General features: G+C 71.0%; 45 protein-coding genes. 26 read left to right on the top strand and 19 right to left on the bottom strand.

Features of this window, described 5'->3' with window-relative positions:
* Both ABCR83_RS24125 and ABCR83_RS24120 read left to right on the top strand, forming a co-directional pair.
* On the top strand, window positions 1-845 hold an 845-nt coding region (locus tag ABCR83_RS24125; RefSeq protein WP_462697252.1), incomplete at its 5' end, for a COG1470 family protein.
* The gene (locus tag ABCR83_RS24120) at window positions 842-1,831 is read left to right on the top strand and encodes a hypothetical protein (RefSeq protein ID WP_462697251.1); all 990 of its coding nucleotides are present in this window, start codon (window positions 842-844) and stop codon (window positions 1,829-1,831) included. The genes ABCR83_RS24125 and ABCR83_RS24120, both read left to right, overlap by 4 nt.
* 124 nt (window positions 1,832-1,955) lie before the next feature.
* Here the strand turns inward: ABCR83_RS24120 and ABCR83_RS24115 are convergent, their stop codons facing one another.
* Window positions 1,956-3,488, bottom strand: coding sequence for a peptide MFS transporter (locus tag ABCR83_RS24115; RefSeq protein WP_462697250.1), 1,533 nt, complete (start codon window positions 3,486-3,488; stop codon window positions 1,956-1,958).
* Window positions 3,489-3,958: 470 nt separating this feature from the next.
* Between ABCR83_RS24115 and ABCR83_RS24110 the strand changes: the two genes are divergently transcribed.
* Both ABCR83_RS24110 and ABCR83_RS24105 read left to right on the top strand, forming a co-directional pair.
* On the top strand, window positions 3,959-4,639 hold the full coding sequence (locus ABCR83_RS24110) for a response regulator transcription factor (RefSeq protein ID WP_462697249.1): 681 nt from the start codon (window positions 3,959-3,961) through the stop codon (window positions 4,637-4,639).
* A gap of 30 nt (window positions 4,640-4,669) precedes the next feature.
* Window positions 4,670-5,923 carry an ATP-binding protein gene (locus ABCR83_RS24105; RefSeq protein ID WP_462697248.1) on the top strand — a complete coding sequence of 418 codons (1,254 nt, stop codon included), beginning with the start codon at window positions 4,670-4,672 and terminating at the stop codon, window positions 5,921-5,923.
* A 47-nt stretch (window positions 5,924-5,970) separates the two neighbouring features.
* Here ABCR83_RS24105 and ABCR83_RS24100 read toward each other — a convergent pair whose 3' ends face one another.
* Window positions 5,971-6,492, bottom strand: coding sequence for a GtrA family protein (locus ABCR83_RS24100; protein ID WP_462697247.1), 522 nt, complete (start codon window positions 6,490-6,492; stop codon window positions 5,971-5,973).
* Between the two features lie 211 nt (window positions 6,493-6,703).
* On the opposite strand from ABCR83_RS24100, the gene ABCR83_RS24095 reads away from it, so the two are divergent.
* Genes ABCR83_RS24095 through ABCR83_RS24085 form a run of 3 tightly spaced genes read left to right on the top strand, consistent with a single transcriptional unit; the run spans window position 6,704 to window position 9,557 of the window.
* On the top strand, window positions 6,704-7,843 hold the full coding sequence (locus ABCR83_RS24095) for a 5-(carboxyamino)imidazole ribonucleotide synthase (RefSeq protein ID WP_462697246.1): 1,140 nt from the start codon (window positions 6,704-6,706) through the stop codon (window positions 7,841-7,843).
* Complete coding sequence (purE, locus tag ABCR83_RS24090) at window positions 7,840-8,364, top strand: 5-(carboxyamino)imidazole ribonucleotide mutase (RefSeq protein WP_462697245.1); 525 nt, start codon at window positions 7,840-7,842, stop codon at window positions 8,362-8,364. Before ABCR83_RS24095 ends, purE begins: the two co-directional genes overlap by 4 nt.
* 5 nt (window positions 8,365-8,369) lie before the next feature.
* Entirely contained in the window at window positions 8,370-9,557 is a 1,188-nt protein-coding gene (locus tag ABCR83_RS24085) for a dipeptidase (protein WP_462697244.1), read from the top strand.
* 28 nt (window positions 9,558-9,585) lie between these two features.
* Here ABCR83_RS24085 and ABCR83_RS24080 read toward each other — a convergent pair whose 3' ends face one another.
* Complete coding sequence (locus ABCR83_RS24080) at window positions 9,586-10,926, bottom strand: UDP-glucose dehydrogenase family protein (protein WP_462697243.1); 1,341 nt, start codon at window positions 10,924-10,926, stop codon at window positions 9,586-9,588.
* A 265-nt stretch (window positions 10,927-11,191) separates the two neighbouring features.
* Between ABCR83_RS24080 and ABCR83_RS24075 the strand changes: the two genes are divergently transcribed.
* A complete protein-coding gene (locus ABCR83_RS24075) occupies window positions 11,192-12,772 on the top strand; it encodes a glycosyltransferase (RefSeq protein WP_462697242.1) in 1,581 nt (526 codons plus the stop codon).
* 109 nt (window positions 12,773-12,881) lie between these two features.
* A complete protein-coding gene (locus ABCR83_RS24070; protein WP_462697241.1) occupies window positions 12,882-14,048 on the top strand; it encodes an acyl-CoA dehydrogenase family protein in 1,167 nt (388 codons plus the stop codon).
* Window positions 14,049-14,107: 59 nt separating this feature from the next.
* On the opposite strand, the gene ABCR83_RS24065 is transcribed toward ABCR83_RS24070, so the two are convergent.
* The 5 genes from ABCR83_RS24065 to ABCR83_RS24045 all read right to left on the bottom strand — a co-directional run bounded on the left by ABCR83_RS24065 (window position 14,108) and on the right by ABCR83_RS24045 (window position 17,328).
* Window positions 14,108-15,214, bottom strand: coding sequence for a methyltransferase domain-containing protein (locus ABCR83_RS24065; RefSeq protein WP_462697240.1), 1,107 nt, complete (start codon window positions 15,212-15,214; stop codon window positions 14,108-14,110).
* Window positions 15,215-15,363: 149 nt separating this feature from the next.
* Window positions 15,364-15,633 carry a hypothetical protein gene (locus ABCR83_RS24060; RefSeq protein WP_462697239.1) on the bottom strand — a complete coding sequence of 90 codons (270 nt, stop codon included), beginning with the start codon at window positions 15,631-15,633 and terminating at the stop codon, window positions 15,364-15,366.
* A gap of 62 nt (window positions 15,634-15,695) precedes the next feature.
* Window positions 15,696-16,547 (bottom strand): helix-turn-helix domain-containing protein, encoded by an 852-nt coding sequence (locus tag ABCR83_RS24055; RefSeq protein WP_462697238.1) that lies wholly within the window; start codon window positions 16,545-16,547, stop codon window positions 15,696-15,698.
* 24 nt (window positions 16,548-16,571) lie between these two features.
* Window positions 16,572-17,105, bottom strand: coding sequence for a DUF6879 family protein (locus ABCR83_RS24050; RefSeq protein WP_462697237.1), 534 nt, complete (start codon window positions 17,103-17,105; stop codon window positions 16,572-16,574).
* Window positions 17,071-17,328, bottom strand: coding sequence for a hypothetical protein (locus tag ABCR83_RS24045; RefSeq protein WP_109281974.1), 258 nt, complete (start codon window positions 17,326-17,328; stop codon window positions 17,071-17,073). Before ABCR83_RS24045 ends, ABCR83_RS24050 begins: the two co-directional genes overlap by 35 nt.
* A 340-nt stretch (window positions 17,329-17,668) precedes the next feature.
* Between ABCR83_RS24045 and ABCR83_RS24040 the strand changes: the two genes are divergently transcribed.
* A complete protein-coding gene (locus tag ABCR83_RS24040; RefSeq protein ID WP_462697236.1) occupies window positions 17,669-18,457 on the top strand; it encodes a VOC family protein in 789 nt (262 codons plus the stop codon).
* Window positions 18,458-18,460: 3 nt separating this feature from the next.
* On the opposite strand, the gene ABCR83_RS24035 is transcribed toward ABCR83_RS24040, so the two are convergent.
* On the bottom strand, window positions 18,461-19,627 hold the full coding sequence (locus tag ABCR83_RS24035) for an LCP family protein (protein WP_462697235.1): 1,167 nt from the start codon (window positions 19,625-19,627) through the stop codon (window positions 18,461-18,463).
* 118 nt (window positions 19,628-19,745) lie between these two features.
* On the opposite strand from ABCR83_RS24035, the gene ABCR83_RS24030 reads away from it, so the two are divergent.
* On the top strand, window positions 19,746-20,303 hold the full coding sequence (locus tag ABCR83_RS24030; RefSeq protein ID WP_462697234.1) for an acyl-CoA thioesterase: 558 nt from the start codon (window positions 19,746-19,748) through the stop codon (window positions 20,301-20,303).
* A gap of 6 nt (window positions 20,304-20,309) precedes the next feature.
* Here ABCR83_RS24030 and ABCR83_RS24025 read toward each other — a convergent pair whose 3' ends face one another.
* Complete coding sequence (locus tag ABCR83_RS24025) at window positions 20,310-21,791, bottom strand: LCP family protein (protein WP_462697233.1); 1,482 nt, start codon at window positions 21,789-21,791, stop codon at window positions 20,310-20,312.
* A gap of 237 nt (window positions 21,792-22,028) precedes the next feature.
* Here ABCR83_RS24025 and ABCR83_RS24020 point away from each other — a divergent pair, with 237 nt between their 5' ends.
* Window positions 22,029-23,075: a glycosyltransferase family 2 protein gene (locus ABCR83_RS24020; protein WP_462697232.1), complete on the top strand. Its 1,047-nt coding sequence runs from the start codon at window positions 22,029-22,031 to the stop codon at window positions 23,073-23,075.
* Here ABCR83_RS24020 and ABCR83_RS24015 read toward each other — a convergent pair.
* From ABCR83_RS24015 to ABCR83_RS24000, 4 genes are all read right to left on the bottom strand, one after another.
* A complete protein-coding gene (locus ABCR83_RS24015; protein WP_462697231.1) occupies window positions 23,062-24,696 on the bottom strand; it encodes an LCP family protein in 1,635 nt (544 codons plus the stop codon). The two genes, ABCR83_RS24020 and ABCR83_RS24015, sit on opposite strands and share 14 nt — an antisense overlap.
* A 218-nt stretch (window positions 24,697-24,914) precedes the next feature.
* Window positions 24,915-26,726 (bottom strand): LCP family protein, encoded by a 1,812-nt coding sequence (locus tag ABCR83_RS24010; protein ID WP_462697230.1) that lies wholly within the window; start codon window positions 26,724-26,726, stop codon window positions 24,915-24,917.
* Between the two features lie 185 nt (window positions 26,727-26,911).
* Complete coding sequence (locus tag ABCR83_RS24005) at window positions 26,912-28,096, bottom strand: LCP family protein (RefSeq protein ID WP_462697229.1); 1,185 nt, start codon at window positions 28,094-28,096, stop codon at window positions 26,912-26,914.
* 78 nt (window positions 28,097-28,174) lie between these two features.
* The gene (locus ABCR83_RS24000) at window positions 28,175-28,927 is read right to left on the bottom strand and encodes a TIGR03089 family protein (RefSeq protein WP_462697228.1); all 753 of its coding nucleotides are present in this window, start codon (window positions 28,925-28,927) and stop codon (window positions 28,175-28,177) included.
* 129 nt (window positions 28,928-29,056) lie between these two features.
* On the opposite strand from ABCR83_RS24000, the gene ABCR83_RS23995 reads away from it, so the two are divergent.
* The 3 genes from ABCR83_RS23995 (at window position 29,057) to ABCR83_RS23985 (ending at window position 32,774) form a co-directional block, all read left to right on the top strand.
* On the top strand, window positions 29,057-30,562 hold the full coding sequence (locus ABCR83_RS23995) for a peptidoglycan recognition protein family protein (RefSeq protein WP_462697227.1): 1,506 nt from the start codon (window positions 29,057-29,059) through the stop codon (window positions 30,560-30,562).
* 82 nt (window positions 30,563-30,644) lie between these two features.
* Window positions 30,645-31,727, top strand: a complete 1,083-nt coding sequence (gene manB / locus ABCR83_RS23990; RefSeq protein ID WP_462697226.1) for a mannose-1-phosphate guanylyltransferase — start codon at window positions 30,645-30,647, stop codon at window positions 31,725-31,727.
* A 132-nt stretch (window positions 31,728-31,859) separates the two neighbouring features.
* Window positions 31,860-32,774 carry a DNA-3-methyladenine glycosylase family protein gene (locus tag ABCR83_RS23985; protein WP_462697225.1) on the top strand — a complete coding sequence of 305 codons (915 nt, stop codon included), beginning with the start codon at window positions 31,860-31,862 and terminating at the stop codon, window positions 32,772-32,774.
* Window positions 32,775-32,869: 95 nt separating this feature from the next.
* On the opposite strand, the gene ABCR83_RS23980 is transcribed toward ABCR83_RS23985, so the two are convergent.
* From ABCR83_RS23980 to ABCR83_RS23970, 3 genes are all read right to left on the bottom strand, one after another.
* On the bottom strand, window positions 32,870-34,186 hold the full coding sequence (locus ABCR83_RS23980; protein WP_462697224.1) for a coenzyme F420-0:L-glutamate ligase: 1,317 nt from the start codon (window positions 34,184-34,186) through the stop codon (window positions 32,870-32,872).
* On the bottom strand, window positions 34,183-35,181 hold the full coding sequence (gene cofD / locus ABCR83_RS23975; RefSeq protein ID WP_462697223.1) for a 2-phospho-L-lactate transferase: 999 nt from the start codon (window positions 35,179-35,181) through the stop codon (window positions 34,183-34,185). Before cofD ends, ABCR83_RS23980 begins: the two co-directional genes overlap by 4 nt.
* A gap of 175 nt (window positions 35,182-35,356) precedes the next feature.
* Complete coding sequence (locus ABCR83_RS23970) at window positions 35,357-35,854, bottom strand: cysteine dioxygenase (RefSeq protein WP_462697222.1); 498 nt, start codon at window positions 35,852-35,854, stop codon at window positions 35,357-35,359.
* Between the two features lie 661 nt (window positions 35,855-36,515).
* Here ABCR83_RS23970 and ABCR83_RS23965 point away from each other — a divergent pair.
* From ABCR83_RS23965 to ABCR83_RS23955, 3 genes are all read left to right on the top strand, one after another.
* Window positions 36,516-36,779 carry a WhiB family transcriptional regulator gene (locus ABCR83_RS23965; RefSeq protein WP_004952403.1) on the top strand — a complete coding sequence of 88 codons (264 nt, stop codon included), beginning with the start codon at window positions 36,516-36,518 and terminating at the stop codon, window positions 36,777-36,779.
* 316 nt (window positions 36,780-37,095) lie between these two features.
* A complete protein-coding gene (locus ABCR83_RS23960; protein ID WP_462697221.1) occupies window positions 37,096-40,755 on the top strand; it encodes a glycosyltransferase family 2 protein in 3,660 nt (1,219 codons plus the stop codon).
* Window positions 40,752-42,245, top strand: a complete 1,494-nt coding sequence (locus ABCR83_RS23955) for a DUF5719 family protein (protein ID WP_462697220.1) — start codon at window positions 40,752-40,754, stop codon at window positions 42,243-42,245. The genes ABCR83_RS23960 and ABCR83_RS23955 overlap by 4 nt, the downstream gene beginning before the upstream one ends.
* A gap of 27 nt (window positions 42,246-42,272) precedes the next feature.
* Here the strand turns inward: ABCR83_RS23955 and ABCR83_RS23950 are convergent, their stop codons facing one another.
* The gene (locus tag ABCR83_RS23950; RefSeq protein ID WP_462697219.1) at window positions 42,273-42,761 is read right to left on the bottom strand and encodes a metallopeptidase family protein; all 489 of its coding nucleotides are present in this window, start codon (window positions 42,759-42,761) and stop codon (window positions 42,273-42,275) included.
* Window positions 42,762-43,080: 319 nt separating this feature from the next.
* On the opposite strand from ABCR83_RS23950, the gene ABCR83_RS23945 reads away from it, so the two are divergent.
* From ABCR83_RS23945 to ABCR83_RS23920, 6 genes are all read left to right on the top strand, one after another.
* Window positions 43,081-43,482, top strand: coding sequence for a DUF3499 domain-containing protein (locus ABCR83_RS23945; protein WP_462697218.1), 402 nt, complete (start codon window positions 43,081-43,083; stop codon window positions 43,480-43,482).
* A 148-nt stretch (window positions 43,483-43,630) separates the two neighbouring features.
* Window positions 43,631-44,989 carry a phosphomannomutase/phosphoglucomutase gene (locus ABCR83_RS23940; protein WP_462697217.1) on the top strand — a complete coding sequence of 453 codons (1,359 nt, stop codon included), beginning with the start codon at window positions 43,631-43,633 and terminating at the stop codon, window positions 44,987-44,989.
* A gap of 102 nt (window positions 44,990-45,091) precedes the next feature.
* Window positions 45,092-45,280 carry a Trm112 family protein gene (locus ABCR83_RS23935; RefSeq protein ID WP_462697216.1) on the top strand — a complete coding sequence of 63 codons (189 nt, stop codon included), beginning with the start codon at window positions 45,092-45,094 and terminating at the stop codon, window positions 45,278-45,280.
* A 59-nt stretch (window positions 45,281-45,339) separates the two neighbouring features.
* Window positions 45,340-46,506: an SIS domain-containing protein gene (locus ABCR83_RS23930; protein ID WP_462697215.1), complete on the top strand. Its 1,167-nt coding sequence runs from the start codon at window positions 45,340-45,342 to the stop codon at window positions 46,504-46,506.
* Window positions 46,507-46,517: 11 nt separating this feature from the next.
* Window positions 46,518-47,717 (top strand): mannose-6-phosphate isomerase, class I, encoded by a 1,200-nt coding sequence (gene manA / locus ABCR83_RS23925; protein ID WP_462697214.1) that lies wholly within the window; start codon window positions 46,518-46,520, stop codon window positions 47,715-47,717.
* 68 nt (window positions 47,718-47,785) lie between these two features.
* On the top strand, window positions 47,786-48,709 hold the full coding sequence (locus ABCR83_RS23920) for a cation diffusion facilitator family transporter (protein WP_462697213.1): 924 nt from the start codon (window positions 47,786-47,788) through the stop codon (window positions 48,707-48,709).
* A 23-nt stretch (window positions 48,710-48,732) separates the two neighbouring features.
* Here the strand turns inward: ABCR83_RS23920 and ABCR83_RS23915 are convergent, their stop codons facing one another.
* Window positions 48,733-50,679 (bottom strand): fructose-specific PTS transporter subunit EIIC, encoded by a 1,947-nt coding sequence (locus tag ABCR83_RS23915; protein ID WP_462697212.1) that lies wholly within the window; start codon window positions 50,677-50,679, stop codon window positions 48,733-48,735.
* Window positions 50,680-51,081: 402 nt separating this feature from the next.
* Between ABCR83_RS23915 and ahcY the strand changes: the two genes are divergently transcribed.
* The gene (gene ahcY, locus ABCR83_RS23910) at window positions 51,082-52,539 is read left to right on the top strand and encodes an adenosylhomocysteinase (RefSeq protein WP_462697211.1); all 1,458 of its coding nucleotides are present in this window, start codon (window positions 51,082-51,084) and stop codon (window positions 52,537-52,539) included.
* Window positions 52,540-52,635: 96 nt separating this feature from the next.
* Window positions 52,636-53,253 (top strand): hypothetical protein, encoded by a 618-nt coding sequence (locus ABCR83_RS23905; RefSeq protein ID WP_462697210.1) that lies wholly within the window; start codon window positions 52,636-52,638, stop codon window positions 53,251-53,253.
* Window positions 53,254-53,650 lie beyond the last annotated feature (397 nt).

Raw genomic sequence — 53,650 nt, 5'->3', positions numbered from 1 at the left:
GGGCTATGGGGGAGGGTGATGCGACAACGCGGCGAGGCGCCGTGCCAGGCGCCGCAGGGCCCGCACTGATCCATAAGACACGCCCTGGCCCGCCGCCCTGGACGGCCGCGCCCGCCACCGGAGGCCAGGGCGTGCCCGGCCCGGAGTCCCGGACGGTGTTCTCGCTGGAGGGCGGTCCGGGCACGGTGCTCGAGGACAAGCTCTCCGTCGTCAACCCCGGCGACCGGGCTCACACGGTCGAGCTGCGGGGGACCGGCTCCTGGATCACCCTCGCGGCCCGCCGGGTGCGGGTCCCGCCCCGTACCCGGGCGGAGGTGCCCCTGACCGTGACCGTCCCGGCGGACGCGGCGCCCGGCGACCACCCCGCCGCGGTGCTCGCCACCGGGGACGGCGGGCAGGTCCGGGTGCCGATGGCGGTACGGGTCAGCGGGGCCGCGCTGCCCGCGCTCGGCGTGGGGCGGGTGCGGGTCAGCGGCACCGGCGGCGGCGCGGTGATCCGCTGGGAGCTGGTCAACCGGGGCAATACGGCGCTCGCGCCACACCTGACGATCCGGGCGGAGGGCCTGTTCGGGGAGGTCCTGCGGCGTACGGTCCGCCCCGCCGAGCTGCCGCCGGGGCGGCGGATGCGGCTCGCGGAGCGGTGGCCGGACGCGCCTCGGCTGACCGACCGGGTGAAGGTCGAGGTCACGGCCTCGGCGCCGGGCCTCGCTCCGGTTTCCGCGAGGGGCTCGTACACCCCGCTGCCCTGGCTGCGGCCGGTGGCGGGCGGGCTGGCCGTGCTGGCCGTCGGCATGGGCGGCTGGGTGCTGCGGCGGAGGCGTACACGTGGGGGGAGCGGGCCGTGAGCCGTCGGGTGTGGGGTGCGCTGCTGGTGGTGCTGGTCGTGCTGCTGCTGCCGGGGCGGGCGGCGCTGGGCGCCGCCGGGCCCACGGTCGCGGTGGACCGGAGCGAGGCGGGCAAGGGCGGCAGCGTCACGGTGACGGGCGCCGGGTGGCGTCCGCATGCCCTGCTCACGCTGGTCATCTGCGGGCAGAACATGATCGGCGGCACCAATGCCTGCGCCAACGCGGACGGGCGGACGGTCACCACCGCCGCGGACGGCACCTTCCGCCGCGGCCTTCCGGTGGCCGAGCCGCCGAAGCCCTGCCCCTGTGTGGTGCATGTCGCGACGGTGCTGGGACCGGCGGCCGCCGCGGACGCCGCCTTCCGGGTGGCGGGGCACCCGATCGAGCCCCTGCCGCCCGATGGCGCCGGGGCACGGCTGAGCGTGCTGGACGCGCGGCTCGAGGGCGCCGACGGGGTGCTGACCTGGTTCGGCGCACCGCCGCGGCGAAGACTGGTGCTCACCGTCGGCAACCCGGGGTCGGCGGCGGTGAAGGACCCGGTGTTCCGGATCGGCACCTCGCACGAAGTGCTCGCCCCCGAGTGGGAGCGACGGACCTGGCACGGGACGGTGGACGCCGGGCGGAGGGCACGGGTGTCGCTGGGGGTGGAGCTGGCGGCCGGGGCCTATGGGGACTATGTCGTCTCGCTGGAGTACGGGGGAAAGGTGGTGGTCGAGCAGCCCTGGGGCGTCGGCCGTCCTTGGGGAGTGACGCTTTTCTGGGTGCTGTTGGGGGTGGTGGGCGTGGTGGGGGCCTATCGGCTGGGGATGACGGTGGTGGACCGGGTACGTCCGCGGATGGTTCGCGACCCGGGGGAGGGGACCGGTGAGCTGCCGTGGTTCCGGCCGGGAACGGTTCCCCCGGTGCGGGGGCGCTCCGCGCGGGGGAAGGACGGTGGGGGTCCGGACGCGATGCCGGCCTGCGAGGCCCCCGCACCGGGGGAGTAGCGGCTCGCCGCCTCCCCCTCCGGCGCCCGGTCCGGGTGAGCTGTCACCGCCGCGGCCCCGCGGGCATGCCGCGGCCCCCGGTGCGGATCAGCGCCGGGGGCCGGTGCCGGCGGCGTCGGCCGGCTCAGCGGACGTCGCCCATGAGGGAGACGATCTTCTTGCGGTACATCCAGATCGCGAAGCCCGCCAGCGCGGCCGCGCCCGCCTCGCCCAGGATCACGCCGATGCCATTGAGGTTCACGCCCGCCGTGGAGAGCAGGCTGGTGGTGCAGTCACCGGCGGTGACGGCGAGGAACCAGACCCCCATCATCTGGCTCGCGTACTTCTGCGGCGCCATCTTGGTGGTCAGCGAGAGGCCGACCGGGGAGAGGCACAGCTCGCCCATGGTCTGGATCATGTAGATCATCAGCAGCCAGGCGGGGCTGACCGTCCTGCCGTCCACCGCCATCGACATCGGGATGGCGAAGACGACGAACGAGGCACCGGCGAGGACCATCGCCATGGAGAACTTCACCGTGGTGCTCGGCTCGCGGTCGCGCCTGGACAGCCACATCCACAGCCAGGCGAAGACCGGGGCCAGGGCCATGACCCAGAGCGGGTTGACCGACTGGAACCAGGTGGACGGGAAGTTGATGCCGAAGACATTGTCGGCGGTCTTCTTCTCGGCGAAGGTCGACATCGTCGAACCGGCCTGGTCGAAGATCATCCAGAACACGGCGGCCGCCACAAAGAACCAGATATAGCCACTGACCTTGGTCTGCTCGGTCGCCGTGAGCTCCTTGTCCCGCTTGATGCGGACCAGCACGGAGACCGGGATGACCAGGCCCAGCAGGGCGAGCGGCACCTTGGCCCAGTTGACGCTGAAGGATCCGGTGCCGATCACCACGCCGTAGAAGGCGGCGCCGACGGCGAGCCAGATCAGGCCCTTCTTCAGCCAGGAGTTGCGCTCGGCGACCGTCAGCGGGGTCGGGACCTCGCTGCTCCTGGGGCTCAGATGCCGGGTCCCCAGCAGGAACATGATCAGGCCCAGGCCCATGCCGACGGCGGCAACGGTGAAGCCGAGGTGCCAGTTGACCTTCTGGCCGATGGTGCCGACGACCAGCGGGGCGGCGAAGGCACCGATGTTGATGCCCATGTAGAAGATCGTGAAGCCACCGTCCCGGCGCGGATCCTGCGGACCGGTGTAGAGGTGGCTGACCATCGTGGAGATATTGGCCTTCAGCAGACCGGAACCGATCGCGACCACCGCCAGACCGGCGAAGAAGGTCGGCTTGCCGGGGACCGCCAGCAGCAGGTGACCGGCCACGATCACGGTCGCCCCGATGGCGACCGTCCTGCGCGGACCCCAGACGCGGTCGCCGATCCAGCCGCCGGGCATGGTGAGCAGGTACACCATGGCCACATACACCGAGTAGATGGCCACCGAGCCGGCCTCGGGCATCGCCAGACCGCCACCCTGGCTGCCGGACTTGGCGTCCGGGCCTCCGGAGATCAGGTAGACGACGAGAAGGGCGCGCATGCCGTAGTAGGAGAAGCGCTCCCACATCTCGGTCATAAAGAGAGTGGCCAGGCCGCGGGGGTGGCCGAAGAAGGTCTTGCCGTGGGGGGCAGGAGCCAGGTCCTGCGCGGCGGTGTCCTTCATCAGGCTGGACGCCATGGTCGATCCTTGGATGCTCAGGACACGCGTGTGAGCTGCTGCGCGCCCGTATGTGGGGGGTTGGCCGGCACCGGCTACTGCGCCACCCGCCCCCACGCCCTTGGGGTTCGGCGCCTGGAGAGGAACCGGCAGAGCAGCCGTACACCGGGATCCACGCCCCCCGCGCACCTTCGCGCGGCGGACCCGGCCGACAGGTCATTCACTGTGAAACAAGACTGGTGGCTCCAGCCCCGCGCACGACAGAGACCTTCGGCGCGACTGACGAGCCGAAGGTCCCCCGATGGTGCTACAGATGTCCCGTCACCATACGTCACATCCCGCCCCGATATGAAATGAGTTGAGACGTGGATCACAGGGATGGAAGGAACCATTCGCCCACCTTCCGGAGTGGTGAAACCTTTGGTGATCTGTTGACGCAGCTACCCCTAAGCGCACTCTGACGTGCGTCCGAGCGGACTACCATCACACCCATGACCCGAGTACTGCTCGCCGAGGATGACGCCTCCATCTCGGAGCCGCTCGCACGCGCGCTGCGCCGCGAAGGATATGAGGTGGAGGTCCGTGAAGACGGCCCCACAGCGCTCACCGCCGGCCTCAAGGGAGACGTGGACCTGCTCGTCCTCGACCTCGGGCTGCCCGGCATGGACGGCCTGGAAGTGTGCCGGCGACTGCGTACCGACGGCCATGGTTTCCCGGTGCTGGTGCTCACCGCCCGCGCCGACGAGGTGGACACCGTGGTCGGCCTGGACGCCGGCGCCGACGACTATGTCACCAAGCCCTTCCGGCTGGCCGAGCTCCTGGCGCGGGTGCGGGCCCTGCTGCGCCGGGGCGCCGCCGAGTCCCCCCAGCAGGCGACGGCCACCCATGGGGTGCGGATCGACGTCGAGTCGCACCGGGCCTGGATGGGCGACGAGGAACTCCAGCTCACCGCCAAGGAGTTCGACCTGCTGCGGGTGCTGGTCCGGGACGCCGGCCGGGTCGTCACCCGGGACCAGCTGATGCGCGAGGTCTGGGACACCACCTGGTGGTCGTCCACCAAGACCCTGGACATGCACATCTCCTGGCTGCGCAAGAAGCTCGGCGACGACGCCGCGAACCCGCGCTACATCGCCACCGTCCGTGGCGTCGGCTTCCGGTTCGAGAAGAACTGACGAACCCCTGAAAAGAGAAGAACCGGCACCGTGCGCCGCCGACTGATCAACTCCACGCTCGCCGTCGTCCTGGTCGTGATCGCCGTCTTCGGGATCTCGCTCGTCATCGTCGAGACCCGCACGATCGAGAGCAGCGCCCGCGAGAACGTGCAGTCCGAGGCCGTGCGCCTGGTGAGCGTCGTCGACAGCCGGCTGGCGAGCGCCGAGCGCGTCGAGTCGGGGGTGCTCAGCGAACAGATCACCCCCGACCGGTACGCCCGGATCGAGATCCCCCTCCGGGCCCCCATCGTGCTGGGCACCAAGCCCGGCGGCGGCGTGATCACCTCCACGCAGAAGGGCGAGCACGGCGAGACCGTACGGGTCGAGGCGTCCCGCTCCACGGTCAGCCGGGAGGTCGGCCGCACCCTGCTGGTGATCCTCACGGTGGCGCTGCTGGCCGTCATCGCGGCCGTGTTCCTGGCCGTGCGGCAGGCGAACAAGCTCACCGCACCGCTCACCGACCTGGCCGAGACGGCCGAGCGCCTGGGCTCCGGCGACCCCCGGCCCAGGCACCGCCGCTATGGGGTGCCCGAGCTGGACCGGGTCGCGGATGTACTGGACTCGAGCGCCGAGCGCATCGCCCGGATGCTCACCGCCGAGCGGCGGCTGGCCGCCGACGCCTCCCACCAGCTGCGCACCCCGCTGACCGCGCTGTCCATGCGGCTGGAGGAGATCACGCTCACCGATGACCCGGACACGGTCAAGGAGGAGGCGACCATCGCCCTCTCCCAGGTGGAGCGCCTCACCGACGTCGTCCAGCGACTGCTGACCAACTCCCGTGATCCCAAGACCGGTTCGGCCGTCACCTTCGATCTCGACGAGGTCATCAAGCAGCAGCTCGAGGAGTGGCGGCCCGCCATTCGCGGCAGCGGCCGGGCCCTGGTGCGCTCCGGCAAGCAGGGGCTGCGGGCCGTGGGTACGCCCGGTGCCGTCTCCCAGGTGATCGCGACGCTGATCGAGAACTCCCTGATGCATGGCGACGGCACGGTGGCCCTGCGCACCCGGGTCACCGGTAATCAGGCGGTGGTGGAGGTCTCCGACGAGGGGCCGGGCGTTCCCCCGGACCTGGGCTCGCGGGTCTTCGAGCGGACGGTCAGCGGCCGGAACTCCACCGGGCTGGGGCTGGCGGTCGCCCGCGACCTGGCGGAGGCGGACGGCGGCCGGCTGGAGCTGTTGCAGCAGCGGCCGCCCATTTTCGCGTTGTTTCTGAGCCGCGAAGCGGATCAGACGGAGGAAGGGGCCTGAGCCGCGAAGCGGATCAGACAGAAGAGGGTGCCTGACCGCGAAGCGGATCAGGCGGAGCGGGACGAGGACTGAGCCTCCGCCCGCGGCGGCGCGTCCGCGAGGAACGATTCGGCGGTCTCCACGGCCGCACGGGCCGGCAGCGCCCGGAACACCCAGGTGCGGTACGACCAGAAGCGGAAGACCGTGCCGATGCCCAGCCCGATCACATTCTTGGCGATGTTGTTGGCGAGTGGGCCGGTGAACCCCAGGCCATAGTGCGAGATCGCCAGGATGCCGTTCTCGATGACCAGCCCCACGCCGCTGAACAGCAGGAACAGGGTCAGTTCACGGCTGCGGCGGCTTCGGTCGCAGTCCCGGTACGTCCAGTGGCGGTTGCCCACATAGTTGGTCGCGATCGCCACGACGGTGGCGATGACGCCCGAGCGCACCACGGCGAGGTGCAGGCCATTGGTGCAGATGTTGAAGACGATGAAGTTGACCACGAACCCGATGGCACCGACCGCACCGAATTTCGCGATTTCGCGCGCCAGCCGCTCCAGCCGGGAACGCACTGTGCGCCGTTGACTCATAGCGATGTCAGGCTCCATTGAGTGGACGGTCTGGGGCTGAGTGGACGGTCTGGGGCGCAGGGCGTTCTCTGCACAAGCCACCATGCTAGCGAGGCGGGCTCGGTCTCCAGCAGGGGAGTGGGTGAACGACTGGAAAACGGCTGCCACTTCGCCTTGGACGATCGTCCAAGGAGGTCGCGGGGGCGGTCGTTCGTGCGGATACCCTGGGTGCGTGACGTTCCCGGTAGTCGGCATGGTCGGCGGCGGTCAGCTCGCCCGTATGACCCACGAGGCGGGCATTCCCCTCGGCATCAGGTTCAAGCTGCTCAGCGATACCCCACAGGACTCGGCGGCCCAGGTGGTCAGCGATGTCGTCATCGGCGACTACCGCGACCTGGACACCCTTCGTGCTTTCGCACAAGGCTGCGATGTGATCACCTTCGATCATGAGCATGTCCCCACCGAGCACCTCCGGGCCCTGGAGGCGGACGGCATCCCGGTCCGGCCGGGGCCCGATGCGCTGGTGCACGCCCAGGACAAGGGCGTGATGCGGGCGAGGCTCGGCGAGATCGGGGTGCCGTGTCCGCGCCACCGGATCGTCGGGGACCCGGCGGATGTGGCGCGCTTCGCCGCGGAGGGGGAAGGCTTCCCCGTGGTGCTGAAGACCGTGCGCGGCGGCTATGACGGCAAGGGCGTCTGGGTGGTGCGCGACGTCCGCGAGGCGGAAGAGCCCTTCCGGGCCGGGGTGCCGGTGCTGGCGGAGGAGAAGGTGGAGTTCGTCCGCGAGCTCGCCGCCAATGTGGTGCGTTCCCCGCACGGCCAGGCCGTTTCCTACCCCGTGGTGGAGTCCATCCAGGTGGACGGCGTATGCGACACGGTCATCGCCCCGGCGCCCGGGCTTTCCCAGGAGCTGTCCGCGCACGCCCAGCAGCTCGCCCTCAAGGTGGCCAAGGAACTGGGTGTGGTCGGGCACCTCGCGGTGGAGCTGTTCGAGACCGCCGACGGGCGGGTGCTGGTCAACGAGCTGGCGATGCGCCCGCACAACTCCGGCCACTGGACCCAGGACGGCGCGATCACCTCGCAGTTCGCCAACCATGTGCGGGCCGTGCTGGATCTGCCGCTGGGCGATCCCCGGCCGCGTGCCAGGTGGACGGTGATGGCCAATGTGCTGGGCGGCGACTATCCGGACATGTATTCCGCGTACCTCCATTGCATGGCACGGGACCCGGGCCTGAAGATCCATATGTATGGCAAGGACGTCAAGCCCGGCCGCAAGGTGGGACACGTCAACACCTACGGCGACGACCTGGCGGATGTGCGGGAGCGCGCGAGCCACGCCGCCGGATATCTACGAGGAACGATCACGGAATGAGTTCCCCTGTCATCGGCATCGTCATGGGCTCCGACTCGGACTGGCCCGTCATGGAAGCCGCCGCCCAGGCCCTGGACGAATTCGGCGTCCGCTATGAAGTCGACGTGGTCTCCGCGCACCGGATGCCGCGCGAGATGATCGCCTACGGTGAACGGGCGGCGGACCGCGGGCTCAAGGCGATCATCGCGGGCGCGGGCGGCGCCGCCCATCTGCCCGGGATGCTGGCCTCCGTCACCACGCTGCCGGTGATCGGCGTGCCGGTGCCCCTGAAGATCCTCGACGGCATGGACTCCCTGCTGTCCATCGTGCAGATGCCGGCCGGGGTGCCGGTGGCCACCGTCTCCATCGCGGGCGCGCGCAACGCCGGGCTGCTCGCGGTGCGGATGCTCGCCGCGCACGACGAGGAACTCCGCGAGCGCATGCGGCACTTCCAGGACGAACTCAACGAGCAGGCGACCGACAAGGGCAAGCGGCTGCGCGCCAAGGTCGAGGGCGCCACCGGCTTCGGCTTCGGGAAGTGAGCACCATGAGCGAACTGGCACGGGCCCGGGAACTGCTGGCCGCGCACCCCGTGGTGGACGGGCACAACGACCTGCCCTGGGCGCTGCGCGAGCACGTCCGCTATGACCTGGACCGGCGGGACATCGCCACCGACCAGAGTGCGGCGGGCCTGCACACCGACCTGCCGCGGCTGCGGGCGGGTGGCGTGGGGGCGCAGTTCTGGTCGGTGTATGTCCGTACGGACATGACCGGTGACAATGCGGTCAGTGCGACGCTCGAACAGATCGACATCGTACGGCAGTTGACCGACCGCTACGCCGCCGATCTGCGGCTCGCGCTCACCGCCGACGACATGGAGGCGGCCCGGGCCGAGGGGCGCATCGCCTCGTTGATGGGCGCGGAGGGCGGGCACAGCATCAACTGCTCGCTGGCCACGCTGCGTTCGCTGCACCGGCTCGGGGTGCGCTATATGACGCTCACCCACAACGACAACATTCCCTGGGCGGATTCGGCGACCGATGAGGTGCGGGCGGGCGGGCTGACCCGGTTCGGCGAGGAGGTCGTGCGGGAGATGAACCGCATCGGCATGCTGGTCGACCTCTCCCATGTGGCCGACGGCACCATGCGGGACGCCCTGCGGGTGAGCCGGGCGCCGGTGATCTTCTCGCACTCCTCGGCGCGCGCGGTGTGCGACCACCCGCGCAACATCCCGGACGATGTGCTGAGTTCGCTGGCCGCCAATGGGGGTGTGGCGATGGCGACCTTCGTACCGAAGTTCATCCTGCCGGAGGCCGTCGCCTGGACGCGGGCCGCGGACGAGAACATGCGGGCGCACGGCTTCCACCACCTGGACACCACGGCCGAGGCGATGGCGGTGCACCGCGCCTTCGAGGCCTCCCGGCCCCGGCCGGTCGCCACGGCGGCGACGGTCGCCGATCACCTGGACCATATGCGTGAGGTGGCGGGGGTCGATCACATCGGGGTGGGCGGGGACTTCGACGGGACGGCGTTCACCCCGGTGGACCTCGCCGATGTCGCGGGATACCCGAACCTGATCGCGGAGCTGTTGCGGCGGGGCTGGTCGGAAGCCGACCTGGCCAAGCTGACCTGGCGGAACGCGGTCCGGGTGGTGCGCGAGGCGGAGGCTGTGGCACGGAAGTTGTCCGCCTCGCGGGGGCCGTCCGTCGCGACCATCGACGCACTGGACGGGTAGCGCAGGGCCCCCGAGAACGAGGGCCGCCCTACGCCTGGGGGCGCCCCATGGCCCGGTATGTCCAGCCCGCCGCCCGCCAGGCCGCGGGCGACAGCGCGTTGCGGCCGTCCAGGATGTGCGGTTCCCCGACCACCGAGGCCAGTGCCGCCGGGTCCAGTTCGCGAAACTCCGCCCACTCCGTGAGGTGCAGCACCGCATGTGCGCCCCGGCAGGCGTCCAGCGCCGTCGGTGCATATGCCAGGGTCGGGAAGAGGCGGCGCGCGTTGTCCATGCCCTTGGGGTCGTACACCGTGACCTGCGCACCCTGCAGATGGATCTGACCGGCGACATTGAGTGCGGGTGAATCCCGTACGTCGTCGGAGTCCGGCTTGAAGGTCGCGCCCAGTACGGCCACCCGCCGTCCGAGGAAGCTGCCGCCGACGGTCTCGCGGGCCAGCTCGACCATATGGCCGCGGCGGCGCATATTGATCGAGTCGACCTCGCGCAGGAAGGTCAGCGCCTGGTCGACGCCCAGTTCGCCGGCGCGGGCCATAAAGGCGCGGATGTCCTTGGGCAGGCAGCCCCCGCCGAAGCCGATGCCGGCCCGCAGGAACTTCTTCCCGATCCGGTCGTCATGGCCTATGGCCTCGGCGAGCTTGGCCACATCGCCACCGGCGGCCTCGCAGACCTCGGCCATGGCGTTGATAAAGGAAATCTTGGTCGCCAGGAAGGAGTTGGCGGCCGTCTTGACCAGCTCGGCGGTCGGGTAGTCGGTGACCACGAACGGCGAGCCCTCGCCGATCGGCGTCGCATACACCTCGCGCAGCAGCTTCTCCGCGCGCTCGCCGGTGACACCCACCACGATGCGGTCGGGGTGCAGGGTGTCCTGGACGGCGAAGCCCTCGCGGAGGAACTCCGGGTTCCACGCCAGCTCCACATCCGCGCCCGCCGGGGCCAGTTGCTCGATCAGCTCCGCCAGCCGCGCCGCGCTGCCGACCGGCACGGTGGACTTGCCGACGACCAGCGCCGGGCGGCGCAGCCGCGGGGCCAGGGAGGCGATGGCGCTGTTGACATAGGACATGTCGCAGGCGTACTCGCCGTGTTTCTGCGGGGTGTTCACACAGATGAAGTGGACGTCGCCGAATTCGCCGGCCTCGTCCCAGGAGGTGGTGAAGCGCAGCCGCCCGGTCGAGCCCTCGATCCCGGCGACATGCCTGCGCAGCAGCTCCTCGAGCCCCGGCTCATACATCGGGACCTCGGCGCGGCCGAGCATCTCGATCTTCTCCGGGGCCACATCCAGGCCCAGTACCTCGAATCCGAGCTCGGCCATGGCCGCTGCGTGGGTGGCGCCGAGGTAGCCGGTGCCGATCACGGTGATCTTGAGGGCCATGCCGAGTTTGTCCCTTCCCGGGGCGTCGCTGTCCGACCGCAGATCCTAACCACAGGCTCTCGGGGGCCGACGCGCGTCGTTCACCGGGGTGCGGTTTCGATCATGGGTGTTTGACAGATTACTCACAACTTCTTGACCGTTTCTTTTCTGGGGTGGTCTTGACGTGCCAAGCTTGGCCCAAATTGGACCGTTTCATAAGAAACCTTAGGTTGGGTCGGGGGACATGTCAGGGACCGCATCCGGGCGTGATCAGGGGCGCCATGCCGTGGAGAAGGTCAGGAAGAGACGCATCAGGGGCTTTGTCCGCCCCTCGTTCGTCGCCTTTGCCGCGAGCGCCGTGGCCGTGTGGTGGGTCCTGGGCGGCACTCTCCATCTGTACGGGCTGATAGCCGTCGGCCTGATGGCGGTGAAGCTGCTGCTCTCGCTGACCTACCGCCCGTACCGCGTCGGTGACCGGGACACCTCGCTCGACCGCTGGAAGATCGTCACGGTCGTCCCCACCTACAACGAGGACCCGGACACCTTCGAGCGCTGTCTGCACAGCATCCTCACCCAGGAGCGGCGGGTGCAGGAGGTCCATGTCGTCGACGACGCGAGCCACGACCGCTCGGCCGCCGACCGGGCCCGGTCCATGAAGCCGCTCTTCGACCAGGCGGGCATCGCCCTCCATGTCCACATCCAGCCGGAGAACAAGGGCAAGCGCGAGGCGCTCGCCCGCGGCTTCCTGGCGGCTCCCGACGCGGACGGCTATCTCTGTGTGGACTCCGACACCGTCCTCGATCCCGAGGCGGTGGGCGAACTGCTCAAGGCGTTCCACAGCCCCAAGGTGAAGGCCGCCACCGGGCTCGTCCTCGCGCTCAACCAGCGCAAGAACTTCCTCACCCGCCTGATAGACCTGCGCTACGGCAACGCCTTCCTCTTCGAACGGGCCGCCTACTCCAGGCTCGGCTCGGTGCTGTGCTGCTGCGGCTCGCTGGTCATCTACCGGGGCGACGTCGTGCACAAGAACCTCCATGACTTCGTCACCCAGAAGTTCTTCGGCCGGCCGGCCATCTTCGGTGACGACCGCCGGCTGACCAACTACAGCCTCATCGAGGGCAAGGTCCTCTTCCAGGAGACCGCGGTCGCCTACACCGCCGTGCCGGAACGGCTGCCGCACTTCCTGCGCCAACAGGTGCGCTGGAACAAGTCCTTCTTCCGGGAGTCGCAGTGGGCACTGCGCAAGCTCTCCAAGGTGCGCCCGGGCTTCTACCTCACGCTGATCGAGGTCTCGACCTGGTTCGTCTTCACCGGGGCGATGCTCACCTCCGTGGTCTATCTGCCGCTGACCCAACCCGGCTCCGCGGCCGGCCACCTCACCACCTATCTCATCTTCACCGTCCTGATGGGATATGTGCGCAGCGTGCGCTACCTCGACTTCCGCCGCCCGGGCACCACCCTGATCGGACGGCTGGCGATCTACTCCCTGGCCCCGGTCTACGGAGTCCTCCACCTCTTCCTGCTGCTCCCCATCCGGCTCTACGCCATGCTCACCATGGCCCGTGGCCAGTGGGGCACCCGGCAGAACGGCGTCGAGGTCGCCGATGACGAGGTCGCCACCGCCGGCCTCTACCAGGACCTCGCCCAGGAAACCCCGCTGCCGCGCCCGGCGGACCCCGTGGAGCCGGTGCACGAGAGGGCGCCCGAGCCGGTGCAGGAGTGGTACGCGCCGCATTACGCCCCGTACGGGCAGTACGCCGAGCAGTACGTGATGCCCGAGCCGCAACCGGTGGGGTACGACCCGTACGACCCTTATGGGTATGGGTACTGGCCCCAGCAGCAGACCGAGAGCGGGGCCTGGAGGTGAACCGTCCGGGGCCGTCGTCAGGTTGTCGTCAAGCTCACGTAGGCCTGGCGGGCGGTGCCCCCCTAGAATCCGGTTACTAAACGGTAGTTAACTCTCTGGGGAGTACGCCTTGGCGGGAAAAGCGGGAAACAAGGACTTTGATCTCTACCGGCCCTCCGAGGAGCACGACGAGCTCCGCAAGGTCGTGCGCTCGCTCGCCGAGGCGAAGATCACGCCGTTCGCGGCCGAGGTGGACGAGGCGGCGCGCTTCCCGCAGGAGGCCCTCGAGGCGCTGGTCGCCGCCGACCTGCACGCCGTGCATGTCCCCGAGGAGTTCGGCGGCGCGGGCGCCGACGCGCTGGCCACCGTGATCGTCATCGAGGAGGTGGCGCGCGCCTGTGCCTCCTCCTCGCTGATCCCGGCGGTCAACAAACTGGGCTCGCTGCCGGTGGTGCTGTCCGGTTCCGAGGAGCTGAAGAAGCGGTACCTGACGCCGCTCGCCAAGGGCGACGCGATGTTCTCGTACTGCCTGAGCGAGCCCGACGCCGGTTCGGACGCGGCGGGCATGAAGACCCGGGCCGTGCGCGACGGCGACTTCTGGGTGCTCAACGGCGTCAAGCGCTGGATCACCAACGCCGGTGTCAGCGAGTACTACACGGTGATGGCCGTCACCGACCCGGAGAAGCGCTCCAAGGGCATCTCCGCCTTTGTGGTCGAGAAGTCCGACGAGGGCGTCTCCTTCGGCGCCCCCGAGAAGAAGCTCGGCATCAAGGGCTCCCCGACCCGCGAGGTCTACCTCGACAATGTCCGCATCCCCGCCAACCGCATGATCGGCGAGGAGGGCACCGGCTTCGCGACCGCGATGAAGACCCTGGACCACACCCGGATCACCATCGCCGCCCAGGCCTTGGGCATCGCCCAGGGCGCCCTGGACTACGCCAAGGACTATGTCCAGGAGCGCAAGCAGTTCGGCAAGCCCATCGCCGACTTCCAGGGCATCCAGTTCATGCTCGCCGACATGGCGATGAAGCTGGAGGCGGCCCGTCAGCTGACCTACGCCGCGGCGGCGAAGTCCGAGCGGATCGACGCCGACCTCACCTTCTTCGGCGCCGCCGCCAAGTGCTACGCCTCCGACGCCGCCATGGAGATCACCACGGATGCGGTGCAGCTGCTGGGCGGCTATGGCTACACCCGGGACTACCCGGTGGAGCGGATGATGCGGGACGCCAAGATCACGCAGATTTATGAGGGCACGAATCAGGTTCAGCGGATCGTGATGGCGAGGAATCTGCCGTAGCAGCGTTTTCGCGGGTCAGCCCCCCCGGCAGTCCTGAAGTGATGCCGGGGGGCTGTGACTTACGGGTGCCCGACGATGCTGTGCGGGTCGTCCAGCCACACTCGCTGTCCGTCGCAGTCGACCGTCAGGCCGAACCGGGACCGTTCCGGCTTCCCCAAGTCATGCCAGCCGAGGAATGCCTTGCGCACCTCATCCCACAATGCGCGGGGTCCGTACTGCTCCACCTCGTACGTCTCCGCGTCCGGAACGTACTCCACGGTCGCCCACGACTTTCGGTCGTCGGCGAAGAGCCACAGGGTGGCCTCCCCGCTCTCGTCATCCGCGTCGCACCATCGGTACCACGCATCCGTGAGGTTCAGGGCGGTGAAGAACGCAGGGTCGTCCTGGATGACGTTCTGCGGTGGGATGCCGGTGCTGCTCTTGTCTCCCTCCTCCCCGTGGTAGATGTCCGGGATACGTCCCGCACCGCCCCGGTGGGTGCGGTCCCACATGAAAGCCGGGTAGCCGGAGAACGACCCCTTGGCTCTCCCGTTCGACACGTCCAGCGTCGTGTACGACCCGCTGAAGAAGCTGCTGCCCCATGGGGTGACGATCCGCCCGTCCGGACACTGCTCCAACCACGCTTGTGGCACTTCCCGCATGGTGCAGGTGCAGATGATCCGGTCGTACGGAGCGCTCCGGTGATGCCCGTCGCGGCCGTTCCCGAGTACCGTCGTCGGGTGGAATCCCGCCCGCTTCAGGTTTTCCACGGCGGTGGACAGCACCGCCGCGTCAACCTCCACCGAGGTCACGTTGTTTTCACCCAGCCGGTGAGACAGCCAGGCAGCGTTGTAACCGGTGCCCGTACCGATCTCCAACACCCGTTGCCCTTCCCGTACATCGAGCAGGCCCAGCATTTCGAGCATGACCGACGGCATGGAAGAGGATGAGGTGAAGAGCCGGAACGCGCCTTCCGGTGTGCCCTTCCCGTCGTTCACCTGGGTGACCACGGGCGCATCCGAGTAGACCGCCTGCAACCAGCTCTCAGGATCGGTGGAAAAGTCCCCTTCTTCGATGACCTGGGGGATGAACAGCGCGCGATCCACGGAGGTCACGGCGTCTTGCCAATCTGGCGGCAACACGCCTTTGTTCATGAGCGTTTCCACGAGCCGCTGCTGCGTCGCCATGCCGCATCACTTTTTCGGCGGCTCGTACGGCCTTGTCGGCCCCGGCGGTTTGTCGCGGTGGCCATCGCTGCTGGAAGTGTCGGGCTTGCCGGAGTGGTCTCCGCCCTTCTTGCCCATGTGTGCCTCTCTTCCTGTCGTTGGTGTGGCCGTCAGAGTTGACGCCGCTTCACGGACTCCGCGTAGATCAGGGCGTCGATGAGCTTGCGTGCGGTGAGCAGGGGCACGGTTCCGAGGAACAGCGACGGCTCACCGGAGAGGGAGGCGCGGCCCAGGAGTTGGGGCCAGGAGTCTCGGTCTCCCACGTTGATGCCCATCTCGGCCAGCACCCGACCGAGCATGAACGCGGTGTCGTCGGCCTTGCGCTTTCCTGCGAGGAAGGCGTCGGCTTGCTGTGCGGCTGCTTCGGTGTCCGTGGTCATGAGGAGAAGCTAGGGACCTGCGGACACCCGCAGCGAGAAAGTTGCAATCAGTTGCAGGCCAGTTAGCCAAGGACATCGATCGCTGCTGTGATCAAGCTGCGTGCGTGTGGCCCGTAAACGGCACGTCGTTGCAGTTGAGCGAAGGTCTTGAGGTAGTCACGCACCTCGCCAGGAGCGGTCACGGTGACCTCAGCAGTCAGCAGCTCAACATTGACGTGCTCGTCGTCGTAGGCGTTGAACGTTTCCACGGCCCATATGGGCCGTTGGCCCTTGGACGGGATCACGCCCAGGCTGACTGAGGGGAGGGACATCACCGACAGCAGATGCCCGAGTTGATCGGCCATGGTCTCGTCGTCGCCCATCTGGTAGTGGAGGACGGCTTGTTCGAGGAGCATGACGAACCGGTGCCCGCCTTCCCGGAGCACCCGTGCCCGTGCAAGCCGGGCCGCTACTGCTTCGGGGATGTTGTCCCGGAGGTCTCTCAGCCACGCGGCCGACTCAAGGACGGCTGTCGCGTATCCCCCGGTCTGAAGGAACCCGGGTACGAGGCCGGAGCTGTACACACGGAAGAGCTTCGTGCGCTCGTTCAGGGTAACGCGGCTCTGCTGGATCTGGCGAAGCGTTTCCTTCCTGTGGAGCCGTCTCCACTGCACGTACATGGATTCGACAGCGCGGTTGGCTGCTATGAGGTCGGCGGCTTGGTCCTGGGCGCCGCAGGCGGCACACCACGCTCGGATGTCAGCGTCCGAAGGAGCCGTCTTGGCGTTCTCGATGCGGCTGGACTTGGCTTTGTGCCAGCCGCAACGGACAGCCAGATCATGTCCGGTGAGTCCTGCATCCCGCCTGATCTCTTTGAGTCGGCCTGCCAAGGCTTCGCGGGCGGCTTGGGCACTGGACGAGGGGACGGTGGGCATGATCTGGCTGTCCTTGGTGCGCCGTCAGATCTTGTACTCCTCGTGCGGAATGCAGCGCTCCCACACCGCTTCGAAGGCGTTGGTGCACAGCTTGATGACGGCCTGGTCCTCGGTGTACTCGAAGCCGGCGCCATCACCGTCACCAGTGAAGTGGTTGAACCTCACCAGGTGATCGTCGAAGAGCCAGAAGTCGTTTCCGGGTAGTGCGATGTCCGATGCGTGCCGACGCGGCAGCCAATGGACCTGTTCACCCACGGCGACGTTGACAGCGGTGGTGGCGTGCTCGTACTTGATGTACTCGCTCACCGGTTCGGAGACAATCCGGGCCCGTCGCATGACCACGCCTCGGGCGACGGCCCCCCGTACCAGCGACGTCCAGCGGGACCAGCCTTCGGACGCCGGGTCAAGGTCTACTTCGCCGGTGCGCTTCCACTGCTCGAACTCCTCGGCTTCGCCAGCGATGCCGTAGCTGTCACGCATCTCCAGGTGCACCGCAGAACGCACAGCCGAATTCAGCAGTTCCTCAAAGCTTGCCCGCTGCTGCTTGTTCTGCGGCATCGCACGCCTTCCTGATGATGTCGATCATCCGGTACGGCATCCGGATGACTGCCTCCGTGTCCGGGTGTGGGCTGTTCTTCCGGCACTCGGCCTGAGTCTCTTCGTCGGCCAGCCAGCCCTGGAAGAGGATGTCCGGTTCGGGCTTCATCTCGACATCCACCCATGCCGCAGGGCACTGGTCGGTCTTCGTCTCTGGGTCGATCCCGACGAACAGTAGCGCCATCGCTGTCTCCCGTGTCGAGCCGTTGCGATCAGTTGCATGTGACGATCTGCCCTTCACGCCGCCCCGGTCAAGAGGGCGTGTGGCACCGGGAGACCAGCTTCGCTGATCATGGGGAAATGCTGGGGAGGCCCCTTCTGAAGAGGATGTCTGTGCAGGCCAGGCGCTTGTTGCTTGTGAAGCGTGCAGACTAATGAAGGCACAAACCAGGTCCAGCGGATCGTCATGGCCCGCAACCCGCCGTAGTCCCGACCTCGTACGGCCCCGCCCAGTGGCGGGGACGTACGGAAGCGGCCAGGGTGGTGCTGTCGGGGGTCCGCGCCGTGCCAGGGAGGTTTGTGTCATGCCCGAGGTGAACAGCCCGTACGACCCCGGGACCCCCTGCTGGGTCGATCTCATGGCCCCCGACCAGCGGGCGGCGCTCGACTTCTACCGGGATCTGTTCGGCTGGCAGGGGGAGCCCGGGCCGCCGGAGACCGGGGGCTATACGGTGTGCACCCTGAACGGGAAGGCCGTGGCCGGGATCGGGCCGTCGATGGCGCAGGAGGGGCAGTCCGAGCCGCCGACCGTGTGGACCACCTATCTGGCGGTGACGGACGCGGATGCCGCCTCGACGGCGATCACCGACAACCAGGGCAAGATCACCATGCCCGCGATGGACGTGCTGACCTTCGGCCGGATGGCCGTGGTCAGCGATCCGACGAACGCCGTGTTCGGGCTCTGGGAGGCCAGGGACTTCTTCGGCGCCGAGGTGGTCAACGAGCCCGGCGCGGTGATCTGGAACGAGCTCAACACCGCCGACCCGGAGGCCGCCAAGCGGTTCTACCCGGCCACCCTCGGCATCGCCGTCACCCCCTTCGAGCAGGTACCCGGCTACTACAGCCTGCTGGTGGGCGGCAAGGCCGTCGGTGGCATGCAGGGGCTGGACAACCTCCCGGACGGCATGCCCTCGCACTGGATGACGTACTTCGCGGTGGACGACACCGACAGCACGGTGGACGCGCTCGTCCGGGCGGGCGGCAATGTGCTCAAGCCGCCGTTCGACATGGTCGCGGGCCGGATGGCCGTGGTGCAGGACCCGCAGGGCGGGACCTTCTGCGTCATCCAGGGCGCCGAACCCGAAGCCGCCTGATGGTCAGGGCTTGTCGATCTGCTGGTCGTTCTTCAGCCGGTCGAAGAGCTGCTTCGACTTGACCGGGTCCCACTTCACCGCCACGCCATCGCTGCGGGTCGGCAGGTTCGCGGTCGAGATGGGGACGGTCAGCTGCTGCCCGTCGCCGCCGGTGACACCCTTCATCGCCCAGAACATCGAGGTCAGATCCCACAGCTCCATGTCCTTGTCGACAATGAGCGTGTCCAGGCCGGAGCCGATCACCGGGTAGAGCCGGAAGGGGTTGAGGACGGTGCTGGGCGAGGCGGCCTGCTTGGCCAGGGTGTTCAGGAACTTCTGCTGGTTGCGCATCCGGCCCAGGTCCTGGTCCGCCTCCTGGTGACGCTGGCGGACGAAGGCCAGCGACTGCCTGCCGTCCAGGGTCTGGCAGCCCGCCTTGAAGTCGGCGCCCGAGTCCCGGTCCTTGATCGGCTTGTCGATGCACATGTCCACGCCGCCGAGCGAATCCACCAGATCACGGAAGCCGCCGAAGCCGATCTCCGCATAGTGGTCGATGCGCAGCCCGGTGCTGGACTCGACGGTCCGGATGAGCAGCTCGGCGCCGCCGTCCGCGTACGCCTGGTTGAGCTTGTGCGTGGCGGCGGGGTAGCGCTTGCCGGACTTCTGCCCGGTGAAGGCGGGGATGGTGACATACGAGTCACGGGGCAGGCTGAGCATCGTCGTGCCGTTGTCGCCCGTGTGCAGGATCATCATCGAGTCGGTGTGCTTGCCGTAGTCGGCCGACCCGGTGTGCAGCTCCTCCTTGTCCTTCTCGGACAGGCCCTCCCGGCTGTCGGAGCCGACGATCAGGTAGTTGGTGCCCTTCCCGGACGGCGGACGGTCCGGCACCTTGCCGAGGTCCACCTCGCGGCGCACCTTGGAGTCGGCCCAGAAGTAGGTGCTGACGGACACCACCAGCAGCACCGCGACCAGCGCGGCCAGCCCGATCCCGATCCGCCGCCCCCAGCGGGGCCGGCCGGCGCGGGTGCGCGGCGCCCGGCTGCGCGGACCGCCGCCGCCCGCGCTGCCACGCCCGTACACCTGGCCGGTGTTGTAACCGTCATCGACGGGTCGCTGTGGCTGTGCGCTGGTGCTGCCGCGCCCGTACTGCTGCCGGCGGTCGTCACTCCGTCCTTCGGGCCAATCGTTCATAGGATGAAGTGTGCCCGGCAGGACACGGGTGCTCGCCCGATGGGACGGGACCGGTGCGGGGCTGTTGCAGACCTGATGCACAGCGGCCCGTCCGAGGGCCCCGCATACAGTGGGGAACATGACCATTCAGGACCGGAGCCCGGAATCCGCTGCGTCCGGCATACCCGGCAAGCCGATCTCGGCCTCGCGCACCACCCTCTCCCACATCATGACCAGCAACGAGACCAATCTGCTGGGCACCGTGCACGGTGGCGTGATCATGAAGCTGGTGGACGATGTCGCCGGTGCCGTCGCCGGGCGGCACTCCGAGGGCCCGGCCGTCACCGCGTCGATGGACGAGATGGCCTTTCTGGAGCCGGTCCGGGTCGGTGACCTGGTGCATGTGAAGGCCCAGGTGAACTGGACCGGGCGGTCCTCGATGGAGATCGGGGTGCGGGTCCTGGCCGAGCGGTGGAACGAGTCCAGGCCCGCCACCCAGGTCGGCAGCGCCTATCTGGTCTTCGCCGCCGTCGACGAGGACGGGCGGCCGCGGACCGTGCCGCCGGTGATCCCGGAGACCGAGCGGGACCGGCGCCGCTACCAGGAGGCGCAGATCCGGCGCACCCACCGGCTGGCCCGGCGCCGGGCGATCAGGGAGCTGCGGGAGAACCGGGCCGCGGAGGGCATCGAGGATTAGGGCTCGTCAGGCCCCCGCCCCGCAGACCACCTGGTCGCCGGTGACCACCTGGGGGGCGCCGGTCCGCTGGGGGGCCGGCTCCTGGGCCCGTACCCGGTGCACGCCCGCGAAGTCCGCGCCCAGGGTCACCAGCATCAGCGGCCCCTGACCGGCCACCGCCCGCAGCTCGGCGCCGGGCAGGGCCGCCGCGACCGAGCGGACCGAGCGGTCCCAGCGCGGGTCGAAGGAGATCACCGTGTGCGGCACCGGCGGGGCATTGGCGGGCAGCCCGGTGGTGGCGAAGCCGGTGGCGTGCAGCTCCAGGTCGGTGGCGCGGCCCAGGCCGGCGCGGCCGGCGCCGTTGAGCACCTGTACATGGATCTGCCCGGGCGACACCTCCACGGCGGTCGGGGGCTGGTCGCGGAGCCGGTTCGAGGCCGCCTTGCCGTCCTGGGTGCGGCCCGCGGGGTGCGGGGTGATGGGGCGGTCCTCGCGCAGCGCCTGGAAGATCTTGGCGGCCGCCGGTTCGTCCCACTTCACCGTCGAGCCGACGTGCGGGACCGGGAAGTCCACCACGGTGAGCGGTACGGAGGTGAACTCCGAGGACGCCGGGGTCAGCCCCTTCAGCGTGCGGCCCAGCTCGACCAGCTCGTCGGCGCTGAGGCCGCGGTCGGCGCGGACCGACCCCAGGAGCGCGTCGGCGACCTCGTGGAACCTGACCGGATTGAGCATCATCCCGCTGCTGGTCACCTTGGACAGCAGCGAGGCGATGAACCGCTGCTGCCGCCGCATCCGGCCCAGGTCGGAGCTGCCGTCCACATGCCGGGAGCGCACATACTGCAGGGCCTGCCCGCCGTTGAGCGTGCTGGTGCCGGCCGGCAGGTCCAGTCCGCTGTGATCGTCCTTGAGCGGACGGGTGGTGCACACCTGCACCCCGCCCAGCAGGTCCACGGTCTTCATAAAACTGGTGAAGTCCACCTCGACGTAGTGGTCGAGGTGCACACCGGTCAGCTGCTCGACGACGCGTACGGTCAGGCTCGGGCCGCCCTCCGCATAGGCCGCGTTGAGCTTCTGCGGATGGGCCGGGTGGACCCGGCCGGCGGAGTCGGTGCGCTCGGGCAGCACGACATAGGTGTCCCGGGGGAGGCTGACCACGGTGGCCCGGTCGCGGCCGGCGGAGAGGTGGACCAGCATCATGGTGTCGGTGCAGTGGCAGGGGTCGCCGCCCAGGTGGTAGCGGGTCCGCTCGTCCTCGGTGATGGTGTTGCGGCTGTCGGTGCCGACCAGCAGCACATTCACGCCCTGGTCGTCCCCCGGCGGCCGGTTCGCCAGCCCGCCGAAGGGGTCGATGCGGCCGATGCCCCGGTCGATCCCGTGCACCACCGCATGCCCGATGCCACCCGTGCCCAGGACGACGACGGCGGCCCCAGCGGCGATCCGCAGCCCCCAGCGCGGGCGCCGCGCCGCACCGTGCCGGGCCCGGGGCGGGGGGTGGGCTGGTTCGGTCACTTCGAGACCTCCGATGGGGGTCCTTCCCTGCTCGAGCGGAGTCGAGAGCCTGGGGGAGAGCGGGCAGAAACCGGGGACACCGTAGGTCCATACGATCAACAGCTCGCGGCCCCACGCCGCCCGCGAGGGGCCCGCCACCCGGGCGGGGCGGGGGAGTGTCCCCCGTTGGCGGTAACGTGGCCGACGATTCCGCCGTCCGCCGGAGGGTGACCCCGACCCTCGTACCCCCGAGGAACCATGCCGGAGCAGCAGCCCGCCGTTTCCGTGATCATGCCGGTGCTCAATGAGGAGCGCCATCTGCGCACCGCGGTGCGGCACATCCTGGAGCAGGACTATGCCGGCGAGCTGGAGGTGGTGATCGCCCTCGGTCCCTCCACCGACCGCACGGACGAGATCGCCGCCGAGCTCGTCCAGGAGACCGCATCCCATGAACGCGCCCGGGTGTACACCGTGCCCAATCCCACCGGCCGTACGCCCGCCGCCCTGAACGCGGCGATCAAGGCATCCCGGCACCCGATCGTGGTGCGGGTGGACGGGCACGGGATGCTCTCGCCGGATTACCTCGCGACGGCCGTGCGGCTGCTGGGCGAGACGGGCGCGCAGAACGTCGGCGGCATCATGCACGCCGAGGGCGAGAACGACTGGGAGCGGGCCGTCGCCGCCGCCATGACCTCGAAGATCGGGGTGGGCAACGCGGCCTTCCACACGGGTGGCACGGCGGGCCCCGCCGAGACCGTGTATCTGGGCGTCTTCCGGCGGGCGGCCCTGGAGCAACAGGGCGGCTACAACGAGGAGTTCATCCGGGCGCAGGACTGGGAGCTGAACTTCCGCATCCGTGAGGCGGGCGGGCTGATCTGGTTCTCGCCGGAGCTGAAGGTCTCCTACCGGCCGCGGCCCAGCGTGCGGGCGCTCGCCAAGCAGTACAAGGACTACGGGCGTTGGCGGCACGTCGTCGCCCGCTACCACAAGGGCTCGATCAATCTGCGGTATCTCGCGCCGCCGGCCGCGGTGATCGCCATCGCGGCCGGGGTGTTGGCGGCGGCCGTCACCCCTTGGGCTCTGGTGGTGCCGGCCGGGTATCTGGCGGCGATCACGGTGGGGTCGATGCCGGCGGGGAAGGGGCTGTCGCCGGGGGCGCGGCTGCGGATTCCGCTGGCGCTGGCGACCATGCACATGTCGTGGGGGTTCGGTTTCCTGACGAGCCCGCGGGCGCTGGCCCGGAGGGTCATCGCCAGCCGGCGGCCGGCGGTCAGGCAGAGCCCCGGATCGCTCAGAAGCGGTTGAGCGGATTGACCTTCATGCAGGCCGACTTGTCGTCGCCATTGAGCGGATCGGCGCTCTCGGGCGCCTTGTTGTCATCGGGCTTGCGCTGCTTGGGCGTCTCGTCGTCCTGCTGCTTCTCGTCCTTCTTTTCGTCCTTTTCGTCCTTCTTTTCGTCTCCGCCCGGCTTCGCCGGGTAGCTGGTGCCCTTGCGCCAGTCCCCGCCGATGACCAGGGTCACCTGCTCGGCCGAGGTGGAGAGCCGGACCGCGCTCTCGGGCAGGCCGATGGCCTTGGCCACGGCCAGGGCGTCGGCGCGCTGTGCGGTCCGGGCGTAGGTGATGGTGGTGTCCGCCTGCGCCCTCGGGGTGGAGTCGGCGCTCGCCCTGGCGAAGCCCTGCTTCACCAGGTGGGCGGCGATGTCGGAGCCGCGGCCGGTGGCCGGGGGCAGTACCGCGGTGCCGGTGCCGTTCTGCACGATGACCTCGATGCCGGCCCGGGCGGCGTTCGGCGCGGTGGGCCGGGCGCCCTGGTCGCCCTTGCTGTCCTTCGGCTTGTCCTTGCCGTCCAGCGCAATGTCGTTGCGGACCAGCGAGAAGAGCTTGTCGGCGTCGCCGGGCTTGGGGATCACATGCGCGTCCGGGTCCTGCGGGTCCTGGATCCACGGCATGGTGGTCATGGTGATCCGGCCGGACGGCACCCGCTGCACATCGTTGGCGAGGTCGTAGAGCTTTTTGACCGACCCCAGGTCCTTGTCGACGGTGAGCGCCTTGGTGGCCGATTCGGCGAGGTCGGTGAGCTGGCCGGGGTCGGACAGCTTGGTGCCGCCCTTGAGTTGACGGGCCATCGCGTTCATATAGAGGTGCTGGGCGTGGGTGCGGCCTATGTCGCTGCCGTCCTCGAAGCCATGGCGGGTGCGCAGCCACTGCAGGGCCTGCTCGCCCTTGACCGTGTGGCTGCCCTTGGTCAGGCGCAGGCCGGACTTGTCGTCGTAGACATTGCCGTCGACGCAGACCGGGACCCCGCCGACCGCGTCGGCCATGCTCACCACCCCGGAGAAGTCGATCATCATAAAGTGGTCGACGGGGATGCCGGTGAGCTCCTCCCAGGTGGCGACGGTGCAGCCCGGACCGCCGTTCTGCAGGCTGGTGTTGATGATCTGGGTGTCGGTCTCCCGGTATACCTTGCCGTCGGCCGGGTCGGTGCACTTGGGGATGGTCACCCGGGTGTCGCGAGGGACGCTGATGACCGACATGTTGCTGCGGTCGGCCGAGATGTGCAGCAGCATCTGGACGTCGGCGAGCGGCGGGCGGTCGGCGTCCTCGCGGGCGCCGCCGAGGTCCTGGTTCTCCTTGCTGCTGCGGCTGTCGGAGCCCAGCAGCAGGATGTTCAGGGGGCGTTGCCCGGAGGAGTTGGGGACGCTGCGGTCGAGCTGTTTGTCGCTGAGGTTGAGGTTGCTCTTCTTGATGTTGTGGTTGAGGTGCTGGTAGTAGAAGTACCCGGCCGCGGACACCACCAGGACGAGGACCGCCAGACCGAGGGCGCTCCAGCGCAGTATCCGCACCGCGCGGGCGCGCTTCTTCTTCCCTCCGGTCTTCCCCTCGCCCGTCGGCTTGTTGTCGCCGGGCGCGCTGTCGAGCCGCATCGGGCCTCCCCTGAGTGGTGCGTCCGGCCCGATGGGCGCGGGCGTGTGCTACCTGGTCGCTGTGGTACTGACGTTTCCCGCGTGATGCCGGTTAGGGAGACCCCGGTGACCTGTGGTTGCGGCCGGGGGTCCGGGGGCCGCGCGGCGGAGCCGCTGGTGTCACGGCCCCGGGAAAGCGCAGTACTGGGTGAGATGCGCAAGTTTGTGCGGGCGGTTCTTCACTTCGCGCAGATGTTCTTGTCGTCGGCTTCGATCTTCTGGATCCCCTCGGGCGCCTTCGACGGGGCCTTGGGGGCGTTGACCGGGGTGCCGGCGGCCTTGAAGTCCGCGCCCAGGGTGAGGGTCATCTCCGCGGTGGGGGCCGCGCCGGTCGTGCCCTGCCTGAGGGCGTCGGCGGACAGCCCCATGGCGTCCGCGAGCCGGCGTGCCTGGTCGGCCTGGTTGGGGGCGAACTCCAGGGTGGTTCTGGCCGTCTTCCCCGAGGGGGCGTTGCCGCCGTTGCCGGTGCGGTTCATGCCCTGGGAGTTCTGCAGCCAGCGGACGGTCTCCTGGGCCGCGCCCAGCCGGCCGCTGCCGTTGAGGACCTTGACCCGTACGTTCGCGGGTTCGGCCCGGGGGCCCTTGAGGAGCGCCGCCTGCTTGGCGTCCTGGGCGTCCTTGGCCGCCTTCTCCTTCTGCTTGACCTCGGTGAGGGAGACGTCGTTGCGGACCATCTCGAGCAGCGGATCGGCCTTGGGCTTGTCCACGATGACGGTCTTGCGGACCTTGCCGTCGGCCGGATTGTCCATGACCGGGAGCGTGGTGAAGGTGATGTTCTTGAGATTCACCTTCTTCAATTCCTTTGCCAGGCTGGTCAGTTTGGAGATGGATCCTATGCCGGTGTCGACGGTGAGCGACTTGGTGGCGGCGTCGCCCAGGTCGTAGAGCTTCTTGGGGTTGGTGAGGTAGTCGCTGTTCTTCATCTTCCGGATCAGCGAGCTCAGGAACTGCTGCTGGAGCTCGATCCGGCTGAGGTCGCCGCCGAAGCCGACGCTGTGCCGGGTGCGGACGAACGCCAGCGCCTCCTCGCCCTCGACCTCGTGCCGGCCCTTGCTCAACTTGAGGTGGGACTTGGGGTCGTTGATGTCCTTGGCCAGGCACACCTCGACGCCGCCCACCGCCGAGGACATCTCCTTCACCGCATTGAAGTCGGCCATCATGAAGTGACTGACCTTCAGCCCGGTGATCTGCTCGACGGTCCGCCAGGTGCAGCCGGGGTCGCGGTCCTCCTGGCCCAGGCTCTCGTTGAAGCGGACGTTCTTCGAGCCTGGGATGCTCCTGGTCGAGCCGTCCTTCTGCTTGGTGGGGCAGGGCGGGACATCGGTGACCATGTCGCGCGGGATGGAGATCACCGTCGCATTGGACCGGTCCTCGGAGACATGGAAGAGCAGGGTGGTGTCGGCGTGGCCGACGCTGCCGTCGTCGCCATAGCCCGTGTTGCCCTTGCCCGAGCGCTTGTCCGTGCCGATGACCAGGATGTTGACCGGGCCGTCGGGGACGGCCTCGTTGTCCACCCCGACATCGACCTTCTCGATGTTGTTGTTGAAGTGCTGGTAGATCAGATACGCCCCGACCGACCCGCCCACCAGCAGGAAGGCCAGTGTGCCGCCGGTCCACAGCAGGACCTTCTTCTTCGCGGACTTCTTCGGCCGGGGCTTGCGACGGCCGGTCGCCGCCGCCTGCCCGGGCTTGGCCGACTTGGCGGCCTTGGCCGGCTTTCCGGCGGACGCCCGGTTCGCGGCCCGGCCGCCGGGGCGCTGCTCGGGCATGCCCCGGCGGCCGCCCGGCGGGTCCGCGGCCAGGGGCATCTCCTGGGTGCCCGCCGGGCCGTCGGAGTGGGACCGGGGCGCCGGCGCGGGGGAGGGGCGGTCCGGTGCCGCCGGGCCCTGGGCGGGGTCGAGCCGCAGTTCATAGCTGCCGGTCCGGGGGTTGAACACCCATTGGTCGGCGGGGTCGATGCCGTCCCCCTGCCCATGGCCTTGCGCGTCCACGGTCGCTTGAATCCTCCGTCGGTGCCACGCGGCGCCTGCCCCCGAGGCGCTCGGTCACGTCAACTAGTGCAGTGCGCGGTCACGCGGCCGTGCGCACGGATTTGCTCACATTATCCGCCAAGTTCAGCGCCAAGCGACGCTGGTGACAAATCCGGCTCTACTTATAACTGGTCAATTCTGCACCATCAGCCACAGATGCCGCGGGCCGCGGTGGTTCCCTCATAGGTGGGGGCCTGGGTGGGAGAGGGGGACGGAGTCCCCTCGCCGTCCCGCCTCCGGGTGCCGCCCGGCTTGTTGTCGGCGGGGCGTACATGCTTGGTCACCGCCACCGGCCGGTCCCTGCGCAGGAGTTCGAAGAGCTGGTCGGCGTCCGGCTGCACCAGCTCGTCCCGGTCCGGGTTGTAGGGGTACGGCCGCCGAGGCACCGTCAGGAACTGGACCCGCTCGGTGGGGATGTTCCGCACGGTGCGCACCAGGTCGTACATCTTCTTGAGCGAGTCGAGCCCGGCGTCCGTGGTGAGGGACTTGGTCGCCGCGTCGAGCACCGGGTAGAGGCGGGTGGGATTGAGGAGCACCCCATCGCTGTGCATCTCCTGGAACAGGGCCCCCAGGAACTCCTGCTGACGCCCCATGCGCTCGGTGTCGCTGCCGTCCCCGAGGCTATAGCGGGCCCGGACATAGCCGAGCGCCTGTTCCCCGTGCAGCACCTGACGGCCCGCCGGGAGCACCAGATGCGCCTCGTGGTCGTCAACGGGCTTCTTGAGGCACACCTCGACGCCGTCCACCGCGTCCACCAGCCGCTTGAAGCTGCTGAAGTCCACGACAATGTGATGGTTGATCCGGACGTGGGTGATGTTTTCCAGCGTGCGGATGGTGCAGGCGGCACCCGCGAATTCGAACGCCCAGTTGAACTGGGCGAAGTGCTCATTGGTGTGGCTGCCGTCCGGCCTGCGGCAGCTGGGGATCTTCGACATCAGGTCGCGGGGGAGGCTGACCGCGGTGGCGCGCTGCCGGTCGGCCGACACATGCAGCAGGATCGTGGTGTCCGAGCGCTGGGTGCCGCTGTCCTCGCCGTACTTGGCGTTGCCGGCGCCGCTGCGGCTGTCGGAGCCGATGATCAGGATGTTCTGGGCGCCCGCGACCAGGGCGGTGGGGCGCTCGTGCTCATAGCGCGCCAGCTCGTCCGCGGTCCGGGTGTCGGTGGTGATGTTGCCGCTGAGCCGTTCGTAGACCACCCAGCCCAGCCCGGCCACCAGAAGCACCAGCGCTGCCAAGCCCAGCGCCAGCCGGCGCAGCCAGCGGCGCCCCCGCCGGGGCACGGGGGGCCGGCCGCCGGGGGCGGTGGCGAAGGGGCTGCTGCGGTGGGTCACGGCCGGGTGTCCTCCTCCGCGGTGGGCGTGGACCAGGGATAACTCTGATCATCACCCGTGCGGAGCGGTCCGGCAGTGTCAGAGGGCCGTCACGGTGACGCGCTCGCTCTCGAGGCGCTTGTTCAGGCCGTCTCCGGGGAGCCGGTCGAGGTTGCGGCACAGCACCACGGAGGCCCCGGCGGCGAGCGGGGCGAAGAGGCCGGCCGAGAGCCCGTCCCAGGTGTCGTACGGCAGGCCGGACAGCAGCCGGGTGCCGGGGCCCAGCCCATACCGGCGGGCGTCGGCACGCGCCCGTTCGACCAGCTCGGCGCCGGTCAGCTCCAGCCCGTCCACGGCCAGGGCGGGCGCGTCCGGGTCCACGGGGGCGTACGGGGCGAAGCGGTCGCCCTGGCCCGGCACCTCCACGGCGTAGTCGGCGAAGCCCTGCGGCGGCTGCGGGAAGCGGCCGCCCAGCGGGCGCAGGGCGAGCGCGATGCGCTCCCCGGTGCAGGCCCGCGCCCGCTCCAGGGTGTCCGGGCCGCTGACGACCAGGTCGGCGGCCGACGGATCGCCGTCCACCTCGGCCGGCACACCGACGGACGAACAGGCGAGCAGCCAGACGGCGGTCTGCCAATGGGCGGGCAGCAGCAGGGCGAGTCGTTCACCCGGTTCGGTGGAGTAGCCGTCCTGAAGCAGATTGGCGGTCTTTGCCACCCAATTGGCGAAGGTGGCGACGGACAGTTCCACTCGTTCACCGGTGGCGTCGTCGTAGAAGGTGACAAGGGGGCGGGCCGGGTCCGTGGCGAGCGCGGAACGCAGCAGGTCGGCGGGGGTGCGGTCGGTGGCGTTCATCGGCGTCAGGGTACGCGGCCCGGGCCCTGACGGTCAGTCGGACGGGGGCCCCGGCAGGGGGTCCGGAAGCCGACTGGCCGTCAGCCGGTGAATGGACAGATATGTCCGTATATGTCCAAGATTTCTGCCATGCGTGGAATCCTTGTCACCTCGACCGTCACGGCCTGCGCCGCCGCCCTGACCCTGCCGTTCCTCGCCACCACCGGCGTCGCCTCGCCCGGCGAACCCGAAGAGCCGTCGGCAGCGGGGCTGGCGGGCTCGACCCACTCGCTGCCCCTGGCCCCGCTCGGCGAGACCGGTCACCTGACCGGCCGGGTGTCGCTGGGGGTCAAGGCACAGCAGGTCAAGCCCTTCTCGCTGGTCGGCATCGTGTGGGACAGCCCGGCCGCGCAGCTGCGCGGCCGGGCCCAGGTCCGTACCCGCGGGCTGGGCAGCCGCACCTGGTCCCGCTGGCAGGACGTACAGCCCCAGGACCACGACCGGCCCGACCTGGACACCGCCGAGGCGCGCTCCGGCCGCCGGGGCGCCACCGCCCCGCTGTGGGTGGGCGCCTCCGATGCCGTGGAGGCGCGCGTCAAACCGGACAGTGCGCTCCATAAAGCCCTGCCCCACGGCCTGCGCCTGGAGCTCGTCGACCCCGGTGCGGACCCGGTCCCGAAGCCGGGCCGGCGGCGCGGTCCGGGGCCCAACGACGACGAGCACGCCAGCTCCGCCGCCAACGCCCAGCTCGCACCGGTGGGGGCCACCGAGATCCCGGCCGGGGGCAAGCCCGTCTCGCCGACCGAGGTCGCCGCCCTGACCGCCACCGCCACCGGCGACCCGGGGCCGGGGTCGGGGCACGAGGGCGAGCACGCGAGCAACAACGGCCGGCCGGCCCCGCCGGCGCCCGTCGTCGCGCCGCCGGTGGCCCTCCCCTCGCCCCCGGAGCCCCCGGCGGGCCCACCGGCCCCGGCCGGTACCGTCGGCACCGGGGAGGGCGGCGACTCCGCCGACGACTCCGACCCCCTCGACAACGACGGCTACTCCGGCTATGCCGGGCCGCGCCCGCGCATCGTCACCCGGGCGGGCTGGGGGGCGGACGAGTCGATCCGCGAGTCGGGCTTCGTCTACACCAAGTCGGTGAAGGCGGCCTTCGTACATCACACCGCCTCGGGCAACACCTATAGCTGCGCGCAATCCGCCTCCGTCATCCGCGGGATCTACCGCTACCACGTCGTCAGCAGCGGCTGGCGGGACATCGGCTACAACTTCCTCGTCGACAAGTGCGGCACCATCTACGAGGGCCGGGCAGGTGGCGTGGCCAAACCCGTCAGAGGCGCCCATACGCTCGGTTTCAACACCAACAGCATGGGCATCGCCGTTCTCGGCACCTTCGGGAAGACCGCCCCGTCCAGCGCCGCGGTGGACGCCGTGGCCCGCATCACCGCGTGGAAGCTCGGCCTGTACGGCGCCAACCCCAAGGGCACCGCGACCCTGGTGTCCGCGGGCGGAAACCTCTTCAAGAAGGGTTCGAAGGTCAAGCTCAAGGCCGTCTCCGGACACCGCGACGGCTACAACACCGAGTGCCCCGGGGACAAGCTCTACGCACGGCTCGGCACCATCCGTTCCACCGCGGCCAGGCTCCAGGGCCGCTGACCGGGCGCGGCCGGGTCCGTGCGGTCTGCATACACTGGCCGCCGTTCCAGGCCCGGCCCCAGCAGGAAGCAGAGACGTCACGGTGACAGAAGCGATTCTCCTGGTCGGCGGCAAGGGAACCCGGCTGCGGCCGCTGACCATGCACACCCCCAAGCCGATGATTCCGGCGGCCGGGGTCCCCTTCCTCACCCACCAGCTGGCGCGGGCCCGGGCGGCGGGCATCGAGCACATCGTGCTCGCCACCTCGTATCTGGCCGAGGTCTTCGAGCCGCACTTCGGCGACGGCTCCGCACTGGGGCTGCACCTGGAGTATGTGACCGAGCGGGAGCCGCTGGGCACCGGCGGCGCCATCCGCAATGTCGCCTCCCGGCTGGGCTCCGGGCCCGACCAGCCGGTGCTGGTCTTCAACGGCGACATCCTCACCGGCCTCGACATCGGAGCCCTGCTCGACACCCACCGCACCACCGGCGCGGACGTCTCCCTGCACCTGACCCGGGTCGACGACCCGCGCGCCTACGGGCTGGTGCCCACCGACCCGGACGGGCGGGTCACCGCCTTCCTGGAGAAGCCGCAGACGCCCGAGGAGATCGTCACCGACCAGATCAACGCGGGCGCCTACGTATTCAACCGGTCGGTCATCGACGCCATCCCGGCGGGCCGCCCGGTCTCGGTGGAACGCGAGACCTTTCCCGGGCTGCTGGCCTCGGGGGCGCATCTGCAGGGCATGGTGGACTCCACCTACTGGCTCGACCTTGGCACCCCGCAGGCCTTCGTCCGCGGCTCGGCCGACCTCGTGCTGGGCCGCGCCCCGTCCCCGGCGGTGCCCGGCCGCTGCGGCGAGCGGCTGGTCCTGGAGACCGCCGAGGTGGCGCCGGACGCCAAGCTGATGGGCGGCACGGTCGTCGGCGCGGGCGCCCGGATCGAGCCGGGCGCCCGGATCGACGGCAGCACGGTCCTCGACGGGGCGGTCGTCGAGGCGGGCGCGCACATCCGCGACTCCCTGGTCGGCGCGGGCGCCCGGATCGGGGCCCGTACGGTCCTGGACGGCGCGGTGATCGGCGACGGGGCGGTGGTCGGCGCCGACAACGAGCTGCGCGCGGGCGCCCGGGTCTGGTGCGGCGCGCACCTCGCGGCGGGCACGATCCGCTTCTCCTCGGACGAATAGCCGCACGGGTCCCGCGGCCCCGCGGAGATCGCCGGGTTCCCCGGGGTGTGTTCCGCCGGGCCGGTGCGGGCGCCGTGGCGAGGCCCCGGGCTCGCCGCGGGGCGCGCCCCGCCACGGCGTACCCTTGGCCGGATGGCCACCCGCAGCTGGACCCCGCCGGGCCCGTACGACCTGGGCCGCACCCTGGAGGTCCTGGCCCGCGGCCCCGGCGACCCCGCCTACCGCACGGCCCCGGACGGCTCCGTCTGGCGGGCCACCCGCACTCCGCAGGGCCCTGCCACGATCCACCTCGCCACCCGGAACGGGCAGGTGCACGCGGAGGCCTGGGGCCCCGGCGGGGACTGGCTGCTGGAGCACCTCCCCGCCCTGCTGGGCGCGGCCGACGACCCCGCCGCCTTCACCCCCCGCCACCGCCTCGTCCACCGGGCACATCACCGCAACCCCGGCCTCAGACTCACCCGCACCGGGCTGATCCTGGAGTCGCTGATCCCCTCGGTCCTGGAGCAGAAGGTCACCAGCGACGAGGCCTACCGCGCCTGGCGGCGGCTGCTCCAGCGCCATGGCGAGCCCGCGCCGGGCCCCGCCGACGGCCCCGCCGCCCGGCTGCGGGTGATGCCCGGCCCGCGCGCCTGGGCGCTGATCCCGTCCTGGGAGTGGCACCGGGCAGGTGTCGACGGCAAGCGCTCGGCGACGATCGTCCGCGCCGCGCGCGCCGCGGCCCGCCTGGAGGAGGCCGCCGCGATGGACCCCGCGGCCGCCGCCGCCCGCCTCCGGGCGATCCCCGGCATCGGCCCCTGGACGGCGGCCGAGACACTGCAGCGCAGCAATGGCGCGGCCGACGCGGTGACGGTCGGCGACCTGCACCTGCCGAGGATCGTCGGGTACGCGCTCGCCGGGGTGCGGGACGCGGATGACGACCGCATGCTCGAGCTGCTGGCGCCCTACGCGGGCCAGCGGCACCGGGCCTGCCGGCTGATCCTGCTCAGCGGGCCGACCCCACCGCGCCGGGCGCCCCGGCTCGCGGTGCGCGACTTCTCGCGGATCTGAGCGGTCCTGGCGAGTACGGGGGTGCGGCGCCGTCGTCCGACGGCTCCCCCTCCGCCGGGCGGGCGCGTACGGCGCGGAGATCCACCAGACACCCCCTAGCGGACCGTCACAAAGGACTCCGGGTCCCTGGCCGGGCGGACGGCCGGTCCGGCCGCCGGGCGGCCGACCGCCACCGCGCCCATCGGATCCCAGTCCGCGGGAAGCGCCAGCACCTCACGCACCACCTCGCGGCAGAACATCGTCGAGGACACCCACGCCGACCCCAGCCGCTCCCCGGCCAGCGCCACCAGGAAGTTCTGCACCCCGGCCCCCGCCGCCACCACGAACATCTCGCGCTCCGCCGCGCTGCGGCGCGCATCCGGGTAGCCGTGCGAGCCGTCCGTCACCAGGCATGGCACCACCAGATAGGGGGCCTTGCGCAGCAGGTCGCCGCGCCGCACCCGGCGGGCGATGCTCTCCTCCGAGCGGCCGTCGGCGCGCAGGTCCGCGATCCATGCGTCGCGCATCGCGTCCAGCAGCCGGGCCCGGGACGCCTCGGACTCCAGCAGCACAAACCGCCAGGGCGTGGTGTGATGCGGCGCCGGCGCGGTCACCGCGGCGGCCACCGCACGGCGCACGGCCCCCGGGTCGACGGGGTCGTCCGTGAACTCCCGCACCGTACGCCGCAGCGTCACCGCCTCCCGTACGGCTTCCGAAGTGCCCAGCCGGAACATGTCGTTCACGGCCTCGCGCACCAACGCCTGTGCCCCTTCGGCCTCTTCGGCCACCACATGTGACAGGCCCCGCACCACCGCCACCGGCAGCCCGCCCGCCTTGCCCTTCACCAGGTCGCCCGCGGCGGCCAGTTCATCGGCCGTGGCCACCACCGTGGCCACCAGCGGATTGCCGTAGGAGTCGACGCCGCCCCGCAGGTCGTCCAGGACCCGCACGCCCGCCGCGCCGATCGCGGCATCCGTCAGCCCGCTGCGCCACGGCCGCCCGAAGGTGTCGGTGATCACCACCCCCACGTCCACCCCGAGGGTGTCCCGCAGCCCGGCCCGGATGGCCCGGGCGGAGGCGTCCGGGTCCTCGGGCAGCAACAGCACGGTGCCGGCCGGGGTGTTGGAGGCGTCGACCCCGGCCGCGGCCATGATCAGCCCGAGCCGGTTCTCGACGATGCGCAGGGTGCCGCGCCGGGCCACCAGCCGCACCGACTCGGCGTCGATCGCGGCCTCGCGGTCCTCGGCCCGGACGATCCGACCCTCGGCCTTGCTGACGATCTTCGAGGTGATGAGCAGGACGTCCCCGTCGGCGAGGCCCGGGAGCCCGGCGGCCGTCGCCGCCGCGGCGACGATCTTGGTGAGGTCGTCCCCGGGGCGTACCTCGGGGATGCCGGGCAGTGCCCACACCCGGAAGGCGGGGATCGCGGTCATGCGCGTACCTCCTCGGCCAGGGCCAGTGCCTCGGCGGCCATCCGGGCGGTGGCCCCGGTGTCGGTCATCATCAGCGGTACCGCGCGGCAGCAGATGCCCGCCGCCTCGACCTCGGCCACCGCCGCCGCGTCGACCGGGTCCACCAGCCAGCCGTCGACGAGGTCCGGGCCGTAGTGTGCGGCCACCGCGGCTGCCGTGGCCTCGACCCCGACGGCCTCGAGGACCTTGTCGGCCATGCCGCGCACGGGCGCGCCGCCGACGATCGGGGAGAGGCCGACGACCGGCGCCGCGGCGTCCGCGACGGCCTCCCGGACCCCCGGCACCGCCAGTATCGTGCCGATGCTGACCACGGGGTTGGACGGCGGGAAGAGGATCACGTCCGCCGCCGCGATCGCCTCCAGCACCCCGGGCGCGGGCTTGGCCTGCTCGGCCCCCACGGGGATGATCGCGTGGGCGGGCACCGAGGCGCGCAGCCGTACCCAGTACTCCTGGAAGTGCACGGCCTTGCGGGTGCTGTCGGTGCCGTCCCCCGCGGCGGAGCCGCCCAGGTCCGCCGTGTCGATGAGGACGTGCGTCTCCACCCGGTCGTCGGACATGGGCAGCAGCCGCACGCCCGGCTCCCACCGCTTGCACAGCGCCTCGGTGACGGCGCTGAGCGGATAACCGGCGGCGATCATCTGGGTGCGGACGATGTGCGTGGCGAAGTCGCGGTCGCCGAGCCCGAACCACTCGGGCCCCACCCCATAGGCGGCCAACTCCTCCTTCACCGCGAAGGATTCACCGGCCCGGCCCCAGCCCTGCTCCTCATGGATGCCGCCGCCGAGCGTGTACATCACCGTGTCGAGGTCGGGGCAGACCTTGAGGCCGAAGAGGTGGATGTCGTCGCCGGTGTTCCCGATGACGGTGATGTCCGCGTCGGGGACTGCTGACTTGAGGCCGCGGAGGAAGCGGGCGCCCCCGATCCCGCCGGCCAGAACCACAATGCGCTGCTGCATACAACAGAGTCTGTCAGCCGCCAGGCTGTCCACCGAAGGGTGGTGGTGGGCGACGGGTGGGACTGTCAGCCGCCGGGCTGTCCACTGAAGGGTGGTGGTGGGCTGGGGGCACCGCCCAGCGGTAGCTGGGGGAGGGTGGGACTGTCAGCCGCGGGGCTGTTCGCCGAAGGGTGGGCTACCGGGACGCGGGCGTGGCCTCGGCGCAGTGCGGCCGGTGGATGGGCATCTCGGTCAGGCCGGGGAAGTAGATGTGCAGGCTGACCGCGGGCTCCAGGGAGTCGTTGACCACCTCGTGGGCGTAGCCCGGAGCGAAGACCCGCTGTGCACCGGCGTCGAGCCGGCGCCGCACGGTGCGGTCGGCCCTCGGGCGCAGCTCGGTCAGCTCGCCGCGCAGCACGGTGAGGACCCCGGAGGAGCGGCCGTGGTCGTGCAGTCCGCTGCCCTGGCCGGGCACCCAGCTGAGCAGCCACACCTCGTAGCCGGGGCCGGTGCGCAGCCGGTGGTACCAGCGGCTGATGGCGTCGTACTCCACCAGTCGGGCCCAGTCCGTACCGGCGGCGATGGCCCGGGCCAGGCCGGCGAACTCGGCGACGGTGGAGGGGTGGGCGGCGGGCGGCGGCATCAGGTGCGGAAGGGCGAGCGGGTCGCCGGCGATCTGGACGTCGCTGTTCATGTGCGGGTTCCTCGGCGAAAGGCGGGAGGCGAAAGGAGGGAGAGGGAGAGGCGCGAAAGGCGAGGCGCGGCGCTGCTGCGCGGGACGCCGCGCCCGGGAAGGGGAGAGGTGCCGAAGGTCAGCCGGAGCGCGGGGGCATCAACAGCTGGAACAGCGACAGCGCGCCTGAACAGCACAGCGGGACCCGTAGGAACGGGTCAGGCCGAGGCTCCCCATGACGGACGCCAGGGGAAGGGAGGTCGCTGGCATGCAGACAAGGAGACCGGCCTCGACTGCGTCGTGTCAACCTGATGTCCGTTTTGGTGGAATCTTTCACCTCATCCGGTGGCCGCGGGCGATCAAGGGTTTGGGTGGGTGTGTCCGCGGACAGTGCGCTCCGGCGTGGCGTCGGCCGTGGCCCTGCAACTGGATCGCCGCCGGTGGCGTCCCCCCTCAGAGAAGAGGGAATTGGGACGGTTGTGGCGGGCGAGAGATGTGTCCACTCTTGTGGTGATTTGGCAACTTTCTGCTCGACCTTGGTTCCGCAGAGTGAATAAGGGGCCCAATAGCAGATCCCGGCTTGACTGGCCCGGATCGGCGCACTTGTAATTTCACACGTGTCTTTCTGCCGTACCTGATCACGGCAGCATCACGGGGACGCAATGACAGACGAGGGGCGCACATGACCGAGCTGTTTCAGCAACTGCTGGTCGAGGAGGCGGACGAGGAGCTCGGCTGGCAGGAGCGCGCGCTGTGCGCCCAGACCGATCCCGAGTCCTTCTTCCCGGAAAAGGGCGGATCAACCCGAGAGGCGAAGAAAGTCTGCCTCGCCTGTGAAGTCCGCTCCGAATGCCTTGAATACGCTCTGGCCAACGACGAACGCTTCGGCATCTGGGGCGGCTTGTCCGAGCGGGAGCGCCGTCGGCTCAAGAAGGCCGCGGTCTGACGCCGTTCCGGACCGCCGCGACGTACCGCGGAGGCCGCCGCCGGGTGACCCCCGGCGGGCAGCCGACAGGCCGTCACCACCTCCGCGGCCACCCCGAACCACCGCCGCACCACCACTGAAAAGGCTCTCACCACACGGTCCGCCTCCCGCGCCCCGCACTCAGGAGGCGGACCGCCGTGTTGGCAGCCACTAGTCTGGGGGGCCGTCCGAGACGCACCCCCGCCCCTGGGGTGAGCGCGTCCACCGCAGTCCAGCACCGCGGCCCCGCCGGGAGCCCCTCCCGGCGGCCGCCCCCGGCCGGAGGGCCCGTACGCCGATGTCCGTGCACAGCAATACGACGGTTCACCACCCGGCCACCGCCGCCCCCCTGACCGGATACGAGCCGGTGAACCCGCCGGCCTTCCCCCGGCACGTCGTCACCGCCGTGCTCGTCGCCCATGACGGCGCCCGCTGGCTGCCCGACGCGCTCGCCGGACTGCTCGGCCAGGACCGGCCCGTACAGCAGGCGGTCGCCGCCGACACCGGAAGCGCCGACGACTCCGCCCGGCTGCTCACCGAGGCGCTCGGCCCGGACCGGGTGCTGCACCTCGCCCGCCGGGCCGGCTTCGGCACCGCCGTCGAGGAGGCCGTCCGCACGGCCCCCGCCCCGACCGAGGACGCCCTGCCCTACCTCAGGAGCTCCAGCGGCTGGGACCCCCTCAGCCGCACCTGGCGCGAGGACTCCCACGACTTCGACGCCCCCGACCGCGACGCCGAACCCGTGCAGTGGCTCTGGCTGCTGCACGACGACTGCGCCCCCGAGCCCGGCGCCCTGCACGAACTGCTGCGGGTGGCCGACGCCGAGATCACCGCCGGCCGGCCCGCCGCCGTCATCGGCCCCAAGCTCCGCAGCTGGTACGACCGCAGGCAGCTGCTCGAGGTCGGCGTCTCCATCGCCCGCGGCGGCCGCCGCTGGACCGGCCTGGACCGCCGCGAACAGGACCAGGGGCAGCACGACCAGGTACGCACCGTGCTGTCGGTGTCCAGCGCGGGCATGCTCATCCGCCGCGACGTCTGGGCGGAACTCGGCGGCTTCGACGCCCGGCTGCCGCTGATGCGCGACGACGTCGACCTGTGCTGGCGCGCGCACACCGCCGGACACCGGGTGCTCATCGCACCCGACGCCGTGCTGCGGCACGCCGAGGCGGCATCCCGGGAACGCCGCCCCGTCGACTGCGCGGGCCGCCGCCGGACCTCGCCGCACCGGGTCGATAAGGCCGGAGCCGTCTACACCCTGCTCGCCAACACCCGTGGCGCCCTGCTGCCGTACGTCCTGCTGCGGATCGTCCTCGGCACCCTGCTGAGGGTCCTCGGCCACCTCGTCGGCAAGGCACCCGGGCAGGCGCTGGACGAACTCACCGGCCTCGGCGCCACCCTGCTGCGGCCGGGCAGGGTCCGCGCGGCGCGCGGAAAGCGGCAGCGGCACGGCCCGCCGAAGGTCACGGCCGGGGAACTGCGACCGCTCTTCCCGCCGCCCGGTGCCACCCTCAGGGTCACCTTCGAACAGCTCGCCGCCGGCTTCGGCGGCCGCGCGGACGCCGAGTCCTCGTCGGCCGGGCGCCATGGCGCGGTCGAGTCCGGGCCCGGCGGCGACGACGCCGACTACCTGGAGATCGAGCAGTTCGCCCGGCTCAAGCGCCTCGCCCGCAAACCCGCGCCGGTCCTGTTCGCCCTGCTGCTGCTCGTCTCCGCCATCGCCTGCCGGCAGTTGTTCGGCGGCGGCGCGCTGTCCGGCGGGGCGCTGCTGCCCGCCCCCGAGCACCTCTCGGACCTGTGGGCGCGGTACACCGACGGCTGGCACCCGGTGGGCACCGGCGACACCGCGGGGGCCCCGCCGTATCTGGCGATCCTCGCCGCCCTGTCGACGCTCTTCCTCGGCTCCACCGGCTTCACCCTGACGCTGCTGCTGGTGTGCTCGGTGCCGCTGGCCGGGCTGGCCGCCTACCTCGCCTCCCGCCCGCTGATCTCCTCCCGGCTGCTGCGCGCCTGGGCGAGCGTCACCTACGCCTTCCTGCCCGCCGCGACCGGCGCCCTCGCCACCGGCCGGCTGGGCACCGCGGTGCTCGCCGTCCTGCTGCCGCCGATGGCCCGCGCGGCCGTCTCGGCCTGGGGGCTGCGCGCCCCGGACGCCCGCCCCTCCTGGCGCGCCGCCTGGGCGTACGCCCTCCTGCTCACCGTCACCACCGCCTTCACCCCCGTGGTGTGGCCGCTCGGCTGTGCACTGGGCCTGGGCGTCCTGCTGCTGCACTGCGTACGCGGCGGAGCCGGCCGACTGGCCGCGCACGGCCCGGCGCTCCTCATCCCGGCCGCCACCCCGGCCCTGGTCCTCGCCCCCTGGTCGCTGGGGCTGCTCACCCACCCGAGCCGCTTCCTGGACCAGGCCGGACCGGAGTACGGACACGGCTCGTCCACCGCGCTGCACCTGCTCACCGGCGACCCCGGCGGCCCGAGGACCACCGGCTGGCTGCTGCTGGCCGGCGTCGTCCTCGCCGCCCTGGCCGCCCTGCTGCGCGCCGACCGGACGCTCGCGGTGCGCACCGCCTGGGGGGTGGCGCTCGCCGCGCTGCTCTGCGCCGGGCTGGTCAACCACTCGGCGTGGGCCGGGCCCGCGACCCTCGTCTACTGCCTGGCCCTCATCGCGGCGGCCGCGGTCGGCGCCGAGGGCTCCCGCGAGCGCGTCGCCGCGCTCAGCTTCGGCTGGCGCCAGCCGGTCGCGGGCCTGATCGCGGTCGCCGCCGCGGCGGCCCCGCTGGCCGCCGCCGTCGGCTGGGCGGTGAGCGGCGCGGGCGGCCCGCTGGAGCGGCGCGACCCGGCCCAGGTCCCGGCGTTCGTCGCCGAGGAGGCGAGCACCCGCGACCAGGTCCGCACCCTGGTCCTCGACGGAGACCCGGCCCATGTCCGCTACGCCCTGGTGCGCGGCTCCGGGGTGCGGCTGGGCGACGCCGAAACGGCCGGCGCCCGGGACACCCGGCTGGACACCGTGGTCGCCAACCTGGCCGCGGGCGCCGGAGCCGACCAGGCGGACCGGCTGGGCGACTACGCGGTCGGCTATGTGCTCGCCCGCGACAACGCGCCCAAGGAGCTCGGCCAGGTCCTGGACACCACCCCCGGCCTCACCCGGCTCAGCCAGGAACGCCGCAGCTCGCTGTGGCGGGTCGACCGGCAGGTCGCCCGGGTCACCATCACCGGCCCGAACGCCGCGCCGGTGCCCGTCGCCTCCGGCCCCGTCGAGGCCCACACCACCATCCCGGGCGGCCCCGCCGGGCGGGTGCTGCGCCTCGCCGACCGGACCGCGCCCGGCTGGCAGGCCACCCTCGACGGGCACCCGCTCAAGCGCACCACCCTCGACGGCTGGGCCCAGGGCTTCCAACTCCCCACCAGCGGCGGAAAGTTGTCGCTGACCTACCAGACGCCCCCGGCGCACACCGCCTGGGTGTGGACCCAGGGATTCCTCGCCCTGGTCCTGGTGGTGCTCGCCCTGCCGGGCCGACGGCGCGAGGTCGACGACGACCTGCCGGAGCCCGCGGCCGTGCTGCCGCAGGCCACCGCCGTGCCGGCGCAGGGCGTGGCGGGGGAGGGCCGCCGGGCCCGCAGGCTGCGCGCCGCGGCCGAGGCCGCCCGGCCCCCGGCGGAGCCCGCACCGATGCCCACCGACCCCTACGAGCAGCAGCCCTCGGCCGACCCCTACGCCGCCGTGCCGCAGCAGCAGCCGTACGACCCGGCCGGTGGCTGGGACACCACCCAGCAGCCCTACCCGGGCTACCAGGCCTACCCGGAGGGCTCCTACGACCCCTACGGCTACGGCGGCTCGTACCAGCAGCAGGGCCAGTACCCGTACGACCCCTACGGGGGCCACCCGCAGCAGCCCCATGGCCCGGGCGAGACCACCTACGGCACCGGCACCCAGCCGCACCGTGACGGGAGCGAGCAGCAGTGAAGCGCACCACCCTCTCGTTGTTCGCGGCCACCGCGGCGCTGGCCGCCGTCACCGGTGCCGGCCTCCTCAACGCGCCCCCGGGCGGCGGTGGTGGTGGCGGCGCGGCGGCCAGGACGCCCGCCCGGCTGCCGGTGCAGCAGTCCACGCTGGTCTGCCCGGCGCCCACCTCCTCGGACGTGGGCGAGACCACCTACACCGCGTACACCCCGGTGGGCGGCACCGAGGGCCGGGGGGCGAAGAAGACGGCGGCCGACCTGCTGCCCGCCGGGAGCGCCGGCAAGAAGAGCCCGGACACCGGCAAGCCCGTGCTCTCGCTCAAGGAGCCCGGCAAGCCCGCCACCGCCGGCACCGACCGCTCCGACGCCCCCGCCCTGACCGGCAAGGCCACCGGAGCGCTCGCCCCGGGCTGGACCGTCCAGCAGACCACGGTGGTCGGCGCGGGCAGCGGGCGCGGGCTGCACGGCCTGTCCTGTGCCGCCCCCGGCACCTCCTTCTGGTTCCCGGGCGCGAGCACCGCCAAGAGCCGCCAGGACTACGCCCACCTCACCAACCCGGACAGCACCCCGGCCGTCGTCGACCTGGAGCTCTACGGCAAGGACGGCCGCCTCAAGGCCCCCGCCGCGGAGGGCGTCACCGTCCCGCCCCGCTCCACCGTGCCCGTGCTGCTGTCGACCCTGACGGACGCCCCCGCCGACAACCTCACCCTGCACGCCGTCGCCCGCTCCGGCCGGGTGGGGGCCGCCGTGCAGGCCTCCGACGACAAGCTCGGCGGCGACTGGCTGCAGCCCGCCGCCGACCCCGACCGGAATGTGGTCCTGCCGGGGATCCCGGCCGACGCCACCTCCGTACGCCTGATCGCCTTCGCCCCCGGCCCGGACGACGCCGATGTCAGGCTGCGCCTCGCCGGGCCGAGCGGTTCGATCACCCCGGCCGGGCACGAGGCGCTGCACATCAAGAGCGGCATGACGGCCACCGTGGACCTGGGGAACATCACCAAGGGCGAGGCGGGCTCGCTGCTGCTGGGCACGGAGGACGGCGGCGGCCCGGTCGTCGCCGCGCTGCGCGTCACCCGCGGCAAGGACGACAAGCAGGAGACGGCGTTCATCCCGGGCACCCCGCCGATCGAGGTGCGCGGCACCGTCGCCGACAACCGGGCGAAGGGCAGCACGCTCTCGCTGACGGCGCCCGGCAAGGAGGCCCGGGTGAAGGTCACGGCATCGGCGGGCCGCGACGGCGGCCGCCCGGTCACCAGGAGCTACACCGTCAAGGCCGGGACCACCCTGGCCGTCGAGCCGCCACAGCCCTCCGGGGGCAAGGGCGGCTATGCGGTGACCGTGGAGAAGGTGTCCGGCGGCCCGGTGCACGCCTCGCGGATGCTCGCGCTGCCCAAGGACGGCATCCCCATGTTCACGATCCAGCCGCTGCCGGACGACCACTCCCTGGTGGCGGTCCCCGAGGCGCGGCCGGACCTGTCCATGCTCAACCGCTGACCCGCGCCCGGCCGTTGGCGCGCGAGGTCAGTCCTGCCCGTAGCGCGGGTCCACCGACTCGGGCGCCAGCCCGAGGAGTTCGGCCACCTGCTCGACCACGACCTCGTGCACCAGCAGGGCGCGCTCGTCGCGGTTCTTGGTGCGGATCTCGACCGGGCGGCGGTAGATCACGATCCGGTCGGGGTCGTCCCCGTGGGCCGCGACACAGCGGCCGAGCGGAACGGAGTCGCCGTCCAGGAAGGACCCGGGGCCCCCGCCGTCCTCCTCGTCGGCAACCGGCACCTCGCGCACCTGGAAATCCACGGCCGCCAGCTGCGGCCAGCGCCGCTCCAGCCGCTCCACGGAGTCCTGCACCAGGTCGACGAACGCCTCCGCCCGGCTGACCGACAGCGGCACCTGCGGCGGGGCGATCGGCCCGCGCATGCCACGGCCATGACGGTCACGGTGGCGGGAACGCGGCCCGGTGGGGCCGGGGGTGCCACCGGCGGTGGCGGGGGGAGGTACGAGGCTGTCCATCACTCCCGAGAGTATCCGCCACCCGGCCGTGTACACGCGGTAGCCACGCATCTCATCGGATGTCACCAGATGAACGTTCCGGCCATCCTTACGATCGATTACAGCCACCTACTGGATCGGTGAACCCATGCCGAATGACACCATGGGTGCCAGGTCATGACAGACCGCCCCATCGGCAGACACTCGTCACCTTGCTCTCATCGCAGGTCAGCCGGGTGGCCCAAGGGCGGTGTCCACCGCGCGAGGCAAGACGACACAGAGGGGTGAGCCGAGAGTGAGTCATCGCGGCCCGCTCAAGAGTGCGGTACCGTCCAACCTCGTGAGCCCTGTACGTCGCTGTTCGCGCACCGCGTGCGGCCGCCCGGCCGTCGCGACGCTGACGTACGTCTACGCCGATTCGACCGCCGTTCTCGGACCGCTCGCCACCTATGCCGAACCCCACTGCTACGACCTGTGCGCCGAGCACTCCGCGCGCCTGACCGCCCCCCGCGGCTGGGACGTGGTACGCCTCGCGCTGGACACCGGCCCCACCCGCCCCAGCGGCGACGACCTCGAAGCGCTCGCCAACGCCGTGCGCGAGGCGGCCCGTCCGCAGGAACGCGCCACCAGGCCGGGCCCCGGCCAGGCCAAGGGCCCCGCCGGACCGGCCGGTCGCGAGCCCGGACCGATGGAGGCCGCCCGCCGGGGCCACCTCAGAGTGCTGCGCTCACCGGACTCCTGACGCACCGTCGGTTTCTGACATGGCGTCCGCACGCCGTTCCCCCGCCGTCTTCCGCCACTTCTGATCTTTGAGGCCGGTCCGCCGTCCGGATCGCCGGTCCCGCCGGGTAGGTTGGGGGTCCTGTACCGGACTCCAGGAGGGGTTGACCGTGGCCGATCTGTCGCAGCTCGTAAAGGCGTACGACGTGCGTGGTGTGGTCCCCGACCAATGGGACGAATCACTGGCCGAGCTGTTCGGCGCCGCCTTCGCCCAGGTGACCGGCGCGAGCGCGATCGTCGTCGGCCATGACATGCGGCCCTCCTCGCCCGGGCTGTCCCGGGCCTTCGCCAACGGCGCGGCGGCGCGCGGCGTCGATGTCACCGAGATCGGGCTCTGCTCGACCGACCAGCTCTACTTCGCCAGCGGCCATCTCGGGCTGCCCGGCGCGATGTTCACCGCCAGCCACAACCCCGCCCGGTACAACGGCATCAAGATGTGCCGCGCCGGAGCCGCGCCGGTCGGCCAGGACACCGGCCTCACCGAGATCCGCACCCTGGTGGAGGGCTGGACGGAGGGCGGCACCCCGGAGGCCGCCGCCTCCCGCGGCGTGCTCACCCAGCGGGACACCCTCGCCGACTACGCCGCCCACCTGCGCTCCCTGGTGGACCTGACCACCATCCGGCCGCTGAAGGCCGTGGTGGACGCGGGCAACGGCATGGGCGGCCACACCGTCCCCACCGTCCTCGACGGCCTGCCCGTCGACCTGGTCCCGATGTACTTCGAACTGGACGGCACCTTCCCCAACCACGAGGCCAACCCGCTCGACCCGAAGAACATCGTCGACCTCCAGGCCAAGGTCCGCGAGACCGGCGCGGACATCGGCCTCGCCTTCGACGGCGACGCCGACCGCTGCTTCGTGGTGGACGAGCACGGCGAGCCCGTCCCGCCCTCCGCCATCACCGCACTGGTCGCCGCCCGCGAACTCGCCAAGCACCCGGGCGGCACGGTCATCCACAACCTGATCACCTCCTGGTCGGTGCCGGAGGTCGTCAAGGAGAACGGCGGCACCCCCGTCCGCACCCGGGTCGGGCACTCCTTCATCAAGGAGGAGATGGCCCGCACCGGCGCGATCTTCGGCGGCGAGCACTCCGCGCACTACTACTTCCGCGACTTCTGGAACGCCGACACCGGCATGCTCGCCGCACTCCATGTGCTCGCCGCGCTCGGCGGCCAGGACAAGCCGCTCTCCGAGCTCGTCCGGCAGTACGACCGGTACGCCGCCTCCGGCGAGATCAACAGCACCGTCACCGACCAGCCCGGCCGGACCGCGGCGGTAAAGGCCGCCTATACGGGCCTGGACGGCGCCGATCTCGACGAGCTGGACGGACTCACCGTCACCACCGCCGACTGGTGGTTCAACCTCCGGCCCTCCAACACCGAGCCACTGCTGCGGCTGAACGTCGAGGGACGCGACGCCGCCACGGTCGCCCGGGTGCGCGACGAGGTACTGGCGATCATCCGGGCCTGACCCATCGCAGGGGGTGCCCGGGCCCGGCCACGCGGCGCGTGGCCCCGGGGCCCGGCGGTACGCTGACCGCACAGAAACGCACACACCCCGAAGGGAACCCCCATGCCGCTCGAAGCCGGTCTCCTGGAGATCCTCGCCTGCCCGGCGTGTCACGCTTCCCTCCACGAGGTCGCGGAGCCGGACGGCGACACCACCGAGCTGGTCTGCGAGGGCCAGAGCTGCGCCCTGGCCTACCCCGTCCGGGACGGCATCCCGGTTCTGCTCGTCGACGAAGCCCGCCGTCCTGCCTGACCCCACCCAGCAGTCGGCGGGCCGGACCTGCGCCCACGGCGATCGGAGGCTGATCAACGGTGTTCGACGAGTCACTCCTCGATGACCCCGAAGCCCTGTCCCGCGCCGACCTGCACGGCCTGCTGCGCGGCGCCGCCGAGTCCGGCGCCCGGGTGCGTACCGCCGCCCGCAACGCGGCCGAGGCGGGGGTCGGCGCCCTGAAGCCGGACGGCCGCCCACGCGCCGTCCTGGTCGCGGGCCCCGGCCCGGCCGCCGGATCCGCCGCCGACCTGCTCACCGCGCTCGCCGACGGCAGCTGCCCGGTCGCCCTGATCCGCCCCTCCGGCGTCGCCCCCGCCCCGGGCGCCCTGCGCTGGACCCTCCCCGGCTGGACCGGCCCGCTCGACCTGCTGCTCGTCGCCAGCCCGGACGGCACCGAGCCGGGGCTGGCCCTCCTCCTCGAGCAGGCCCACCGCCGCGGCTGCTCCGTCGTCTGCGTCAGCCCCGTCGGCTCCCCGCTCGCCGAAGCCACCACCCAGGTGCGCGGCCTGGCGATCCCGCTCACCACCACCCCGTACGAAGCCGCGATGGCGGGCGCCGAGGCCCCCGACCCGGCAGGCGACCAGGCCGTGCTGCCCACCGGGCCCGGCACGCTCTGGTCCCTGCTCACCCCGCTGCTCGCCCTCGCCGACCGCATCGGGCTGCTCACCGCCCCGCCCGGCGCCCTGGAATCGCTCGCCGACCGCCTCGACCAGCTCGCCGAGCGCTGCGGCCCCGCGATCGCCACCTACAGCAACCCGGCCAAGACCCTCGCCGCCGAACTGGCCGACACCCTCCCGATCATCTGGACCGAAGGGGAGCTCGCCGCCGCCGTCGGCCGCCGCTTCGCGACGGTCCTCGCCGCCCTCGCCGGCCGACCCGCGCTCGCCGCCGAACTCCCCGAGGCGCTCACCGCGCACGGCACCCTGCTCTCCGGGGCGTTCGCCGCGGGTGCCGACCCCGAGGACTTCTTCCGCGACCGGGTCGAGGACCCCGAGGCGCTGCACGCCAGGGTCGTCCTGCTCCGTGAGCAGGAGCCGGCCGTCACCTCACCGGCCCCCGCAGCCCGCGAACTCGCCCTCCACCGCGGCACCCCCATCAGCGAGCTGGAGGTCACCGAGGACGGCGGCCCCCTGGAGACCGCCGCCGAACTCCTGGCGATCACCGACTTTGCCGCCGTCTACCTGGCCCTCGCGGGCACGCCCTAGGGGGTGCAGAGATGGACCGCCTGACCAACACCGTGCGCCCCTACGCCTGGGGCTCCACCACCGCGATTCCCGAACTGCTCGGCACCCCGCCCACCGGTGAGCCCCAGGCGGAGCTGTGGATGGGCGCCCACCCCGGTGCCCCCTCCCGCGTCGACCGGGGCGGCGGACCGCGCGCGCTCAGCGAGGTCATCGCCGCCGACCCCGTGCGCGAGCTCGGCACCCCGGCCGTCCAACGCTTCGGCCCCGGGCTGCCGTTCCTGCTCAAGCTCCTCGCCGCCGCCGCCCCGCTCTCCCTGCAGGTCCACCCCGACCGCACCCGGGCCGAGGCCGGATTCGCCGCCGAGGAGGCCCTGGGGATCCCCCGCGACGCCCCGCACCGCAACTACCGGGACGTCAACCACAAGCCCGAACTCCTCTGCGCCCTCGGCCCCTTCGAAGGCCTCTGCGGCTTCCGCGACCCCCATGAGACGGCGGAACTGCTCGCCGCGCTGGACGTCGACTCCCTCAAGCCGTATGTCGACCTGCTGCACGCCCACCCGGAGACCGACGCCCTGCGCGAGGTGCTCACCGCCGTCCTGACCGCCGAACCCGCCGCCATGGCCGAGACCGTGGACCGGTCGGCCGCCGCGGCCGAGCGGCTCGCCGCCGCACCCGGCCCGCACCGGGACGCGTACGCCGCATACGCCTCCATCGCCCGGCACCACCCCGGCGACCCCGGCGTCCTCGCCGCCATGCTCCTCAACCACGTCCGCCTCCAGCCCGGCGAGGCCCTCTACCTGGGCGCCGGAGTCCCGCACGCCTACCTCGACGGCCTGGGCGTCGAGATCATGGCCAACTCCGACAATGTGCTGCGCTGCGGCCTGACGCCCAAACACCTCGATGTGCCCGAACTGCTGGACGTCGTCCGCTTTGAACCCGCCGTCCCCGAGGTGCTGCGCCCGGAGGCGGACCCGGACGGAGAGGAGGTCTACGACGCCCCGGCCGATGAATTCCGCCTCTCCCGGTATGCGCGGGCCGCCGGTTCACCGCCCCGGCCGCTCGGGGCACGCACCCCGCAGATCCTGCTGTGCGCCTCCGGCACCGCCCGGCTGCGCGGCGACGACGGCACCGAACTGGCCCTCGCCCGCGGCGAGTCCGCCTTCGTACCCGCCGGGGAGTGCGTCGAACTCGGCGGTGAATGCATCCTCTTCCGCGCCACGGTGGTGGCCTGAATCGCGGCAAGGCGCCCCGGCTGCGACAATGACCCGCCATCTGTCGTAAAGAGAAAGCAAAGCAGCGCATGAGTGCATCGGGCGGATCCAAGGCCATCGTCGCCGCACTGGGGGCCAATCTCGCCATCGCGGTCGCGAAATTCACCGCCTTCGCGTTCAGCGGCTCCTCGTCGATGCTCGCCGAAGGCGTGCACTCGGTCGCCGACTCCGGCAACCAGGCGCTGCTCCTGCTGGGCGGCAAGAGGGCGCAGCGCGAGCCCAGCGAGGAACACCCCTTCGGCTACGGCCGCGAGCGCTATGTCTATGGATTTCTCGTCTCCATCGTCCTGTTCACCATCGGTGGCGTCTTTGCGCTCTACGAGGGCTATGAGAAGGTCAAGGAGCCGCACGAGCTGGAGAATTGGTACTGGCCGGTGGGAGTGCTTGTCTTTGCGCTCGTCGCCGAGGGGCTGTCGTTCCGTACGGCGGTCAAGGAGTCCAACCCGCTGCGCGGCAAGCAGTCGTGGAGCCAGTTCGTACGGACTGCCAAGGCGCCCGAACTCCCGGTGGTGCTGCTGGAGGACTTCGGGGCCCTGGTCGGTCTGGTCCTCGCGCTGGGCGGTGTCGCCCTCTCGGTCGCCACGGGCAATGGCGTCTGGGACGGCATCGGGACCCTGTGCATCGGCACCCTGCTGGTGCTCATCGCGCTGGTGCTGGCCGCCGAGACCAAGTCATTGCTGCTCGGCGAGGCGGCCGGGCCGGACCAGGTGGCGAAGATCCGTGCGGCGGCCGTCGACGGCGACACGGTGATCGGCGTCATCCACATGCGCACGCTTCATCTGGGCCCGGAGGAGCTGCTGGTCGCCGCCAAGATCGCGGTGCGGCATGACGACACCGCCGCGGAGGTGGCCCGGGCGATCGACGAGGCCGAGGCCCGCATCCGGGAGGCCGTGCCGATCGCCCGGGTGATCTACCTGGAACCGGACATCTACCACAAGGCCCGCACGGCGTAGTCGTGTTCGGGGGCCCGCGACCCTCAGCGGATCTCCGCCAGCACCCGCATGATCGCCGCCCGGTCCGGCGCCGCCAGCAGCCGCTCCCGGAACCCCGGGTCCATCAACCGCCGCGACAGCAAGGCCAGAATCCGCAGGTGCTCATCGCCCGCCGCCGTCTCCGGCACCGTGATCATAAAGATGAGCCGGGCCCTCGTCCCGTCCATCGAGCCCCACTCGACCCCCTCGGTGCTGCGGCCAAAGGCGACGACGGGCGCCGTGACGGCGTCCGTCTTGGCATGCGGAATCGCGATCTCCTCGCCGAGCCCGGTGGTGCCCAGCGCCTCCCGGGCGAGTACGGCGTCGACCAGTGCGTCCACATCGGTCACCCGCCCACTGGCGGCGAGCAGTTCGGCCAGCTCACGGATCGCGTCCTCCTTCCGGCCGGCCACCAGCCCGGGCCGTACGGTGAGCTCGGTCAGATGCCCGGACAGCACTGCCCCGTCGCCCGTGGCCGCGGGCGGTACGGGCGGCGGTGGGGCGGGCGTACCGCCCAGCGACATCAGGGTGACGGTCGTCAGCGCCGTGACCACCGTCCCCATGGCGACGGCGACCAGGAACATCGGCACACCCCCCACCGCGCCCAGCACTGCGACGATCGGACCCCCGTGCGGCACGCGGTCCTTGACCGCCGCGAGCCCGGCGATGGCACCCGCCACCGCGCCGCCCAGCATGTTCGCCGGGATGACCCGGGCCGGCCGCGCGGCCGCGAACGGAATGGCACCCTCTGTGATGCCGAAGAAGCCCATGAACAGCGCCGCCAGACCGGTCTCCCGCTCCTGTTGGTCGAACATCCTGCGCCGCAGCAGCGTCGCCAGCCCCTGGCCGAGCGGGGGGACCGGGATGGCCGCCGCGCACATGCCCATGACCTCCGGATTCCTGGAGACCAGCCCCGCACCGAAGAGAAAGGCCGTCTTGTTGACCGGCCCGCCCATGTCGAACGCGATCATCAGGCCCAGGAGCACGCCCAGCACCGCCGCGCTCGCACCCGTCAGGCTGCCGAGCCGGCTGGTGAGGTGCTCGAAGACCCAGGCGATGGGCTTGCCCAGGACGTAGATGAAGAACAGGCCGAGCGCCGAGGTCGCCAGCACCGGGATGACGATGATCGGCATGATGGGCCGGACAAACCGCGGCACCGGGATCCGCTTGATCCACAGCACCAGATAGCCGGCCAGGAAGCCGGTGACGATCGCACCGATGAAGCCCGCGCCCGACTTCGAGCCGTACAGCGCACCGGTGTTGGCGATCCAGCCGCCGATCATGCCGGGCACCAGCGCCGGCCGGTCGGCGATGGCATAGGCGATATAGCCGGACAGGATCGGCACCATCAGCGTGAAACCGATGACCCCGATGTCGTTGACGTGCTTCCAGACCGAACCATCCGGAATCACCAGACCGTGCTCGGTGGCATGACCGCCCAGCGCGAGTGACACCGCGAGCAGCAGCCCGCCGACGACGACAAACGGAATCATGTACGAGACGCCGTTCATCAGCGCCTTGTAGGTGATGCCGCGCCCCTTGCCGCCGCCCGCGACGGCCGTCGGCGCGGTGCCCCCGCCGCCGTCGCCCCCTCGGTACACCGGCGCCTGCCGCACCTGCTCGATCAGCTGTTCCGGGTGGTGAATGCCCTCGGCGACACCGACGGACAGCACTCTCTTGCCGATGAAGCGGCTGCGATCCACGTCCTTGTCGGCGGCGATGATGATGCCGTCCGCCTCTCTGACATCGTTGTCAGAGAAAACATTCTCGGCCCCGATCGATCCCTGGGTCTCCACCTTGATCCAGTGGCCGAGCGCCTCCGCGGCCTGGGCCAGCTTCTCCGCCGCCATATAGGTGTGGGCGATGCCGGTCGGGCAGGCGGTCACCGCGAGCAGCCTGAGCCGCTGCCCGTCCGACCCGGCAGCTTCGGGGGGATCTGCTGGATTGGTCACGTGAAACTCCTCCCAACGGGGCGTGTACGAGACCGTGCGGTGTACTCGTCCTCGGGTCCTTGCGCAAGCGCATCCTGCAACAGCCGACCAGTGGATCAAAGCGATCGGGCGCCCGGCCCGGACCGCGTACAACATCCGGAACCTTGCGTTCCGCCGAATCCAGGCCCGACGGGGACTGGGGCTCCCCGGGTGGTCCGGTGTAGATTCGGGGCCAGAGCCAGACGTCGCTGCTGATGGCGGTCGGGCGGTTCGCGCGACGGACCGGCCGAGGGAGAGAGGGCCTCCGACGGACTGCGCTGCGGTCAGGGGACGCGTGAGGCCGGCTGGGCTCGCGCGCGATCCTCCTGTCCGTGTGCACGGCCGTACTCATCCCTCGCTCGCCCCTCAGGAGGAGCAGCCCGTATGACCACCACCTCCACCGGCCGGGACTTCAAGGTCGCCGACCTGTCCCTGGCCGCTTTCGGCCGTAAGGAAATCACCCTCGCCGAGCATGAGATGCCCGGCCTGATGGCGATCCGCAAGGAGTACGCAGCGGCGCAGCCGCTGGCGGGTGCCCGCATCACCGGCTCGCTGCACATGACCGTGCAGACGGCGGTGCTGATCGAGACGCTTGTCGCGCTGGGTGCGCGGGTGCGCTGGGCGTCGTGCAACATCTTCTCCACCCAGGACCATGCCGCCGCGGCCATCGCGGTGGGCCCTCATGGCACACCGGAGAACCCGCAGGGCGTTCCCGTCTTCGCCTGGAAGGGGGAAACGCTGGAGGAGTACTGGTGGTGCACGGAGCAGGCACTGACCTGGCCGGACGCCGCGACCGGCGGCCCCAACATGATCCTCGACGATGGCGGTGACGCTACGCTTCTGGTGCACAAGGGCGTGGAGTTCGAGAAGGTCGGTGCCGTCCCCGACCCGGCCACGGCGGACAGCGAGGAGTACGCGCAGATCCTTGCGCTGCTGGGCCGCACCCTGGCCGGGGACCCGCAGAAGTGGACCCAGCTGGCGTCGGAGATCCGCGGTGTGACGGAGGAGACGACGACCGGCGTGCACCGCCTCTATGAGATGCAGCAGGCCGGTTCGCTGCTCTTCCCGGCGATCAACGTCAATGACGCGGTGACGAAGTCCAAGTTCGACAACAAGTACGGCTGCCGCCACTCGCTCATCGACGGCATCAACCGCGCCACCGATGTGCTGATCGGCGGCAAGGTCGCGGTCGTGTGCGGCTACGGCGACGTGGGCAAGGGCTGTGCGGAGTCGCTGCGCGGGCAGGGCGCCCGGGTGGTCGTCACCGAGATCGACCCGATCTGCGCCCTCCAGGCGGCGATGGACGGCTACCAGGTCAGCACCCTCGACGAAGTGGTGGAGAGCGCGGACATCTTCGTCACGACGACGGGCAACCGGGACATCATCCTGGCCTCCGACATGGCCAGGATGAAGCACCAGGCCATCGTCGGGAACATCGGCCACTTCGACAACGAAATCGACATGGCCGGTCTGGCGAAGACCCCGGGCATCGTCAAGGACGAGGTCAAGCCGCAGGTCCACACCTGGACCTTCCCCGACGGCAAGGTGCTCATCGTGCTGTCGGAGGGGCGCCTGCTGAACCTGGGCAACGCCACCGGCCACCCCTCCTTCGTCATGTCGAACTCGTTCGCCGACCAGACGTTGGCGCAGATCGAGCTGTTCACCAAGCCCGAGTCGTACCCGACCGACGTCTATGTGCTGCCGAAGCACCTGGACGAGAGGGTCGCCCGGCTGCACCTGGACGCGCTCGGCGTGAAGCTGACCGAGCTCCGGCCGGAGCAGGCGGAGTACATCGGGGTCAAGGTGGAGGGACCGTACAAGCCGGACCACTACCGATACTGACGACAGCACCAGTGTCAGCAGCCGGTGACCCAGCCGGCAGGCCAGGCCCCCGCCCCTCCGGTGGGGGCCTGGCCCATTCCCGTCAAGGACCTCCACATGCCCCGCGGCCGCTACTCGCTGCATGATCCGCACGATCACACCCCCCTGGGTGACGAACACTTCCAATGCGCCACCGGCCCTTCCGGCTGGCGCTATGTTTCCCGGATCACCACTCCTTCCGGCGCCGAAGCCGGATCCGTCGACCTCTCCATCGACGCCCTCGGGCGCCCCATCCGGCTTCAGCTCCGGACCCCCGACTGGCAGGTGCGTGCCGCCGCCGTCGACGGCGTCACCTGGGTGCGCACCGATGCGACAGGCGAGCACGCCACCGAAGGCAACGTCGGCGCGCATGGATTCACCGGCAGCTCACCGGCCTTCCAGGTAGCCCTCGCGCGCTTGCTGCGGCTCACCCCCGGCGCCCAGGCCACCCGGATCCGGCTGGTCGCCTTCACTGCCCCCGTCCTCGCCCCGCGCACCCTCGATCAGTCGTGGTCCTTGCTCAGCAGGACACCACACGCCACTGACAATGGGCCGTTGGAAGTGGACGAGTACCAGGTCAGCGCCCTCGACACGGGTGAGCGGCACACCGTCCACCTCGCCGGCGACGTGGTCCTGTCGGCACCAGGCATCGAGCTCGAGGAACTCGCGACCCCGCCCTCCCTCTTCGCCGACTGAGGGCAGGGCGGATGTGCGGCCCGTGCTCGCAGCCTGATAGGGTCTCCCTCGCCCCAGGAAACCCGTTGACACGGGTGGAGGGGGGAGGTAGATTCGAACGGTTGAGACGGACTGGATTGGACTGGTCCGTCAGTGACCGTTAGTATCGCAACAGCTCCCGACAGTGAATGCAATTCACGTGGAGCATCCTTCGACTCCTTATTAGGAAGTGGCAAAGTCGATGTAATCGGCTTGTCTCAGGTCTGATAAAGTCGGAGACGCCGGAAAGCGAAAGCGAGAAGGCGAGCCCCGATTCAACAGGGGGCCGGAGCCGGGAATTCGGGTCTGGTAAGGTTGGAAACACGAAATACCGGAGGGAAGCGCCCGGAGGGCCTTGTGAAAAGGGTCTGAAGGAAGC

The sequence above is a fragment of the Streptomyces xingningensis genome, assembly GCF_054957865.1.
The sequence above is the reverse complement of the archived record's forward strand: the minus strand, read 5'-3'. Positions and strand labels throughout refer to the sequence as shown.

Coding starts and splice junctions, on each gene's coding strand:
- ABCR83_RS24060 (WP_462697239.1), bottom strand. CDS start 15,633: ATGACCACGGACACCGAAGCAGCCGCACAGCAAGCCGACGCCTTCCTC.
- ABCR83_RS24085 (WP_462697244.1), top strand. CDS start 8,370: ATGAGCGAACTGGCACGGGCCCGGGAACTGCTGGCCGCGCACCCCGTG.
- manA (WP_462697214.1), top strand. CDS start 46,518: ATGGACCGCCTGACCAACACCGTGCGCCCCTACGCCTGGGGCTCCACC.
- ABCR83_RS24035 (WP_462697235.1), bottom strand. CDS start 19,627: ATGAACGATTGGCCCGAAGGACGGAGTGACGACCGCCGGCAGCAGTAC.
- ABCR83_RS23950 (WP_462697219.1), bottom strand. CDS start 42,761: ATGGACAGCCTCGTACCTCCCCCCGCCACCGCCGGTGGCACCCCCGGC.
- ABCR83_RS24110 (WP_462697249.1), top strand. CDS start 3,959: ATGACCCGAGTACTGCTCGCCGAGGATGACGCCTCCATCTCGGAGCCG.
- ABCR83_RS23920 (WP_462697213.1), top strand. CDS start 47,786: ATGAGTGCATCGGGCGGATCCAAGGCCATCGTCGCCGCACTGGGGGCC.
- ABCR83_RS24080 (WP_462697243.1), bottom strand. CDS start 10,926: ATGGCCCTCAAGATCACCGTGATCGGCACCGGCTACCTCGGCGCCACC.
- ABCR83_RS23905 (WP_462697210.1), top strand. CDS start 52,636: ATGCCCCGCGGCCGCTACTCGCTGCATGATCCGCACGATCACACCCCC.
- ahcY (WP_462697211.1), top strand. CDS start 51,082: ATGACCACCACCTCCACCGGCCGGGACTTCAAGGTCGCCGACCTGTCC.
- cofD (WP_462697223.1), bottom strand. CDS start 35,181: ATGCAGCAGCGCATTGTGGTTCTGGCCGGCGGGATCGGGGGCGCCCGC.
- ABCR83_RS24115 (WP_462697250.1), bottom strand. CDS start 3,488: ATGGCGTCCAGCCTGATGAAGGACACCGCCGCGCAGGACCTGGCTCCT.
- ABCR83_RS23970 (WP_462697222.1), bottom strand. CDS start 35,854: ATGAACAGCGACGTCCAGATCGCCGGCGACCCGCTCGCCCTTCCGCAC.
- ABCR83_RS24065 (WP_462697240.1), bottom strand. CDS start 15,214: ATGGCGACGCAGCAGCGGCTCGTGGAAACGCTCATGAACAAAGGCGTG.
- ABCR83_RS24055 (WP_462697238.1), bottom strand. CDS start 16,547: ATGCCCACCGTCCCCTCGTCCAGTGCCCAAGCCGCCCGCGAAGCCTTG.
- ABCR83_RS24020 (WP_462697232.1), top strand. CDS start 22,029: ATGCCGGAGCAGCAGCCCGCCGTTTCCGTGATCATGCCGGTGCTCAAT.
- ABCR83_RS24050 (WP_462697237.1), bottom strand. CDS start 17,105: ATGCCGCAGAACAAGCAGCAGCGGGCAAGCTTTGAGGAACTGCTGAAT.
- ABCR83_RS23985 (WP_462697225.1), top strand. CDS start 31,860: ATGGCCACCCGCAGCTGGACCCCGCCGGGCCCGTACGACCTGGGCCGC.
- ABCR83_RS23980 (WP_462697224.1), bottom strand. CDS start 34,186: ATGACCGCGATCCCCGCCTTCCGGGTGTGGGCACTGCCCGGCATCCCC.
- ABCR83_RS24045 (WP_109281974.1), bottom strand. CDS start 17,328: ATGGCGCTACTGTTCGTCGGGATCGACCCAGAGACGAAGACCGACCAG.
- ABCR83_RS24100 (WP_462697247.1), bottom strand. CDS start 6,492: ATGAGTCAACGGCGCACAGTGCGTTCCCGGCTGGAGCGGCTGGCGCGC.
- ABCR83_RS23995 (WP_462697227.1), top strand. CDS start 29,057: ATGCGTGGAATCCTTGTCACCTCGACCGTCACGGCCTGCGCCGCCGCC.
- ABCR83_RS24015 (WP_462697231.1), bottom strand. CDS start 24,696: ATGCGGCTCGACAGCGCGCCCGGCGACAACAAGCCGACGGGCGAGGGG.
- purE (WP_462697245.1), top strand. CDS start 7,840: ATGAGTTCCCCTGTCATCGGCATCGTCATGGGCTCCGACTCGGACTGG.
- ABCR83_RS23960 (WP_462697221.1), top strand. CDS start 37,096: ATGTCCGTGCACAGCAATACGACGGTTCACCACCCGGCCACCGCCGCC.
- ABCR83_RS24000 (WP_462697228.1), bottom strand. CDS start 28,927: ATGAACGCCACCGACCGCACCCCCGCCGACCTGCTGCGTTCCGCGCTC.
- ABCR83_RS23965 (WP_004952403.1), top strand. CDS start 36,516: ATGACCGAGCTGTTTCAGCAACTGCTGGTCGAGGAGGCGGACGAGGAG.
- ABCR83_RS24030 (WP_462697234.1), top strand. CDS start 19,746: ATGACCATTCAGGACCGGAGCCCGGAATCCGCTGCGTCCGGCATACCC.
- ABCR83_RS24040 (WP_462697236.1), top strand. CDS start 17,669: ATGCCCGAGGTGAACAGCCCGTACGACCCCGGGACCCCCTGCTGGGTC.
- ABCR83_RS23935 (WP_462697216.1), top strand. CDS start 45,092: ATGCCGCTCGAAGCCGGTCTCCTGGAGATCCTCGCCTGCCCGGCGTGT.